We start from the raw sequence: 54,292 nt of genomic DNA, 5'->3' as shown, positions 1-54,292 counted from the left end.
TTCTGCCGTCGTACGTCATTCAGGAGTTCGGGAGCGGGGTCGTCAGTTGTACGGGTTGTCGTAGGTGAAGCCGCTGCGGTGTTCCTTGTAGACGTTGTTCGGGAAGCTGGAGCCGACCAGCTCGAAGCGGACGTTCTGGACGACGGCCCCGTAGGTGACCTCGGCCGAGTGCGGGGAGGCGAAGCCGGAGTAGAAGCACCAGGGGACGGTGGTGGAGGGGTTCCAGAAGAGGGTGTCGTGGACGACGCCGTTGACGTAGATCCTCACGTACGGCGCCTGGAAGCTCGAACGGCGGCACAGCACCAGCGAGTAGGTGTACCGCGTGTTCCCGTCGTCGAAGGCGACCGTGCCCTCGACGCGGGCGAGCTGGGTGCCGTCGCTCGCGTTCACCTGCAGGACGATCGGGCTCGGGGGTCCGTACGCGGCCTGTGCCGGGGTGAGCGGCAGCAGCGCGACGGCGATGGCGGCGAGCAACAGCGCGATGCGGCTTCGCATGCACGTCCTCCTGATGGGGGAGAAGGGCGGGTCCACTCGCGGCGACATTATGGTTGAACGCGCAAGCGGTCCGGCGCCGGTGTCATCCGGCCGGGCACGAAACGGGCCGCGGGAACGCCCCTTTTCGCGGGCCGCGCCGCCCACCAGCCCGGCGACCGGCGCGCGTCCTGCCGGGGCGGATGAAAGTTTCACCCGGCCAGGGGCAGGACGTCCATGACGTGGTCGTGGCCGCGCCAAGGCGCGGGAAACCGCCGGACGCCGGGGCGGGCGGGTCGCCAGGATGGCGTCGCGCGGCGACCGGCCGCCTGCCCGAGGAGCGTGCATGATCTTCAGGAGATTCGCGGTCATGACCGCCCTGGTTCCGCTGACGGCCACCACTGCGGCCGCCACCCTGGCCGCCCCGCCCGTGGGGGCGGACGCGGGGCGGCCCGCCGCTCCCACCGGCGAGGAGCTCAGGTGGACGCGGTGCCCGGCGCCGGCCCCCGCCCAGGGGAACGGCGGCCGGCCGGCACCGCTGCCCGACGGCACCGCGTGGGAGTGCGCGACGCTGAAGGTGCCGCTGGACCACGCCCGTCCCGGCGGGGAGCGGCTGCCGCTGGCGCTCGTCCGCGCCAGGGCCAGGCCGGGCGAGGGCGAGCGGCGGATCGGCTCGCTCGTCCTCAACTTCGGCGGCCCCGGCGACTCCGGCGTCTTCACGCTGCCGGCCATGGCCAGGAAGCACTACCTGAAGCTGCACCGGCGCTACGACCTGGTCAGCTTCGACCCGCGCGGCGTCGGCCGCAGCGGCGGGGTGCGCTGCCTGGACGGGCGGGCGTTCGACGCCTGGCGGCGCCTGGACGGCACCCCCGACGGCCCGGCCGAGGAGCGCGCCCTGACCGGCGGGTTCCGCGCGTACGCCGCCGCCTGCGCCCGCCACGCCCGCGCCGTGCTGCCGTACGTCGGCACCGAGAACGCCGCCCGCGACCTCGACCTCCTGCGGCAGGCCCTCGGCGAGGAGCGGCTGCACTACTTCGGCATCTCGTACGGCACCAAGCTCGGCGGCGTCTACGCCCACCTGTTCCCGCACCGGGTGGGCCGGATGGTGCTGGACGCCGTCGTGGACCCCACCGAGAACGCCGAGCAGGTCGCCCTGCACCAGGCGAAGGGTTTCCAGCGGGCGCTGGGCAACTTCCTGCGCGACTGCGCCGGGCGGCGCGGCTGCCCGGCGGCGGGCGGCCGGCCCCCCAGGCGGAAGGGCGCGGAACAGGACACCCGGCAGGCCCAGCGGCTCCGGCAGGCCGAGCGGCGGATCACCCGGCTGATCACCCGGCTCGACGCCCGCCCGCTGCCCACCGCGGGAGGGCGGCCGCTCACCCAGACCCAAGCCCTGTACGGCGTCGCCGCCGCCCTCTACTCCCGCGAGTTCTGGCCGTACCTGCGGCTCGCGCTGCGCTCGGCGATCGAGGACGGCAAGGGGGACCTGCTGCTGTTCTTCGCCGACGCCCTCCACGGCCGGGGCGACGGCGGCCGCTACACGAGCCTGCAGTCCGCCAACGCCGCCGTGAACTGCGCGGACTCCAGCGACCGCTACACCGCCCGGGACGTGCGCGCCCGGCTGCCGAAGTTCCGGGCGGCCTCGCCGGTCTTCGGCGAGCTGCTGGCCTGGGGCCTGCTGCAGTGCGCGGACTGGCCGGTCGCCGGGGCGGCGCGCGGCTTCGACGTGAGCGCCCCAGGCGCGCCGCCCATCCTCGTGGTCGGCACCACCGGAGACCCGGCGACCCCGTACGAGGGCGCGGCCACCATGGCCGAGCGGCTGGGCGTCGGCGTGGAACTCGTCCACCAGGGCGAGGGCCACGGCGCGTACGGCGCGGGCAGCGCCTGCGTGGACGGCACCGTGAACCGTTTCCTCCTGGACGGCACGGTCCCGGCGAACCACACCACCTGCCCGTGACTCACCCGTCCTTGCGCGCCCGGACGTAGGACAGCGGGAACGGCAGCTCCCCCTCGGCCTCCACCGTGAACCCGGCGTCCGGGATCAGCGTGCCGAGCAGGTCACGCGGGTCCTGCCGCATGGCCGGGCCGGACAGCAGCCCGACGAGCCGCCGCGCCGCCCGGCCCCGCGGCGGCCGGAACTCGGCGATGAGCAGCCGCCCGCCGGGCCGCAGCACCCGGTGCATCTGCCGCAGCGCCTCGGGCCGGGCCGCGGCGGGCATGTGGTGCACGGCGAGGCTGGAGACCACGACGTCGAACGAGCCGTCGGGGAACGGCAGGTCCTGCCCCACGCCCTCCACGTAGTCGCAGTTGCGGGGAGCGCGGCGGCGGGCGTGGTCGACCATCGCGGGCGACGGGTCCAGCCCTGTGACGTGGCCGTCCGGCCCGACGACCGGGGCGAGGACGCGCGTGAGGTAGCCGGTGCCGCAGCCGACGTCCAGCACCCGGTCACCGGGCCTCGGCCGGGCCGCCGCGGCCACCCGGGTGAACGCGGCCCGGCGCCCCCCGCCGAAGCCGATCGCCGAGAGGACCTCGTACGCGCGCGGATGGTCGATCGTCTGACCCTTGTCGGCATGGCCGTGGCTGAGCAGCTTCCCCAGGCTCATGATGACCCCTTCTCGTGGCGAACAACCTGTTCACTATGGAATCGTCCGTTCATAATGGCGGGAGGTCAACGAGCAGATCGGCCACCGTGTGCCGTAGCGGACAGGAGGCGGGGAAGTGTCCGGAGACCGCAGGGTGCGGCGGACGCGGCGGCTCGTCCAGGAGGCGCTGGTGGCGCTGATCCTGGAGAAGGGCTACGACGCGGTCACCGTCACCGACGTCATCGCACGCGCCGACGTGGGCCGCTCCACCTTCTACGCGCACTTCGCCGACAAGCAGGACGTGCTGTTCAGCAGCCTCGACGAGCTGTCCTTCCTGCGTCCGGCCCCGGTGGGGGAGGGGGGCGGGCTGTTCGCGTTCAGCCTGCCGATGTTCGAACACGCCCGCGAGCAGCGGCGGCTCGTCCGCGCGCTGCTGGGCCGGGGCGGCGGCGGCAACCGGGTCGTGGCGCGCGGCGAGCGCCTGCTCACCTCGATCGTCACGGACGAGCTCCTGGCCGCGGGCGCGCGGCCCTCGCCCGCGCTCGACCTGCTGGCGACCTGCGTGGTGGGGGCGTTCATGGCGCTGCTGCGCGCCTGGGCGGACGGCGAGACCACGGCCACGCCCGCCGAGCTGGACGCCGCCTTCCGCGCCGCCGTCGAGCCCGGCGCCCGCGCGGCCCTCGACCAGACACCGGCCCACCAGGGACGGCCCGCGGACCAGCCAGGACCCTGGGGCTAGGGAAACCCCTAGGGCGGCACCCGATGCGCGCGGCCCGTCCCCGGTGCCAGGCTGCGGAGGTCCGAACAGGCTCCGAGCAGTCCGACGGCGTGGTCGGGGAGCCCCCGCTCCTCCCGTGTCCGCGGACGGGGACGGGTGTGGAATGACCGAGGCTTCCGAGGCCATGGACAAGCGGCTCGCCGGATCGGTCGAGCTGCGGGACTTCCTGGACAGGGCAGGAGCGCTGACCCTGGCCGACCGGCGCGCGCTGGTCGCGCAGGCGCTGGTCCTCATCGAGCAGAACTACGTGCACCTGCCGCTCAAGGTCGCGATGCACGCGGTGAACCCCGTCCAGCGGCTGCGGCTGCTGGCGCTGCGGCTCGGCCGGCAGAGCGAGGCGGCCATGGACCCCGAGTGGCGCTTCCACGCCGAGCTGGCGCAGATCTTCCACTCGGTACGCGACCTGCACACCAACTACCTGCTGCCGGAGCCGTTCTCCGGCCGGATCGCGTACCTGCCGTACCAGATCGAGGAGTACCACGAAGGGCAGGAGCGGCACTACGTGGTCGCCCGGGTCGTCGCGGGCTTCGCCGCCCAGGGGTTCGGGCCCGGCGTGCGGGTCACGCACTGGAACGGCGTCCCGATCGACCGGGCGGGGTCGCGGAGAACGTGCCGCCGTTCGTCGACGCCGACGCGCTCACCGCCGCGGCCGTCGCCCAGGGCCTCGACCTCGGCACCGACGAGATCGGCCGGGCCGTCAAGCTGCTCTACGTGCCCGAGGCGATCACGGCGGCCGAGTCCACGGACGCCGCCGCGCTCACCGCCGAGCCGGCCGAGCCGGGCGCGGCCGTCCCGACGTCGATGCCGTCGGTGTTCCGGGCGCGCAGCGTCACCACCGCCTCGGGCACGTTCGGCCACCTGCGCGTGTTCACCTTCAACGTGCAGGACCCGGACGGTTTCGTCCGCGAGTTCGTGCGGCTCGCCGGCCTGCTGCCGCAGGACGGGCTCATCGTGGACGTGCGCGGCAACGGCGGCGGCCACATCCACGCCGCCGAGTTCATCCTCCAGACGCTCACGCCCCGCCCGATCACCCCTGAGCCGACGCAGTTCATCACGTCGCCGCTCAACGTGCGCATCTGCGCCCAGCACGAGCAGGACCCCACGGGCCAGATCGACCTCGGCCCCTGGTGCCCGTCGATGAACCAGGCCCTGGAGACCGGCGCGGTCCACTCCGGCGGCTTCTCGGCGACCGACATCTTCGCCGCCGGGTTCCAGGACCACGGGATCGGGCCGGTGCTCGGCGTCGACGACAACACCGGCGCGGGCGGCGCGAACGTGTGGACCCACGCCCTGCTCAAGCTGCTGCTGGAGCTGCCCGAGCCGGTCCAGGACAGCCCGTACCGGGAGCTGCCCGGCGGGGCGAACATGCGGGTGGCGATCCGGCGCACGCTGCGGGTGCACGACCGGGCCGGCACGCCGGTCGAGGACCTCGGCGTCGTGCCGGACGAGCGCCACCGCATGACGCGGCGCGACGTCCTCGGCGGCAACGCCGATCTGCTGGAGCACGCGGGACGGCTGCTCGCCGCGCTGCCCGCGCGCCGCCTGGAGGTGCGGATCGCGGACTCGGGGGACGAGCTGACCCTGCGCACCCACCTGCTCGACCGGGCCGACGTCTACGTGGACGGCCGGCCGCGGGCGTCGGCGGACCTGACGGGGGAGAGCGTCACGGTGCCCGTGCCGGGGGCCGGCGCGGCCCGCACCGTCCGGGTCGAGGGCTTCCACGAGGGCGTGCTCGCCGCCGCCCGCACGATCGTCCGCTGACCGTCCGAGGGGGTCCGGCGGGGGCGGGGTCAGACCCGCAGCAGCGGCGGCCAGGTCTCCGGGCCGACGACGCCGTCCGCGCCGAGCCCGCTCGCCTGCTGGAACGCGCGCACCAGCGCCACGAGGCCGTCGTCGGCGACCGTGGACTCCAGCCAGGCGCGCAGCCCGCCGGGGACCTCGGCGTACGCGTCCGGGGGCACCTGCCCCCGCGCGAACAGGCAGCCGCGCACGGTCTTGACGTCGTAGTTGTCGTCGCCGAGCCGGATCACCGGCAGGTTCCTCACGATCTCCTCCGTCCAGAAGGCGTCCTGGCCGCCCTTGACGATGGCGGCCACCGACGCCCTGAAGTCGTTCATGTCGATGGAGTGGGGGTCGGGCTTGGCGGTGTTGACCTCGCGGTGCGCCCTGACCCGCGAGGCCGGCAGCCCGAACTCGCGGCACAGCTCCGCGCACAGCCGGACGTAGGACTCCCGCTGCGCGGCCGGCCAGGGCTGCGTCCCGTTGTTCTCGGCCTCGATGCCGAGGGAGCTGGAGTTGTCGTGCCAGGGCGAGGTCGAGGGGGCGTTGTGCCAGCAGCGTCCGGCGGCGATCACGTAGATGCGGCCGGAACGGCCGAGCCCGAAGTGCGACAGCGGGCCGCCGAGGCCGGGCCGCCCGTCGCGCACCACGGCCAGCGACGGGTAGTCGCCGCCGCCGGCCGGGCCGGCCGTGTGGTGGCAGACGACGCCCTGCACCTCCGGCTGCGGCCCGTGGCCCCGGGTCCGCCACCCGGCCACCTCGGTGACCGGGCTGCCGGTGCGGCGGGCGACGTCGGCGAGCTGGGTCAGGAACGGCATCAAGGACTCCCATCGCTGTCGTGCGTCCCGTGCGGTTCCCTAGAATGCCCGATGAATCCGGGATTATGAGCGCCGTCCCCGCCCCGGCTCCCGGCCGTGCGGGCTGACCCGCGGGCATCCGTCCGCGGCGGTCACGACTCCGCCACGGTGACGACCACCTTGCCGCGCGCGTGGCCCTCCTCCTGGTAGCGGACGGCCGCCGGGATGTCCCCGAACGGGTACCGCCGGTCGATCACCGGCCGCACCTCGCCGGCGTCGATGAGCTCGCCCAGCGTGATCAGGTTGCGCCGGGTCTCCTTCCACGGGCCGTTGGTGATGGCGACCTGGTGCGGCAGGAACGGCGCGACCGCCAGCGTCCCGAACATCCGCCCCATCGGCTGCAGCCACCGGCTGCCCCGCCCGCCCACCTGTACGTGCCGCCCCTTCGGGCGGATCAGCCGCCGGTAGGCCCGCCCGGGGTGGCTGCCCGCGATGTCGACGACCAGGTCGAAGCGGCGGCCGAGACCGAGGACGTCCTCCTTGGTGTAGTCCGCCACCTCCTCGGCGCCGAGCGAGCGCACCAGGTCCAGGTTCGCCGGGCTGCACACGCCGGTGACCCTCCCGCCGAACGCCCGCGCGAGCTGCACCGCGAACGTGCCCACGCCGCCGGAGGCGCCGTTGACCAGCACCCGCTGCCCCTCCTCCAGTCCGCCGTCGTCCCGCACGGCCAGCAGGGCGGTCTGCGCCGCCATCGGCACCGCCGCGGCCTCCTCGAACGACAGCGTCCGCGGCTTGGGCGCCAGGTCGGCGACCTTGACGGCGGCGTACTCGCCGAAGCCGCCCCCGCCGGACATGGCGTACACCTCGTCGCCGGGCGCGGCCTCGGTCACGCCGGGGCCGATCTCCTCGACGACGCCGGCGACGTCCGCGCCGAGGATCGGCAGGCTCGGCCGGAACAGGCCGGGGCCGCCGGGCATGAGGCGGGCCAGGCGCGGCTCGCCGCGCATCAGGTGCCAGTCGAAGGGCTGGACGGACGTGGCGCGCACCCGTACCAGCACCTCGCCGGGGCCGGGCACGGGGCGGGGCAGCTCGGTGAGCGTCAGGGCGTCGGGGGAGCCGTAGGAGTCGAGGACGAAGGCCTTCATCGGGGCGCTCCTCGCGTCGATGGGGATGATTGACCGCCAGTGTGAGCGCCGCCCGCGGCCCGGGTAACCGCCGAAAGTACGACCTTCCCGGTGGCCTTTGGGACGCCGCGATCAGGGCCGAAGCGCCGATGAGCCGCCCCCGCCCCGGCCGCCACCATCGAGGCATGACTCAGGCATCCGTCCCCACCGGCTCAGCGGGGCGGCGCGCGTCCCGGCTCGTGCCCGCCGCGCTGATCGCGCTCTCCGTCGTCCCCCTGGTGGCCGGCGCGCTCCGGCTGTCCGCCCTGTCCGGCGGCCCGGACGTCATGCCGGACGGCGCCCGCTTCGCCGCCGTGCCGGTGCCCGTCGTGGCGCACATCCTGGCGGCGACCGGGTACACCGTGCTCGGGGCCTTCCAGTTCGGCGGACGCCGCCCGCCCGCCCGGCATCGGCTGATGGGGCGGATCCTGGTGCCGCTCGGGCTGGTCGTGGCGCTGTCGGGCGTGTGGATGACCCTCATCTACCCCCGCCAGGACGGCGACGGCGACCTGCTGGCCGGCTTCCGGCTCGGGTTCGGCTCGCTCATGGCGGCCGCGCTCGTCCTCGGCCTGGCCGCCGTGCTCCGCCGCCGCCACGCCCGCCACCGCGCCTGGATGATCCGCGCCTACGCGCTGGGCCTCGGCGCGGGCAGCCAGGCGCTGATCCTGGGCGTCTGGACGGCCGCCGCCGGCGGCGACCCCACGGGCACGACGCGGGCGCTGCTGCTGGGCGCCGGATGGGCGGTCAACCTGGCCGTGGCCGAAGGGCTGATCCGCCGCAGGACGGGCCGCCGGGTCAGCGCCTGACCCGGTCGGTCTCGTAGGCCCACATCGCGATCTCGACCCGGTTGCGCACGCCGAGCTTGGTCATGAGGCTGGCCACGTGGCTCTTGACCGTGCTGAGCGAGATGTGCAGCTCGGCGGCGATCTCGCTGTTGGTCCGGCCGCGCGCCACCGTCGCCAGGATCTCCTCCTCCCGCTCCGTCAGCGCCTCGACCGGCTGCGCGGGCGGCGCGGACGGGGCCGACCCGGCGAACGCGCCGAGCAGCCGGGCGGTGACATTGGGGGCGATGAGCGCGTCGCCCCTGGCCGCCGCCCGCACCGCCTGCGCCAGCAGGTCGGGGCCCGCGTCCTTCAGCAGGAAGCCGCGGGCGCCCGCCCGCAGCGCGGCGTAGACGTATTCGTCCAGGTCGAAGGTCGTGATGACGACCACCGCGACGGGGTCGGCGACGTCCGGGCCGGCCAGCAGGCGGGTCGCCTCGATGCCGTCCAGGGCGGGCATGCGGATGTCGAACAGGCAGACGTCCGGGCGCAGCCGCCGGGCCAGCTCGACCGCGCGCCGCCCGTCGCCGGCCTCGGCGACCACCTCGATGCCGGGCTGGAGGTCGAGGATCATCCGCAGGCCGGTCCTGGCGATCTCCTGGTCGTCGGCGACGATCACCCGGATGGGGCTCTGGTCCTGGTCGGTCACGTCGCCGTCCCCGTTCTGGGCAGGACGGCGGTGACGGTCCAGCCGCGGCCCGGGTTGGGGCCCGCCTCGCAGGTGCCGCCCAGCAGGCCAGCGCGTTCGATCATGCCGATCAGGCCGTACCCGGCCGAGGAGATCTGCCGGGCCACGACGCCGTCGCCGTCGTCGGTCACCCGCAGCCGCACCGCCGCGTCGTCGGCCGCGACCCGCACCTCGATGCGGGTGGCGTGCCTGGCGTGCCGCCGGGCGTTGGTGACCGACTCCTGCGCGATGCGGTAGATGGCCGCCCCCACCGACGGCGGCACGCCCGCGACGTCGCCGGAGATCCGTACGTCCACGGCCGGCCCGACCTTCGCCCGGCCCGCCAGCTCGGCCAGGTCGCCCAGGTGCTTGCCCGGCGTCAGCTCGGCCGGCTCGTTGCGGCGCAGCACGTGCACCATGGTGCGCATCTCGGCCAGCGTGCGTGACGCCTCGGCCTCGATCACCCGCAGCGCGTCGGCCGCGGCGTCCGGCTGCTCGGCCGCCGCCGCGGCGAGGCCCGCCTGCGCCCTGATCGCCATCGCCGAGACGTGGTGGGCCACCAGGTCGTGCAGCTCGCGGGCCAGCTGCTCGCGCTCCAGCAGCTTCACCTGGTCCAGCTCGCGCGAGCGCGCGCCCGCGCGGAAGCGCGTCGCGACGCCCAGCCCGAGCGCCGCCGACGCGACCGCCAGCCCCGCCACCAGGTCGCCCATCGCGAGCCGGCCCTGCGCCGCCGACAGGCCCAGCGCGACCAGCGCGACGCCGAGACCGGCGACCGCCTCCCGCCCCGACCCCCAGCGGAACAGCGCGTAGACGAGGATCAGCACGAACGCCGTCGTGTACGTCTCGACGTCCTGCCCGCCCGCGCCCAGCGCCGCGACCCCGCTCACCACGAACGCGGTCACCAGCATGAGCAGCGGCTTCTGACGCCGCCACAGCAGCAACGGCACCAGCACGACGGTGACGGCCACCGCGGGCACCCGCCACGGCAGGTCCGGCCGCAGCACGCCCTCCAGGACCGCCACCGGCACGAGCACCGCGACGAGCGCCCAGTCCCGCCAGACCCGCCGCGGCGCGCTGGGCGCCCGCGGCTCGTTCCACACCGAGCGCCCTAACGAGCGGATGAGTCCGCGCACGCCCTCATCGTACGGGTTTACCCCCGTTCACCGCCCTGGCTGGACGTGCGTGATTCCCACGCCGAGGAGGTCGGCCACCGCGCGCAGCTCGGCCAGGCGGTGGCCGGTGCCGAGGGCCCAGTGGTGGGAGATGCCGCTGGCGCTCCAGGCGTCGGTCCACTCGCCCGGGTCGCAGCCGAAGTCCACCCGCGAGGTCGTGTTGCCGATCTGCAGCAGCGGCCCCTCGACGACCTCGCCCTCCGACACCACGAAGCCGAAGCCGCCGTCCCGGTCCTGGCGCAGCCCGAACGCGGTGACCGGGCCGCGCGTCACGTCGAACTCGACCGAGACGCCCCAGCCGCGCTTGCCGTGGTAGACGCCGAGGCCGCGCAGCAGCGGGCGCCGGGAGCTGATCGCCAGGTGGGCGGGGCCGTCGTGGCCCATCTCGACGTGGCCGCGGGCGAAGTCGAGCGCCTGCAGCTCGGTGAAGGAGCCGCCGCCGCCCAGCCGGTCCATGATCAGCATGGCGAGGGAGATGCGCACCCGTGCCGGCCGTGCCGCAGCGCGGCGCGCACCCCGGCCGCCTTCACCCAGCGGCCGATGCGCTCTGCGACAAGCTCAAGAAGGCCGGCGTCGTGCCGATCGCGCTTGGCGCGCAGACGCCGTGGGTCACCCAGCTCATCACGTACGCGCTGGTGCTCTCCACCGTCCAACGCCAAGGACCCCACCTTCGACGACAGGCAGCAGGCCGGGCAGGCCGCCTTCGCCGGCTCCGGCTGGGCCCCGGCGGTGAGATCACCACGCGCGGCTTCGACTACCTGTCCGCCGAGGCGTGCGCGGTGCTGCTCGACCGGGTGCACGGCGAGTTCGAACGGCGGATCGGGCACTGGTTCGGGCGGGTCGTCGCCGGGTCGTTCCAGGACGAGCTGCCCGAAGAGGCGTTCTTCCGGCCGCTCGCCGCCTGGCACCGGCGGCACGGCCTCTTGAACGGCTGCGACCAGCAGGACCCCGCCCGCGCCGGGTGGCAGGTCACGCGGGGCTCGCCTCCGGCGGCGGGCCCTGCCCGGCGGTCCAGGCCGCGATCTGGGCCCGGGAGGTGAAGCCGAGCTTGCACAGGATGTGCTCGACGTGCGCCTCGGCGGTGCGTTGCGCGATCACCAGGGTGGCCGCGATCTCCTTGTTGCTCATGCCCCGCGCGACCAGCGCCGCGATCTCCCGCTCGCGGCGGGTGAGCGGCGAGTCCCCGCCGGTCCGCTCGGCGCGGGCCGGCGGCTTCTCGCGGCCGGTCGCGTACGCGGGCACGTCGTCGGGCGGCAGCTCCACGCCCTTGCGGAAGGCGGCGGCGAACGCGCGGGCGCCGAGGCGTTCGCGCGCCAGCGCCTCGGCCGCGTCGTGGTAACCGGCCAGGTAGCCGAACAGCGGCCCGCCGAACGCCCGCCAGCTCTCCTGAGAGGCGCCGAGCAGCGTGGCGGCCCGCTCGGCCGAGGTGTCCGCGGTCATCCAGGCCAGCGCCTCGACGCAGAGCGCGACGCCGAGCCGGTCGTCGAACGGCTGCTTGAGCCGGATGGCCTCGTGCTCCATCTCGATCGCGCGGGCCGGGTCGCCCTGCCGCCAGGTCTCGATGCCGAACATCCACAGCGTGTAGGAGCGGAACCAGTGCTCGTGGCGCGCCTCGCACCGCGCCAGGCACTCCTTGAACCGGGCGGCGGCCTGGTCGTCGTCGCCGAGCAGGCCGTGCGCGGTGGCCAGGTACATCAGCGCGTTGACCACGCCGCTCTCCTCGCCGTCCGCGCGGTGGCCGTCGGCGGCCTCGCCGAGCAGCGTCACGGCCTCCTGGAGGTCGTGCCGCATCAGCGCGGCCAGGCCGGCGACGTAGGCGACGGGCGCGGCCGGCGGCGGGTCGGGCAGGGCGCGGCCCAGCTCCCGGCACTCCCGCAGGAGCGCGTCCGCCTCCTCGAAGTCGCTCTGCAGCACCGCGAGCCGGGCCTGGACGCACAGCGCCTCGGCCCGCTCGGGCTGCGGCTCGGGCGCGGCGGCCAGCAGCCGCCCCAGCCATGTCCGGCCCTCGCGCAGCGCCCCGGCCGCGATCCAGTGGAAGCAGAGCGCCGTGGCGAGCACCAGCCCGTCGCGGGTGGCCTCCGGCCCCGGCGCGTACGGGACGGCGGACGGCACGGCGGACGGCACGGCGGACGGCACGGCGGACGGCACGGCGGACGGCACGGCGGACGGCACGGCGGACGGCACGGCGGACGGCGCGGAGTGCGGTGGGGAGGGCAGGGCGGAGTCCAGGGCGGTGCGCAGGTTGCCGTGGTCGGCGCGCAGCCGGGCGAACCAGGCGACCTGGTCGGGCCCGTACCAGTCGCGCCGGGCGCGCAGGGCCAGGTCGCGGAAGTAGGCGCGGTGCCTGGCCCGCAGCTCCGCCTCCTCGCCCGACTCGCGCAGCCGCTCGCGCCCGTACTGGCGGATGGTCTCCAGCAGCCGGTACCTGACGCTCTGCCGGTGCTCCTCGCGGGCCAGCACCGACTTGTCCACCAGCCCGCCGACCAGGTCCATCACGTCGTCGGGAGCGATCCCGCCGCCGGAGCACACCTGCTCGGCCGCCTCCAGGTCGAGCCCTCCGGAGAACACCGACAGCCGGCTCCACAGCAGCCGTTCCTGCTCGGTGCAGAGGGCGTGGCTCCAGTCGATGAGCGAGCGCAGGGTCTGCTGGCGCGGCATCGCGGTCCTGGCCCCGGTGGTGAGCAGCCGGAAGCGGTCGTCCAGCCGCTCCAGGAGCTGCTCGACCGACAGCGACCGCAACCGTACGGCCGCGAGCTCGATCGCGAGCGGGATGCCGTCCAGCCGGCGGCAGACGCCTGCGACGGCCTCGCGGTTGGCGTCGGTGATCTCGAAGCCGGGCAGCACGGCCCGCGCCCGTTCGGCGAACAGCCGCGTCGCGTCGGTCTGTCCGTCCGCCCGCGTCCCGGTGGCGTCGGGGACGGCCAGCGTCGGCACCGGCAGGACCTGTTCGCCAGGGACGCCGAGCGCCTGCCTGCTGGTGGCGAGGATCCGCAGGCCGGGCGCGGCGCGTACGAGCCGGTCGGCCAGGGCCGCGCAGGCGTCCAGCAGGTGTTCGCAGTTGTCCAGGACCAGCAGCGTGCGCCGGTCGCGCAGGTGGGCGGTCAGCACCTCGGCGGAGGGCCGCGACGGGCTGTCCTGGATGCCGAGCGCCGCCATGACGGTCGCGACCAGCAGCTCGGGGCTCTCCAGCGCGGCCAGCTCCACCAGCCACACCCCGTCGTGGTACGCCCTGCGCAGGTCGAAGGCCGCCCGCAGCGCCAGCCGCGACTTGCCGACGCCGCCCACGCCGGCCAGGGTGACCAGCCTGCTCTCGCCCAGCAGCCGCTTGACCTCGGCGAGCTCCCGCCTGCGGCCCACGAAGCTGTTCAGCTCGGCCGGCAGCGATCCGGCCGGTGACATGGTCTGCCGGCCGTCCGGTCCCAGTGTCAGCCCGCTCTTCCGCGTAGCGATGGTCATGATGGAAGCCCCCACGCACCAGGCTATGCCTCGACCCTTTTCGTCCGCCTTTGTCTTGGTATGGGGATGGCAAAACCCGGCTCAGCCCCGGTTCAGCGCCGAGTGGCGCCGGCTGTAGGCGAGGTAGACCACGAGCCCGAGCAGGAACCACACCGCGAAGCGCAGCCAGGTCAGCGGTGCCAGGAACGTGATCAGCCAGAGGGAGAACACCACGCCGATCGCCGGCACCACCGGCATCCCCGGCGTCCGGAACTCCCGGTGCAGGTCCGGCCGCCGGTAGCGGAGCACGATCACCGCCGCGCACACCACCACGAACGCCAGCAGGATCCCGATGTTGGTCAGCTCGGCCGCCTCCCTGATCGGCAGGAACCCGGCGATCAGCGCCGAGGCCACGCCCACGATCCAGGTCACCCGCGAGGGCACCCGCCGCACCGGGTGCAGCCGGGCGAACCAGCCGGGCAGCAGCCCGTCCCTGCTCATCGAGTACCACACGCGGGTGACGCCCAGCATGAACGTGAACATCACGGTGAGGATGCCGACGATGGCCCCCACCGCGATCAGCCCCGCCAGCCCCCGCAGCCCGACGGAGGCGAACGCCGAGGAGAAGCCGCTCTCCGGGTCGATCTCCCGGTAGTTCTGCATGCCGGTGAGCACCAGCGTGGCCAGCACGTACAGGACCATCGAGACGGCCAGCGAGTAGATGATGGCCTTCGGCATGTGCCGCCGGGCGTCGCGCGACTCCTCGGCGGCGGTGCTCATCGCGTCGTAGCCGAACACCGCGAAGAACACCGTCGCCGCGCCGGTGATCGCCCCGCCGATCCCGAACGGGAAGAACGGCGAGTAGTTGGCCGGGTCGATGAAGAAGAACCCGACCACGATCACCACCAGCACCACCGCGACCTTGATCGCCACCACGGACGTCTCGAACCGGGCGGCCGTCGTGATCCCGCGGTTCAGCAGGAAGGCGATGAGCAGGCACAGCAGCACGGCGAACAGGTCCACCACGTGCCCGTCCCCGGTGCCGGGCGCGCCCAGCATCCAGGCCGGCAGCCGGAGGCCCAGCTCCTGCACCAGGAAGCCGAAGTAGCCGGAGATGCCGATGGCGACCACCGCCACGATCGCGGTGTACTCCAGCAGCAGGTCCCAGCCGATGAACCAGCCGACGATCTCGCCGAGCACCGCGTAGCCGTAGGTGTAGGCGGAGCCGGCCTTCGGGATCATGCCCGCGAACTCCGCGTAGGAGAAGGCCGCCGCCGCGCTCGCCACCCCGGCCAGCAGGAACGACACCAGCACCGCCGGTCCGGCCGTCTGGTTGGCCACCGCGCCGGCGAGGGCGAAGATGCCCGCTCCGATGATGCCGCCGACGCCGATCGCGGTGAGCTGCCACAGCCCCAGCGACCGGGACAGCTCGCCCTCGTGCTCCTCCGCGATCTGTTCGACCGGTTTGCGGCGGAACATTCCTTGTGACGCGGCCATGGCGACCTCCTGAGCACCCCGTCGGTTCTCAGGAAGGTCCTTTCCCGGCTCGCCCCAGGCAAGCCCCGGGTAAGGTCAGCGCGTCTTCCCGAAGTCGGCGGGGACCGGCCGGCCGCGGCTCAGCAGCATGAACAGCTCCTCCCAGAGCGGCATCACGACCTCCGGCGTGTAGGCGTGCGCCGTCGCCGCCGCCGCCGCGCCGAGGCGCGCCCGCAGCTCGCGGTCGCCCATGAGCCGGCCCAGCTCCTCGCCCAGCCTCTCCACGTCGCGGGGCGGCACCAGGACGCCGTTCTGGCCGGAGACCAGCACGTCGGCGGGCCCGGTCGGGCAGTCGAAGGCGACCACCGGCAGGGCGTGGCCCATCGCCTCGATCATCGCCATCGGCAGGCCCTCGATGCGCGAGCTGAGCGCGTAGATCGACGCCCGCGCCAGCTCCTCGTGGATGCGGTCGCTGCGGCCCATCAGCGTGATCCGCCCGGCCATGCCGGTCTCGTCGATGCGCCGGCGCAGCTTCTCCTGCGAAGGCCCGGTGCCGAAGATGCGCAGCCGCCACTCCGGATGCTCCTCCGCCGCCGAGGCGAAGGCCGGGATGAGCATGTCGTAGCCCTTCTGCGGCACCAGCCGTCCCGCCGCGATCACCACCGGGTTGCTCTGGTCGGAGTGCTCGCGGTGGTCCATGTGGACGGCGTTGGGGATGCGCACGATGGGCGTGTCGTCGAGGATGTCGAGGTACTCGGCGCGGCTGGTCTCGGTCAGCACGGCGACCGCGTCGAAGCGCCCGTAGTGGCGGGCGATCTGCTCCCGGACGGCCTCGTGGTAGGCGGCCAGGTTCATGTGCTCCTGCGCGACCCGGATGACCTTGCGCGAGGCGCGGCGGGCGGAGATCAGGTTGAGCGCCGGGCGGGTGGTGACGAGGATGCCGTCGTCGAGGGAGGACACGTAGTCCATCACGGCGGCCTCGACGCGCTCGGTGAACCACTCGGCGGCGAACTCGCCGTACGGGACGATCTTGCCGCGCGCCCGCCGCCACACCTTGCGCACCAGGGAGTCGGCCGACACCCCGTCGCGCTGGTCGACCAGCGCGGACAGGCGCACCCGCGGGTCGATGGCGAACTGCGGCTTGCCGCGCCGGCGCACCACGCTGACGATCTCCACGTCGTGGCCCGCCTCGGCCATCGCGTTGGCCTGGTTGACGACCGTGCGGATGGTGCCGCCCATCCCGTACGCGTGCAGCAGCATGTAGCGGATCCTCACGGGAGGTACCCCCACGTGCGCGCCATCCCCTTGAGGACGTCGGGCACCTCCTCCGGGCCCGGCAGCTCGCGGCCCGGCTGCACCTGACCTGAGCGGATCTTGTCCTTCCAGTCGCCGAGCCCCTTGGTCACCACCTCGGGGGTGCCGTAGTTCAGCATGGCGGGCTCCCACGCGATGGCGAGGAAGTCGCAGATCCCGCGCAGCGTCCGCTCCGGGTCGGCGGTCAGCTCCTCGTAGCGCACGGTCAGGCCGGGCAGCGCCTTCCTGGCACGCTCCACGGCCTTCATGTAACGCAGCGCGTCCTTCGCCGCCTCCTCGGGGGTGCGCCGGTCCGGGCTGGCCTCGTGCCAGGAGGTCGCGATCGAGGCGGGATGACGCAGCAGGAACACGAAACGCGCGTCCGGCCAGCAGGCCGCCAGGCGCTCGTAGGCGAAGGCGTTGGCGGGGGTCTTGTCCACGACGTACCGCTTGCCGCTGCGGACCAGCTCGCGGTGGAGCACCCGGTCCCACAGCAGGTGCTCCAGGTCGGCCTTGTTGTGGCCGAGCGCGTCCATCGCCTTCTCCGCCAGGCTCGTGCCGAAGTCGACGCTCAGCCGCCGGACGTGCAGCTCGTGCGGGGCGTGCAGGTCGGGATGGGAGTTCAGCATCGAGCGCAGCAGCGTCGAGCCGGACCGCACGGGCGAGATGACGAACACGGGCGCCCTCAGCAGGCGGTCCGCCTCGGGGTCCGCCGGGGGGCGGAACGAGGCGTCGGCGGCCTTCTTGGCGGGCACGACCGGCTTGGCGGCCGGGCCTGAGGTCTTGGACACCCGCTCGATACGCAGGCCCGCGTGCCTTTCCAGCGCGGTGGTGATCTTACGCTGCCACTTCATGGTGGGGGAGGGTACTTACCTTTTCTGCAGATTGTCTGAAAGTGGGCGCTCAGAGGGGCACGCCGGGACGCTCCGACCCGCCCAGCCACGCCGCGCCCTCAGCGTACAGCCGCTCCACCGCCTCGCCCGTCAGCCCCGGCAGCCCCGGCCGGACCGTGAAGCCCGCCTTCGTCTGCAGGTAGCCGAGATGACGGTAGCCCGCGGGGAAGCGGGCCAGCAGCTCAGGGTCCAGGCGGAGGACGGCCGCCGGGTCGACGACGTCCATGCGGTCCTTCTCGTAGACCGGCTGGCGGCGCACGATCGTCCACGCGCCCTCGTGCCGGGCCAGGAAGTCGTAGAAACGGCCGGTGCACACCACGTCCACCAGGACGCCGTCCACCTCCGCACGCTGGCTGATGGTCATCTTCGTTTGCGCCACCGCCCGCTCGCCCGCCACGTCGGCGCTGTGGCCGCCGAGGAAGTGCAGGATGCTGACGCCGCTGTCGAAGCCCTTCCTGCTGGCCGCGACGAACTCGGCGGCCGGGCCCTGGAACCAGGTGGCGGTCATCCAGCCGTCGGGATGCCAGACCGTGGCGAAGCGCTCCCAGTCGCCCGCGTCCCGCCACACCGCCCAGTTCTCGACGAGCTGCCTGATCTCCAGGTGGTCCGCGCCGACCGCCGCCATGTCGTTCCTCCAGCCGTAGGGGCGCCCTGTGCGCACGCCTGTCAGTGGATGCGGCGCTCCTGGCCCGCCCAGGCCTTGTCCCGCAGGACGTATTTCTGGATCTTGCCGGTCGAGGTCTTCGGCAGCTCGCAGAACTCCACGCGCTTCGGCACCTTGAACCGCGCCAGCCGCGCCCGCACGTGCTCCATGATCTCATCCGCGGTGGCCGCCGCGCCCTCGCGCAGCGTCACGTACGCGGCCGGCACCTCGCCCCAGTGGTCGTCGGGCACCGCGACGACCGCCACCTCCAGCACCGCCGGATGGTCGGCGATGGCCTGCTCGACCTCGACCGAGGCGATGTTCTCGCCGCCCGAGATGATCACGTCCTTGCTGCGGTCGCGCAGCTCGACATATCCGTCGGGATGCCGGACGCCGAGGTCGCCGGTGCGGAACCAGCCGTCCGGCGCCGCGGCCGCGGTCGCCTCGGGATCCCGGTAGTAGCCGAGCATGACGTTGTTGCCGCGCAGCGCGATCTCCCCGATCGTCGTGCCGTCGGCGGGCACGTCGCGGCCGTCCCCGCCGACGACGCGGGCGGTGCAGGCGATCATGTTGCCGACGCCCTGGCGGGCCTTCAGCCGGGCCTGCCGCTCGCCGGTCAGCTCGTCCCACTCCGGCCGCCAGTCGCAGATCATCGCCGGGCCGAACGTCTCGGTGAGCCCGTACAGGTGGATGACGTCGAAGCCCAGGCCCGACATGCGGCGCAGGATCGCCGGGGACGGCGGCGCGCCGCCCGTCGAGACCCGCACCGTGCGCTCCAGCGGAGCCGCGTCCGGCGCGTGGGCGATCATGGACAGCACGGTCGGCGCGCCCTCCAGATGGGTGACGCCCTCGGCCCGCAGCAGCCGCCACACCTCGGCGGGGTCCGGCTTCGGCAGGCACACGTGCGTCCCGGCCGCCGCCGTCACCGCCCACGGGAAGCACCAGCCGTTGCAGTGGAACATCGGCAGCGTCCACAGGTGCACGGTGGCCGGCGACAGCCCGGCGTGTCCCACCATGGCGAGCGCCTGGAGGTACGCGCCGCGATGGTGGTACATGACGCCCTTCGGGCGGCCGGTCGTGCCGGAGGTGTAGTTGATCGACAGCAGCGCCCGCTCGTCGGCCGGGGTGAGCGCCAGCGGGGACGCCCGCGCGAGCAGGTCCTCGTACTCGGCGCCGGCCCGGACCCGGCGCGGTGGCTCGGCCAGCCCGGCGCAGGCCGCGTCCACCAGGCCGTCGAAGACCGGGTCGTGCACCAGCACGCCCGCCCCCGAGTGCTCCAGGATGTAGCCGACCTCGCCCGGCGCCAGCCGGGTGTTGACCGCCACCAGCGGCACACCCGCCCACGGCACCCCGAAGTTCGCCTCCAGCAGCACGGACGTGTTCGGCGCGAGCACCGCCACCGGGCGGCCCCGCGCCAGGGGCGCCAGCCCGCCCGCCAGCCGGCGGCACCGCTCGCGCAGCTCGTGGTAGGTGAACCGGTGATCCCCGTCGATGACGGCGATCCGGTCGCCGTGCGCGTCGGCGGCCCGGTCGAGGAAGGAGACGGGGGTCAGCGGCTCGAACGACAGACCGTCCAGATCGGGCATGCGATGGTCCTCCGGGCGGGAAGCGGGCTCACCCCGCCATCCTGAGCCGCGGCTCCGCCCCCGGGCAAGTACCGGGGAACCGGGGGACTCTCCGCCGCCGAGCTGGGTAGTCGTGACAGCCGGACCGAGAGACAAGGAGCGTTGGCGTGCGAACCCCCCAGCGGCCCGGCATCAGCCAGGTCCACACCGGCATGAAGGTCGTCGACCGCGACGGCAAGGAGATCGGGACCGTGGAGCTCGTCAAGATGGGCGACCCGCAGGCGGTCACCACCGACGGACAGAAGCCCGAGCGTGGCCCCGGCTTCGTGCCCGTGCTGTCGGACGTCTTCAGGGACGCCGAGCCCGGCCTGCCGCCCGTGCTGGCGGCCCGGCTGCTGCGTACCGGCTTCGTGAAGGTGGACGGCCGCGGGCTGTTCGCGCGTGACCTGTACGTCGCGCCCGAGCAGGTCGCCAGGATCGAGGACAACGTGGTGCACCTGTCGACCGACGGCGACTCCCTGGCCAAGCAGAGCTGACCCGCCCCGGCGGGGACGGATCAGCGCGCCGCCCGCCCGCGCCACTCCGGCGGGCTCTCGCGCATGGGGAAGCCGGTCAGCGCGTACCCGGGCAGCACCACCAGCCGCAGCTCCGGCCCGAGCCACGCCTTGGAGCCGGCGACCCGGTCGGGCGCGATGATCGGCCCGATGGGGCCGTCCTCGCAGGTCAGCAGGTCCTCGTCGCGGGCCGGCGCCGCGCCGAACCGGGCGAGGACGGGGGCCGCGCCCGGCCGGTCAGCGGGCTGAGGACCGGTGTGCTCACGGCCGGCCGTGGGCGGCGCACCAGCCGGCCCAGGTCATGGCGCCCTTGTCGAGCTGCTTGGCGTGGAAGGAGGTCCAGGAGTTCTCGCTCGGCCCCGGCTCGTCCGGCGCGGCGGTGTAGAGCGGGTGGCGGGCCTCCACCTCGGCGCGCAGCCACGGCTCGACGTCGGCGTAGGAGCCGAGCGACCAGGCGTGGGCGCGGTAGGTGAGCTGCCCGCGCACCTCGCTCTCGGCGATGCCCATGAACGGCGCCCACGGGGCGGTGCGCGTCCAGCTCACCTTGACGCGCATCGCGCCGTCCGGGATCTGGCCGGGGACGGTCCTGGCGGCCACCTCGCGGTCGTCCACGTGGAACTCGAACATCTCCTGCGCCGTGTAGACGCCGCCGAGCAGGCCGAACGTCTCGCCCAGGGTGGTGCCGTAGTCGGCGCGGACGGCGATGTCGCTGGTCCAGACGGTCTCGTCGTGCAGGCGGCGCAGGGGAGGCCCGGCGAAGGCGGAGGTGATGGGGAACGGGCCGAAGTTGACCGCGTCGTTGTTGATCGGCACGACCGGGTAGGTGCGCCCGTCGAGGGGGTTGGCCCAGGCGCGCAGGACGCGCACGGGGTCGCCGGGGTCGGTGTAGCAGACGAGCTCGCGGGAGAGCTGGTGGAGCCGGTCGGTGCCGGGCACCCGGTAGAGGCGGCGGATGTTGTAGCCCTCGATCCCGAACAGTTTCCTGCCGTGCGGAATATCCGGTTTCAGTGCGTCGCCGGGAATGTTGGCGTAGACGGAGCCGGAAATGCGGAAAACCATGTCCTCCCCATCCGGTCGTCCGAAAGTCTGGAGGGCCAGCATTCCGCTCGGGTCGGTCACCGTGCGGTAAACGGGGCCGGGATGCGTCGGATCCATGACGATCACCATAAAGGCTCGGTGCCCGCCGGACCCAGCGGGTATTTCGTGCCGGAAACCGGGTGTGTCATCCCTTTTGTCAGGGGTACGGGCCGCGAAGGGCACCGGGGGGCGTGAGGTCTCCCGGCGCTCGCACGGACAACCGACACCTGTGAGGACCGCATGATGACCGACCGATTCGCCCGCGCGCTGGGCTGGACCAGCCTCGCGCTCGGCACGGCGCAACTCGCGGCGCCCCGGGCCGTGACGCGCCTGTGCGGCGTCGACGACGCACCGGGGGCCGCGACGATCACCCGGCTCGTGGGGGGCCGCGAACTGCTGCACGCCGCGCTGCTGCTCGGCGGCAAGACGCCCGCCCGCTGGACGTGGACCAGGATGGCCGGCGACGCGATGGACCTCGGCCTGCTCGGCAGGGCCGCCGCCAACCGCGTCGGCGGCCGGCGCCGCCGCGCGCTGTGCGCGCTCGGCGCGGTCGCCGGCATCGCCGCTCTCGACGCGGCCTGCGCCGGGGGACGCGCCCGCAGGGCCCGCAGCCCGCTGCAGGTGCGCGCCTCCATCACCATCAACAAGCCGCGCGCCGAGGTCTACCGCTTCTGGCGCGACCTGGAGAACCTGCCGACCTTCATGACGCACCTGGAGTCCGTGCGCACCCTCGGCGAGGGCCGTTCCCGCTGGCGGGCCAAGGGCCCGGTGATCGACCTCGAATGGGAGGCCGAGATCATCGACGAGCGCGCGGGCGACCTCATCGCCTGGCGCTCCGTGCCCGGCAAGGGCGTCTCCAACGCGGGCCTGGTCAGCTTCACCGACGGCCCCGGCGGACGCGGCACCGTCGTCGACGTCTCCCTTGAGTACGGCATGCGCGGCCGCAAGCTCGCCGCCGCCGTCGCCCGCATGGTCGGCGAGCACCCCGAGCAGCAGGTCCGCGACGACCTGCGCCGCTTCAAGCAGGTCATGGAGACCGGCGAGGTCGTCCGCTCGGAGGGCAGCCCCGAGGGCCACCGCGCCCTGCGCCAGCTCCACCAGCACCCCGCCCAGCCGATCGGAGCCCGCGCATGAAGGCCACCGTGTGGACGGGCCGCAACTCGGTCGAGGTCCAGGACGTCCCCGACCCCGCGATGCTCAACGCGCGCGACGCGATCGTCCGCGTCACCTCGACCGCGATCTGCGGCTCCGACCTGCACCTCGTGGACGGCTACATCCCGACCGTGAAGAAGGGCGACATCCTCGGCCACGAGTTCATGGGCGAGGTCGTCGAGGTCGGCCCCGGGGTGCGGAACCTGCGGCCCGGCGACCGCGTCGTGGTGCCGTTCCCGATCGCCTGCGGCGCCTGCTTCGCCTGCGAGGCCGAGCTGTACTCCCTGTGCGAGAACTCCAACCCCAACGCGGGCATGGCCGAGAAGCTGATGGGCCACTCGCCCGCCGGGATCTTCGGCTACTCGCACATGCTGGGCGGGTTCCCCGGCGGCCAGGCCGAGTACGTGCGCGTCCCGTTCGCCGACGTCGGCCCCATCAAGATCGAGGACGACCTGCCGGACGAGAAGGTGCTGTTCCTGTCCGACATCTTCCCCACCGGCTTCATGGCCGCCGAGATGTGCGCCATCAGGCCGGGACAGACGATCGCGATCTGGGGCGCGGGACCCGTCGGGCAGCTCGCCGCGGCCAGCGCGTTCCTGCTCGGCGCCGACCGGGTCATCGTCATCGACCGGTTCCCCTACCGGCTCAAGCGGGCCCAGCGGACCGGCGCCGAGGTCCTCGACTACGAGGAGGTGAACGTGCTGGACGCGCTGCGCGACATGACCGGCGGGCGCGGCCCCGACGCCTGCATCGAGGCCGTCGGCATGGAGGCGCACCACCCGACCCCGGCGATGTACGCCTACGACCGGAGCAAGCAGGCCGCCCGGCTGGAGACCGAGCGGCCGTACGCGCTGCGCGAGGCCATCATGGCCTGCCGCAACGGCGGCGTGGTGTCGGTGGTCGGCGTCTACGGCGGGTTCGTCGACAAGTTCCCGATGGGCACGGTCATGAACCGCTCGCTCACCATCCGGGCCGGGCAGTGCCACGTGCAGCGCTACATGCGGCCGCTGCTGGACCGGATCCGCTCCGGCGAGATCGACCCGAGCTTCGTCATCTCGCACCGGATGCCGCTGAGCGAGGCGCCGCGCGGCTTCGAGCTGTTCAAGCACAAGCAGGACGAGTGCAACAAGGTCGTGCTCACGCCGTAGCGCCGCGACAGGGGAGGAGGCGTCAGCCCCGCTGGTCCTTCTCCCCCGTGTACGCGACCGCCGCCCAGACGAACAGCAGGGCGGCGGCGACCGCGAACACCCACCAGCTCCACGACGCGGTGAGCAGATTGATCAGGGCGCTCACGGCCGCCGACAGCACCGCGCAGCCGGCCGCCGCCACCGCTTTTCTTCCCGGTTTTCCCGCCGCCCGCCCGGCCGAATTCCCGGGCGGCGGCGGAAAAGCGGGCGGCGGGGCGGAATGACGCGGTCCGCCGCCGGCCACGATGTCGCCGGATCCGTGGTGCGTCGCCTTTCCGATGCTTCCCGGACCGTATTGGTTGATCTCGTCGCCGCCGTTCATCGGGTCTCGATGTTTCCGGCGCCGTGGTGGGTCGCTTTTCCGATGCTGCCCGCGCCGTACTGGTTGATGACCTCGTTCCTGCCGACGGCGTGGGTGATGTTGAAGGTCATGGGCGGCAGGTCGAGCTTGCCCACGGCCGCGGTGAGGTCGGCCGAGAGCTGGTCGATCTCACCTCTGTCGGTGCCCCAGACGGCCTCGCGCTCGACCCCGGCGGTGCCGATGACCAGGCCGTACACCGGCGGCAGCCGGAGCACCGTCACGAGCCGCCAGGCCAGGACCGCGAGCACGGCGACGAGGGCGAGCGTCCAGGCGTCGCCGAGCGCCCCCACGAGAACGCCCCCGAAGATCATGGTCAGCAGGAGGCGGACGAAGAATTTCCGCCATGCCGCGCCCTTGTCGGCCACCAATTTCCGTTGTCCGATGTGCGTGATGGTGCGCAGCGCGTACGTGTCGCTGCCGACCTGCATGACCCCGTCGCGAACCAGCACCTGCACCGGCGCGTAATCAGATCCCATTGTCCCGTTCCCCCTCCTGGAGATGAGAAGAAATCTATATTTCGGCGGCGGCGAATGGGCGGGAGATTGATAACTAGTTGGATTCATTGGATCGTCATTCGCATAACTGCATTCCGGGGAAAAATCATAAATGCTGAAATGCAGTGAATAATCGGTCTGGCGGTCATATCTGGTGGGGTGGGCTGTATGTCCGGCCAGCGCCAAGCGGACAAAAGGTGAGATGTCAACTCTTGCCCTCCGGGAAGATCGCGGGGACACTGCGGTCGGACCCGTGCTCACGCCCGGCTGGAGGCGCCACCGTGCGAACCCTGCTCCTGACCGTCCTGCTCGTCCTGGCCGCCGTCACCGCGCCCGCCGCGGCGCCGGCCGCCGCGGCGCCGGCCGCCGCGGCCGAGGAGCAGGACCCGCTGGACCAGCTCAAGGCCGTTCCCGGCCTCACCGTGGTCTCCGAGACGCAGCCGGCCGGCTACCGGTTCTTCGTCCTCAGCTACACCCAGCCGGTCGACCACCGCGACCCGCGCAAGGGGACGTTCCAGCAGCGCCTCACCCTGCTGCACCGCGCCGTCGACGTGCCCGTGGTGCTCTACACCGGCGGCTACGGCCTGGCCGTCAACCCCGCACCCTCGCGGACCGAGCCCACCAGGATCCTCGACGCCAACCAGGTCTCCGTCGAGCACCGCTTCTTCCGCTCCTCGCGCCCCGCCCCCGCCGACTGGAGCGACCTCGACATCTGGCAGGAGGCCACGGACGAGCACCGCATCGTCCAGATGCTGAGGACGATCTACCCGGGCCGCTGGATCCAGACCGGCGCCAGCAAGGGCGGCATGACCTCCGTCTACCACCGCCGCTTCTACCCCGGCGACGTGGACGGCGTCGTCGCCTACGTCGCCCCGAACGACCCGGTCAACCCGCTCGACCGCGACTACGACCGCTTCTTCGCCCAGGTCGGCACCCCCTCCTGCCGGCAGGCGCTCGACGCCGCGCAGCGCGAGGCGCTGCTGCGCCGCGACCGGATGGTCCCCCTGCTGGAGGCGGACGCCGCCCGCAACGGCTACACCTTCACCAGGACCCTCGGCAGCGCCGACCGCTCGTACGAGATGACCGTCCTGGACACGGTGTGGGCCTTCTGGCAGTACTCGACGGCCGCGGACTGCGCCTCGGTGCCGCCCGTCACCGCCACCGACGAGCAGCTCTACGCCTGGATCGACGCCGTCGCGTTCTTCGGCTTCTACACCGACCAGGGCCTGGAGTACTACTGGCCCTACTACTACCAGGCCGCCACCCAGCTCGGCTGGCCCGACCTCACCTTCGCCCACCTGCGCGGCCTGACCCGGCACCGCGGCCTCTACCAGCCGAACTCGGTGCTGCCCGCCGAGCTGCGCTCCCGGCACCAGCCCTGGCCCATGCTCGACGTGGACCACTGGGTGCGCGCCCGGTCGGAGCGGATGATGTTCGTCTACGGCCAGAACGACCCCTGGAGCGCGGAGCGGTTCACCCCGTCCGGGCGTGACTCGTACCTGTACGTCGTGCCGGGTGCCAACCACGGCGCCAACATCGCCTCCCTGCCCGAGGCCGAGCAGACGGCGGCCATCGCCACGCTGCGGCGCTGGGCGGGAGCGACGTCGGCGCTGCGCTCCCCGGGCACCGCGACGCTGCCGGACGACGACATGCTCGTCCACCGCCGCCCAGCCTGATCACCGGCCCGCCTGATCACCGGCCCGTCCCGTCGCGGGTGTCGATCACCCGCCCGAACGGCACCCACCGCTCGCCCTCGAAGCGCGCGAGCTGCTCGGCCTCGATCGGGAAGGCGTCGCCCGGCCCGGTGGACAGCGTGATCCCCGGCAGCAGCATGCCGAGCCGCACGTCGTCCAGCCGGTGCGCCGCCGCGCGCAGCGCCTCCCGCGAGGGGCAGCGCATGCGCCGCAGCGTCTTGACGAACGCCTCCGCCGCCAGCCAGCCGAAGACCACCTGCTGGCTGCCGGGGTCGGCCCCGGGAGCGTGGCGCTCCAAGGCCGTCAGGTACGTGCGCACGGCCGGGTCGTCGGCCCACTCCGGCGCGGCCGGGTCCTTCTGGAACCCCGCGGTGATCACGCCCTGCACCTTGTCGTAGCCCACCGGTTTGAGCACGGCGGGGGAGGCGGCCACGCCGTTGAGTATGTGCAGCGGGTTCCAGCCGGTCATGGCGGCGTCGGCGGCCAGCGCCTGCGCGGCGAACTTCGGCGTGCTCACGTTCAGCAGCACGTCCGCCTTCGACGCGGCCAGGTTGGCGAGCTGGCCCTGCACGCCGGGGTCGGTCACCTCGTAGGCGCGGGCGGCCACGATCCGCACCGAGGTGCCGGCGATCGCGCGGCGGAAGCCGTCCAGCAGGTCGTGGCCGAAGTCGTCGTTCTGGTAGAGCACCGCGACGCGGGCGTACGGCAGCTCCTCGGCGAGGTAGCGGGCGTAGACGCGGGCCTCGGCGACGTAGCTCGGCTGGAAGCCGATCGTCCAGGGGCGGCGCGCGGCCTCGGCGCCCCACGCGGTGGCCCCGGTCGCGACGAACACCTGCGGCACCCGCCACCGGTGCGCGAACTCGCGCACGGCGGCCGTCGAGGGCGTGCCGAGCGTCTGGAACAGCGCGAACACCCGGTCGTGCAGCACCAGCCTGCGGGCCTCCTCGACCGCGCGGGCCGGCTCGTAGGCGTCGTCGCGGACGACGAACTCGACGCGCCGCCCGTCCACGCCGCCGTGCCGGTTGACGTGCGCGAAGTACGCGCCCGCGCCCTGCGCGACCGCGGCGTAGGCGGAGGCGGGCCCGGACAGCGGGTAGATGCCGCCCACCTTGACGCTGCCGGGGCCGATGCCGGTGCCGTCCTGGCCCGCGCACTCGCCGGTCAGCACGGCCCCGCCGCCGTCCGGCCGGCAGCCCGTCAGCAGCAGGAGCGTCAGGGCCAGCAGGACGCGCCTCATGCCCGCCTCCTCGCCCGGAGGCGGCCGGTCACGGCGGCGGCGGCCCGGCGCAGCAGCCCCGCCAGGCCGGTCGGGGCCGCGTAGATCACCACGACGATGAGCAGCCCGGACACGAGCCCCGGGGCGGCCGGGTTCAGCTCGCGGGCCGCGGCCGGCACCGCCGTCACGACGAGCGCGCCGAGCAGCGGCCCGGCCGGCGTCGCCAGCCCGCCGATCACCGCTCCGGCGAGCAGGGTGATGGACAGGCTCAGCGTGAAGGTGTCCGGCGCGACGAACCCGGTCGTCCACGTGTAGAGGGCGCCGGCCGCGCCCGCGTACATGGCGCTCCACGCGAACGCCCGCGTGAGGTGGCCGGCGGCGCGCATGCCGAGCACCTCGGCCGCCGCCGGATGCTGCCGGATCGCGGTGAGCGCCCGCCCGCCGCGCGAGCGCGTCAGGTTGCGGATCCCGGCCACGGCCACCGCCGCCGTCGCCAGCACCAGGAAGTAGATCCACTGGTCGTCGTCCATCCCGATCCCGCGCGGCGTGGCCACCGGCATCCCCATCGCGCCGCCGGTGACCTCCGGGAACCGCTTGAGCAGCGGCGGCAGCACCACCGCGACGGAGAAGGTCACCATGGCGAGGTACAGGCCGCGCAGCCGCAGCGCGGGCAGCCCGGCCGCCCAGCCCAGCCCGTACGTGACCAGCGCGGCGACCGGCAGCGTCACCGGGTACGGCACCCCCAGCCGCCCGATCATGACCGCCGCCACGTACGCCCCGACGCCGAAGAACGCCCCGTGCCCCAGCGAGATCTGCCCGCTGTGCCCCACCACGAGATCCAGCCCGAGCAGCGCCACCACGTACACCAGCACCAGCGTCACCTGGAACAGCCGGTACGGCGGCAGCACGAACGGCAGCCCCGCCGCCACCACGACGATCATGGCGAGAGCGGTCCGCCGCCACGGCCACGTCCGCCGCCGGTCGCCGGCCGTCAGCCCCACCGCCGTCCGCCGGTGCCCGGCGGTCGAGGCCCCCAGGACGCCGGTCATGCCCGCTCCACCGCGGCCGACCCGAACAGGCCCTGCGGGCGCAGCAGCAGCACCCCGACCACGATGACCAGCGGCACCGCGATCTTCAGGTCCGCCCCGACGAACCCGAGGTACGTGCCCGCCAGCGTCTCGGCGACCCCGACGGCCAGCCCGCCCGCCACCGCGCCGAGCGCGCTGTCGAACCCGCCCAGCGTGGCCGCGGCGAAGGCGTAGACCAGCACCCCGGTCATCATCGAGGGCTCCAGGAAGAGCGTCGGGGCGAGCAGCACCCCCGACAGCGCGCCGACCGCCGCCGCCGCGCCCCAGCCGAGCGCCAGCACCCGCCCGACGCGCACGCCCGACAGCCGCGCCGATCGGGCGTCGGCCGCCACGGCCCGCATCACCAGGCCGAGCCCGGTCCGCCGGACCACCAGCGCGAGCGCCCCCAGCACCGTCCCGGCCACGCCCGCCGCCGCCAGCGCGGCGAGCCCCGGCGGGCCGTCGGGGAACGGGCTCGGGAAGGCCCGCAGCGCGGCCGTCCACACCAGCGTCGCGAGCGCGTTCACCAGCACGTACAGGCCGATCGTGGTCACCACGAGCGTCACCTCGCCGGCGCCGCTCTCCAGCCGGCGGATGACCAGCCGCTCGGTCACCACGCCCGCGGCGAAGGCGACCGCCACCGTCACCGGCAGCGCCACCCAGTACGGCATCCCGGACACGACGAGCTGCCACGCCACGTACGTGGCGAGCATGGCGAGCTCGCCCTGCGCGAAGTTGACGATCCCGGTGAAGCGGTAGGTGAGCACCAGGGCCAGCGCGAGGGCCGCGTACCCGGCGCCCGCGCCCAGCCCCTCCAGGAGCTGCTGCCAGAACACGCGGCTCACCACCGCCCTCGGGCGCGCGAGGCGGTGATCCGGCCCGCCTCCATGAGGAAGGACCGGTGCGCCACCTCCAGCGCCGCCGTCACGTTGTGCTCGACGATGACCATCGTGGTCCCCTCGTCCCTGTTGATCGCGTGGATGGTGCGGAAGAGCAGGCCCGCCGTCCTGGGGGCCAGGCCGCGCATCGGCTCGTCCATGAGCAGCAGCCGGGGACGGGCCATCAGCGCGCGGGCGATGGCGAGCAGGCGCTGCTCGCCGCCGCTCAGCGTGCCCGCGGGCTGGCTGAGCTGCGCCCGGAGCACCGGGAACCAGCCGAACAGCCGGTCCAGGTCCTCGCCCGTGCCGCGCCGCGGCCACGGGCGGGCCCGCGCGCCCACCCGCAGGTTCTCCTCGACGGTCAGCGGGCCGAACGTGCCGCCCTCCTGGGTGACGTGCGCGACCCCGAGCCGGGCGATCTCGTCGGGGGCGCGGCCGAGCAGCCGCACGCCGCCGAGCGTGGCCGTGCCGCGCGCCCGTACCAGGCCGGACAGGGCGCGCAGTAGCGTCGTGCGGCCCGCCCCGTTCGGTCCGAGCAGCACCGCGATCTCGCCCTCCGGCACGGTCAGGTCGACGCCGTGCAGCACGCGGGCCGCCCCGTACTCGGCCCGCAGCCCTCGCACCTCCAGCGCGCCCATCACTGTCCGGCCCGTCATCGCCCGGTCCCCAGGAACGCCGCCACCACGGCGGGGTCCCGGCGGACGGCCTCCGCGGGGCCGTCGGCGATCTTGTGTCCCCGTTCCAGGCAGACGATCCTGCGGCACAGCGACAGCACGAAGTCCAGGTGGTGCTCCACGACGACGATCGTCAGCCGCCGCTCGGCGTGCAGCCGCCGGATCAGCCCGGCGAACGCCGGCACCTCGGCCGGGGCGAGCCCGCCCGCCGGCTCGTCGAGCAGCAGCAGCCGCGGCCCGGACGCCAGCGCCCGCGCGATCTCGACGAGCTTGGTCGTCCCGTACGGCAGCGCCTCAGGCGGATGGTCGGCGTACTCGTCCAGCCCGAACCGGGCCAGCAGCGCGTCGGCCGCCCCACGCAGCCGCCGCTCCTCGCCCGCCGCCAGCCCGAGCGCCGCCGCCCAGAACCCCGCCCGGCCGTGCCGGTGCGCGCCCGCCATGACGTTCTCCCGCACCGACAGCCCGGGGAACAGCGCGGTGTTCTGGAAGGTGCGGCCCACGCCGTGCCCGGCCACCCCGTGCGCGGGCAGCCGGGCCAGGTCCTCGCCCGCCAGCAGCACGCGGCCCTCCTGCGGCGCGCACCGCCGGGTCAGGCAGTCGAACAGCGTGCTCTTGCCCGCGCCGTTGGGCCCGATGAGGCCGACGAGCTCGCCCTCGCCGACGGCGAGGTCCACGCCCGCGAGCGCGGTGACCCCGCCGAAGCGCATGGTGAGCCCGGAGACCTCCAGCAACGCGGCCATGTCGGGGGCTCAGCCGGCCGTGGGGACGGTGTACCCCTCGGCCAGCTCGGACACGGCGGCCTCCTTGACGAGCGTGGCGCCGCCGACGGCGTCCTTGTCCGGCTTGACGATGTACGACGAACGCGAGGCGGGCCGGTCGTAGACGCTGAAGTCCATCGGGGTGCCGCCCAGCCCGGCCTCCCACGCCTTCTGCGAGCGGTGGGCCGCGATGATGCCCGCCCGGCTGAGGTCCTTGCTCTCGCACGCCTTGCGCAGGGCGTCGCCGACGATGACGGCCGCCGTCCAGCCGGCCGCGACGCCGCTGTCGAGCGGCTGGCCGGCGTACTTGGCCTTGTAGTCGGCGATGAGCTTCTGGTAGGCGGGCAGCGGCGCGCTGATCGGCGCGCCCGCGGTCACGTAGTAGAAGTCCTTCAGCAGCGCGGGCGCCGCGGGCGTGTCGAGCAGCTGCGGGCTGTAGGCCGAGTTGCTGCCCATGAACGGCACGTCCATCCCGCCGGCGAGGGCCACGCCGACCAGCGAGGCGGCCTGGCGCGGGCCGACCGAGACCAGCACGGCCTTCACCCCCGCCTTCTTGAACGCCGCCACCTGGGCCGTCATGTCCTGGTCGGTCGCCTTGATCTTCTGCTCGACCACGGTGAGGCCGAGCTTGCCCGCCGCGTACTTGGACCCGGCGAGGGCGCTCTCGCCGTAGTCGCCCTCGAAGTACAGGTGACCGATCTTGTCGCCGGACTTCAGGCCCTTCTCCTTCATCAGGAAGTCCACGCCGTTGATCATGTCCACGTCGTACGTGGTGCCGGTGACCTGGATGGCCTCGCTGCCGAGCAGCCCGGTCGCCCATGCCATGGGGATGGTGAGCACCTTGTCGGTGTTGATCTTGTCCTTGAGCGCGGTCACCATCGGCGAGCCGATGAACTGCGGGATCGCCGCCGTCCTGGGCGCCACCTCGGCGTAGGACGCCATCGCCTTCTGGGCGTCGTAGCCGTGGTCGCGCACGACGGTCTCGATCTTCCTGCCGCAGACGCCGCCCGCCTGGTTGACCTGGTCGAAGTAGAGCTGCTGGGCCTGGGTGAGGCTCTTGCCGAGGGAGGCGTACGGGCCGGTCAGGTCGGTGAGCAGGCTCAGGGTGATCGTGTCGGCGGTCACGCCGGGGCCCGTCTTCACGCCGTCGCCGCCGGTGGCGCTCGCCTGGTCGCCACCGCCGGTGGCCTTGCCGCTGGCGCAGGCTGTGGCGGCCAGTGCCAGCGACACGAGCGCGGCGACGACGGCCTTGCGGTTACTGGACATGTGAGCTCCTGGTGTCAGGGGACGGTGTGGGGTTCGCGGACAGGGGGAGCCGCAGGCCGGACAGCCTCCGGCGCAGCGAGCCGAGCAGGCCGAGCAGGCCGCCGGGCAGGAAGAGCACGACCGCGACCACGGCCGCGCCGTACAGGAGGCGGGCGGCCTCGGCGGGGGAGACGCCGTCGCCGGAGCCCGGCGCGGCCACCAGCGGCAGCGCGTCGCCGTAGCGGGTCAGCACCTGCGGCAGCAGGGAGACGAAGACCGCCCCCGCCACCGCGCCGCCCACCGACCCGAGGCCGCCGATCACGATCATCGCGAGGTAGTCGAGGGAGAGCAGCATGCCGAAGTAGTCCGGCACCGTGCGCTGGAAGACCAGGGCGAGCAGCACGCCGGCGAGGCCGCCGTACATGGACGACAGCACGAACACCCCGGCCCGGTAGCGGGTGACCGGCACGCCCATCACCCCGGCGGCGATCTCGTGGTCGCGGATGGTGTTCATGGCCCGCCCCGGCCGGCCGCGCAGCACGCCGCGGGCGAACAGCGCCGCCGCCAGCAGCACCGCCCCGCCGAGGAACCACAGCCGCTCCAGCGCCCCGAACGGCACGTCGAGGACGACCAGCTCCGGCGTGTCGGCGAGGACGAAGCCGAACAGCTCCAGAGGCGGCACCGCGCGGCCGTTGAAGCCGCCCGTGACCGGCCCCGCGTTGAACAGCAGGTGCTGGCCCAGGAAGATCAGCGCCAGCGTGGCGATGCCCAGGTAGGCGCCCTTGAGTCGCCCGGCGATCGGGCTGAACAGCCCGCCCGCCGCCCCCGCGAGGAGCACGGCGAGCACGGCGGCGAGCGGCGTGGGCAGGCCCAGGCCGCCCAGCGCCCCCGTGGGCTCGGCGGCGAAGTACACGTAGGCGTAGGCGCCCACCGCCAGGAAGAACGCGTGCCCCATGGAGAGCTGGCCGGTGGCGCCGGTCAGCAGGTTGAGCCCGATCGCGCCGACCGCGGCCGACATCGCGAACAGCCCCGCCTGCAGCCAGAACCCCTCCAGGTAGAAGGGCACCGCCAGGAAGGCGGCCAGCACGCCGGCCCTGATCAGGTGCCTAGACACGGGCGAGCTCCTTCGTCCCGAACAGGCCCGCGGGCCGCAGCAGCAGGATGGCGATCATGACGAGGAAGGGCGCCACGTCGCCGATCCCGCGCCCGAGGAAGGTCAGGTCGTTCTGGTAGCCGGTCATCAGCGCCTCGGTGACCCCGACGACCAGGCCGCCGACCAGCGCCCCCGTCGTGGAGTCCAGGCCGCCGAGAATGGCCGCGGGGAACGCCTTCAGCGCCGCGAACGAGGCGCCCCGGTCCAGGCCGGGCGTGGGGAAGACGCACAGGAACAGCGCGGCCACCGCCGCCAGCGCCCCGGCCACCGCCCACGCGCTGAGCGACACCCGGCCGAGCCGCACCCCCATCAGGGCGGCCGTCTCCGGGTCCTCGGCCGTGGCCCGCATCGCCACGCCCCAGCCGGTGAACTTGAACGCCAGCAGGAACACCGTGATCAGCAGCGCGGCCGTGACCAGCGCGACCAGCCGGGTCTCGGCCACCGGGACCGGCCCCAGGTGCACCACCCGCGCCCCCCACGGGTCGCCCATGGCCAGCACCTCGGTGCCGATCCTGCGGGTCAGCTCGGTGGTCAGCACGATGTCCACGCCGATCGTGACGATCGCTAGCACGCTGTGCGTGGCCGCCTTCGACCGGCGGATGACGAGGAACTCCACCAGCGCGCCGAGCACGGCGGCCACGGCGATCCCGGCCAGCAGCGCGGCCCAGAAGCCGATCGCGCCGTGCAGCCGCGCCACCACGTAGCCGCCGGCCAGCAGCAGCGAGGCGTGCGCGAAGTTCACCACCTCCGTCGCCTTGAAGATGACGACGAAGCCGAGCGCGATCAGCGCGTACACGGCCCCGATGGAGATCCCGTTGACGAGCAGCTCCAGGAATGTGATCACGAGCCCTCCTCGGTGCCCAGGTACGCGCCGATGACCTTGGGGTCGTTCTGGACCTCGGCGGGCGGGCCGTCGGCGATGCGGCGGCCGAAGTCGAGCACGGTCACCCGGTCGGCGAGCCGCATGACCATGCCCATGTCGTGCTCCACCAGCAGGATGGAGATCCCGAGGCTCTCCCTGACGGAGACGATCAGGTCGGCCATCTCGACCCGCTCGCCGCTGTTCATCCCGGCGACCGGCTCGTCGAGCAGCAGCAGGCGCGGCTCCATCGCGAGCGCGCGGGCGAGCTCCACCCGTTTGCGCACCCCGTACGGCAGCAGCCCGACGGGCGTGCCGAGCAGGTCGGCGAGCCCGACGAACGCGGCGATCTCCGCGACCCTGGCCTCGTGGGTGCGCTCCTCGCGGCGGGCGCGCGGCAGCCGCAGCCCGGCCGCGACGAAGCCGGAGCGGGTGAGCCGGTGCCGGCCGAGCAGCAGGTTGTCGCGGACCGGCAGGCGGGGGGAGAGCGCGATGTTCTGGAACGTGCGGGCCACGCCGAGCGCGGCCACCTCGTGGGGGCGCAGCGTGGTCAGCTCGGCCCCGCCCAGGCGGACGCTGCCCGAGGTGGCCCGGTAGACGCCGGACAGCACGTTGAAGCAGGTGGACTTGCCGGCCCCGTTCGGGCCGATCACCGCGTGCACGGTGCCGGGCTCGACGGTGAAGCTGACGCCGTCGAGCGCCGTCAGGCCGGCGAAGCGCACGGTCACGTCGCGGACCTCCAGCCGCGGCATACCGCCCGGTTGGTATGTCGAGGTCACGCCGGACTCCCCGGTCATGCCGACCACCGCGACAGCGCGGCCCGCGAGCGCGGACCCTCGGCCGGCTCCTCGTCGCTGACGCCCAGGTAGCGCCGCCTGACCTCGTCGCTGGCGGCCAGCTCCGCCGCCGGGCCCTCCATCGCCACCCCGCCGACCTCCAGCACGTACGCGTAGGAGGCCAGCGACAGCGCCGTGGCCACGTTCTGCTCGACGAGCAGCACCGACGTGCCCGCCGCGTTGATCGCCCTGATCGTCGCGGCGATCCTGGCCGCCATCTGCGGGGCCAGCCCGAGCGTCGGCTCGTCCAGCAGCAGCACCGACGGCCCGGCCATGAGCGCCCGGCCGATGGCCAGCATCTGCTGCTCGCCGCCGGACAGCAGCCCGGCCGGCTGGCGGGAGCGCTCGGCGAGCACCGGGAACAGCTCGCGCACCCGCTCCCTCGCCTCGGCGGCGGCCCGGCGCGGCGTGCCGAGGCCGCCCGCGCGCAGGTTCTCCTCCACGGTCATGCGGGCGAACACCCGCCGGCCCTCCGGCACGTGCGTGACGCCGCGCCGCACCACCGCCGCCGCGGCGAGGCCGGACAGGCGGTCGCCGTCCAGCTCGACTGCGCCGCGCGCGATCCGGCCGCGCTGGAACCGGAGCGTTCCCGAGACCGCGCGCAGCAGCGTCGTCTTCCCGGCGCCGTTCGCGCCGAGCACGGCGACGACCGCGCCGGACGGGACCCGCATCGACACGCCGTCCAGGGCGCGCACCGGCCCGTAGTCCACGACGAGATCGCCGACGGTCAGTTCGGCCATACGACTTCCTCCCAAGACCCCATGCCGGCTCACCCAAACCGCTGACGTGCACCGTCGTCCAGATGCCGGAGTGAAGTCGGGCGGCCTGCCCACCGCGGCCGGGCCCGCGTTGTGCAGCCGCACAACGCTGGATCACAAAACGCTACAGAGCCTTGTTCTGGAGCGGGGCGCGGTGGCAGCCTCGGGGAATGCGTCCCCCTACGGTCGTGGACGAGGACGTCCGCCAGACGTTGCGCACCGCCGCCGTGGTCCTGCTGGAGCACCTGCCCGAGCTGACCGACGAGCTGGTCGCCCGCACCCGCGCCGGCGACGAGGTGTACTGCGCCTGCGTCCCCTACGACGAGCACTGGAAGAGCACGCTCGAAGGCGTCAGGCTCGGGCTCACCGCCATCCTGCAGCCGCCCTCCGAGCGGCGCGACCTGGTCTTCACCGCGAACATGGCCCGCCGCCGCGCCGAGCAGGGACTGCCCCTGGACTCCCTGCTGCGGATGTACCGCCTGGCCGGCCAGGTCGTCTGGTCGGCGCTCGTCGACCACATGGAACGCGAGCGGCCCGAGCGGCTGAGCGTCCTGGTGCGCGCCGCCGGGCACGTCTGGCACGCCATCGACCGGCAGTCCATGGTGGCCTGCGACACCTACAACCGGCGCGAGCAGGAGATACTCGGCCGCAGCAGGGAGCGCGTCAACGCCCTGCTCGACGCGCTGCTCGACGGCACCGCCGACGCCGGGGTGGTCCGCGCCGCCGAGGCCGCGCTCGACCTGCCCGAGCACGGCACGTACGCGGTCGTCACCGTACGCCGCGGCGGCCGGCAGGACGACGCCCTGCTGCCCGAGTCGCTGGACGGCATGCGGCTGCTGTGGCGGATGCGCACCGGGCACGAGGTCGCCGTGGCCGCGCTCGGCGGGGCCGGCCTGGACGACCTGTGCAGGGAGCTCAGCTACGTCATCAGCGGCGTCGCCGGCGTCAGCCCCGTCGTGACCGGCCTGGCCGAGCTGGCGGCGGCCCACGAGCTGGCCCTGCTCGCCATGCGCACCTGCGTGGACGGCGGGCCCGAGATCGCCCGCCTGGACGGCCGGGTGCCCGCCGCGCTCATGCTCACCCGGCCCGACCTCGCCTTCCACCTCCTGGACAGCGCGCTCGGGCCGCTGCTCGCGCTCGACTCCGCCGACCGCGACACGCTGCTGACCACGCTGGAGACCTGGCTCGCCTGCGACGGCTCGGCCGCCAGGGCCGCGGCCCGCCTGTTCTGCCACCGCAACACGATCGTCAACCGGGTGCGCAGGATCGAGCAGCTCACCGGCCGCTCGCTGGCCCGCCCCCGTGACCTGGTGGACCTGGCGCTGGCCCTCGACGCGGCCCGCCTGCTGCCGAACAGGAACGCGTGAGGCCGCGGGGGAAACCTCCCCGCGGCCTCACGCGCGTCGCTTCAGGTCAGTCGGTGCCGAACTCCATGGCGGCCTGGTCCAGCAGCTCCTCCTCCGCCGCGGCCTCGCCGCGCGAGGCGATGGCCTCCGCGCCGCCCTCGTCCATGGCGCCGATGAGGCCGGTCGAGGCGGCCTGCGCCGCGCCCACCAGGCTCGGCTGCCCGCCGCCGACCATGCCGAGCCGGGCGTACTGCTCCAGCTTGGACCGGGAGTCGGCGATGTCGAGGTTGCGCATGGTGAGCTGGCCGATGCGGTCGACCGGCCCGAACGCGGAGTCCTCGGTGCGCTCCATGGACAGCTTGTCCGGGTGGTAGCTGAACGCCGGGCCGGAGGTGTCGAGGATCGAGTAGTCCTCGCCGCGGCGCAGCCGCAGCGTCACCTCGCCGGTGATCGCCATGCCGACCCAGCGCTGCAGCGACTCGCGCAGCATCAGCGCCTGCGGGTCGAGCCAGCGGCCCTCGTACAGCAGCCGGCCGAGCTTGCGGCCCTCGACGTGGTAGCTCGCCAGGGTGTCCTCGTTGTGGATGGCGTTGACCAGCCGCTCGTAGGCGGCGTGCAGCAGCGCCATGCCGGGGGCCTCGTAGACGCCGCGGCTCTTGGCCTCGATGATACGGTTCTCGATCTGGTCGGACATGCCGAGCCCGTGCCGGCCGCCGATGGCGTTGGCCTCCAGCACCAGGTCGACGGCGGAGGCGAACTCCTTGCCGTTGATCGTCACCGGGCGGCCCTGCTCGAAGCCGATCGTGACGTCCTCGGCGGCGATCTCCACCTCGGGGTCCCAGAACCGCACGCCCATGATCGGCTCGACGATCTCGATGCCGGTGTCGAGGTGCTCCAGCGACTTGGCCTCGTGGGTGGCGCCCCAGATGTTGGCGTCGGTGGAGTAGGCCTTCTCGGTGCTGTCGCGGTAGGGCAGGCCGTGGGCCAGCAGCCACTCCGACATCTCCTTGCGGCCGCCGAGCTCGTGCACGAAGTCGGCGTCGAGCCACGGCTTGTAGATGCGCAGGGAGGGGTTGGCCAGCAGACCGTAGCGGTAGAAGCGCTCGATGTCGTTGCCCTTGAACGTCGAGCCGTCACCCCAGATCTGCACGCCGTCCTCCAGCATGGCGCGCACGAGGAGGGTGCCGGTGACCGCCCGGCCGAGCGGGGTGGTGTTGAAGTAGGTGCGCCCGCCGGAGCGGATGTGGAACGCGCCGCAGGCCAGCGCCGCGAGCCCTTCCTCCACGAGCGCCGCCCGGCAGTCGACCAGGCGGGCGATCTCGGCGCCGTAGGCGGTGGCGCGGCCGGGGACGGAGACGATGTCGGGCTCGTCGTACTGGCCGATCTCGGCGGTGTAGGTGCACGGCACTGCACCCTTCTCCCGCATCCATGCGACCGCTACCGAAGTGTCGAGACCACCGGAGAAGGCGATCCCGACTCGTTCACCGACAGGCAGGGAGGTGAGTACCTTGGACACGAGCAGAAGTATATACACACCTCTGCATGTCCATGCAATGCGGCACGGGGGTGTGGCGGCCGGATTCGTCCAGGAGCGAGGAGGCGTGACGAGGCCGGGTGGGGGGAAACCGCTTTCCGTCGGACGGCGTAGGATCCCGTTCCATGCCTCTGCCGCCCCCTGACCTCCGCCTGTCACCCCGCACCGGCTGGACCCGCGCGCACTGGGAGGCCATGGCCGACCGGCTGCTCGACGCCGTCGTCCCGTACGCCACCGACGGCTTCGCCCAGTACCGCCTGCCCGGCGGCGCGAGCCGGTCCGGCCCGGTCAGCGACGGCCTGGAGGGGTTCGCCCGGACATTCCTGCTGGCCTCCTTCCGCATCGCCGGAGCCCGCGGGGACGTCCCGCCCGCGCTGCTGGAGCGCTACGCCGAAGGGCTGGCCGCGGGCACCGACCCCGCACACCCCTACGCCTGGCCGCCGCTGACCGACCTGTCCCAGCCGCTGGTGGAGGCCGCCTCCATCGCGCTGGCGCTGCACGAGACCCGGCCCTGGCTGTACGACCGGCTCGCCCCCGCCGTGCGCGACCGGGTGCTCGCCTGGCTGGCCGGGTTCCTGGGGCGGCGCACGCCGGACAACAACTGGGTGCTCTTCCAGGTGGTCGTCGAGCAGTTCCTGGCGGAGGCGGGCGGCCCGTACGAGCCCGCCGAGATCGCCGCCGGCCTGGAGCGCGTCGAGGACTGGTACGTCGGCGACGGCTGGTACTCCGACGGCGCCGGCAAGAACTTCGACTACTACACCGGCTGGGCGCTGCACCTCTACCCGTCGCTGTGGGCCAGGATGTCCGGCGACACCGCCCGCCAGGAGCGCTACGCCGCCCGCCTGCGCCTCTTCCTGGAGCGCTACCAGCACTTCTTCGCCGCCGGCGGCGGGCCCGTGCACCAGGGCCGCTCCCTCATCTACCGCTTCGCGACCGTCGCCCCGCTGTGGCTGGGCGAGCTCACCGGCGCCTCGCCGCTGCCGCCCGGCCGCACCCGGCGCATCGCGAGCGGCGTCCTGCGCCACTTCGCCGAGCGCGGCGCGCCCGACGAGCGCGGACTGCTCACGTGCGGCTGGTACGCGCCCTTCCCGCCCGGCACCCAGGACTACTCCGGGCCCGCCTCGCCGTACTGGGCGGGGAAGGCGTTCCTCGGCCTGCTCCTGCCGCCGGACCACCCGGCGTGGACCCGCCCCGAGGAGCCCGCCCCGATCGACCTGGCCGACCAGGTGGTGACCGTGCCCGCGGCCGGCTGGGTGCTCGGCGCCACCCGCGCCGACGGCGTCGTACGCCTGCTCAACCACGGCAGCGACCGTGACCGCGTCCAGCGCCGGGACGGCGAGCCCGACCCGCTCTACCTGCGGCTCGCCTACAGCAGCCACACCGGGCCCGACTTCGCGCCCGGCGCGGCCGACAACCAGCTCGCCGTCGTGTCACCGGCGGGCGTCCCCTCGCGCCGCCGCCGCATCGAGCCGCTGGCGGTGGGGGAGCGGCTGGCCGCCTCCGCGTACCGGGACGGCGACGTGCGCGTGGTGACGACCTCGGTCGTGGACGGGCCGGCCGAGATCCGCGTCCACGAGGTCACCGCGCCCGCCGGACACCTCGTGCGTGACGGCGGGCACGCCTTGGCCGACCGGGTGCCTCCCGGCACGTACGCCGAGGGCGTCCACGCGGTGGCCCGGCGGCCGGACGGGCTGACGAGCGCGGCGCGCGGCCTGCACGGCTTCACCGCCGCGGGCGTCGTCATCGGCGAGGACGTGAACGCCTTCGGCCCCCGTTCGGCCACCCCGTACGTCGTCTGCCCGGCCCATCCGGGCGGCACGGCCGTGTACGTCAGCCTGATCCTGCTCACCGCCGCCCCAGGGGAGCCGCCCCTGCCGGAGATCCGGGTGACACCGGACGAGGTCGTCGTCACCCCGTCCGCGGGCGAGCCGGTCCGCGTCCCCCTCGGCCGGGCGACGCCGTAGGCGGGAGCCGGCGAACGACCGGTGATCGGCGGCCCGTCCCCCCTGGCGGGGGTCAGGAGCCGGTGGCGCTCTCCGACGGGCTCGGGGCGGAGGAGGACGCCGGGGGCTCGTGGTGCCACCTGCCGTGACCCTGGCCGCCGTCGCCGCCGTCGCCGTGGCCCATGCCGCCCCAGCCCTTGCCCCAGGGCCGGTCGCCGTCCTTGCCGCCGTCGCGGGCGGCGTTCGCGCGGTCGGTGACGTCGCGGACGACGACCGCGGTGGCGGTGCCGCCGTCGACCTTGGCGGCGACCATGACCTTCTGGCCGGCCTTGAGCGCGCCGGCGCCGTCGTCGCCGCGGTTGACACGGGTCTCGGAGGTGACCGCGTACTCCTTGGTGTAGCCGTCCTCGCTCTTGACCGTGACGGAGTCCTGGTCGGCGGCGGTGACGTCGCCGTACTGGGTGGCGATCGTCACGTAGCCGCCGTCCTCGCCGCGGACGACGTACTCGCCGTGCAGGGCGGGCCCCCCGAGGCCGGCCCGGTGGTGGCCCCGGCCCCAGCCCTTGTCCTCGGAGGGCGTGCCGGAGGGGGACGCGGAGGGCGACGCGGACGGCGACGCGCCGTCCCCGGCCGTCGCCGTCGGGGACGGCGTGGGCGACAGCGCCGCCGCCGCCGCGACCCCCGCCCCGGTGACCAGGGCCACGGCGGTGACGCCGGCCAGCACCAGTGAACGGGGGTACCGGCGCTTGGGCGGCTCCTCGCCGAGGACCTCCGCGGCGCTGAAGTCGTCCGGTCCAGGGGTTGTCATGGTGTCCTCCCGATACGGTTCATGTAGCCACAAGCGTGCACGAAGCCCGTTAAGAACGACGTAAGCCCAGGTCAGTGCCTCACCGGCAGGTACGCAGCATGTTGAGCAGCGCCACCCGTTCCCTCCGCGTGACGAACAGCCGGTAGTGGTGCTTGACGGTGATCCACGAGGTGGCGTACCGGCACCAGTGGGCGCGCCGCTGCGGCCGCCAGCTCTGCGGGCCCTGGCCGCCCTTGGCGAGGTTCGCCGAGTGGCTGACCGTGATGAGCTCGGGACGGGTCAGGTCGTTGGCGAACGCCCGCCGCTTCGCCTGGCTCCACCGGCTGGCCCCGGAGCGCCAGGCGTAGGCGAGCGGCACCACGTGGTCCACGTCCACCAGCCGCTCGCTCTTCAGCCACTTGCCGTCGTACGGGCTGTACCAGACGCCCTTGACCGGGTGGCAGGCCGCGTTCCTGCGCACCCGCCGCCCGTCGCGGGACAGCACCGTCTCACGCGCGTCGCACGTGCCCTTGTGGTGCGCCCAGCGCGGCATGAACCGCCGGTGGCTGTACCCGCGGATGGGCAGCGGCCGGGCGACCTTGAGCTGGTCCAGCAGGCGGCGTGCCCGCGCCGCCGAGCCCCCCTCGGCCGCGGCCGGTGGCGCGGCGACGACCAGGGCGATCGGGACGACAAGGGACGTGAGCACGGCGGCCTCGGCCGCCCGCCTGAAGAAGATCATGGTTCCACCCTTACCAGCAATCCTTTCCGTACGGTGCCGATCCGGCCGGAAGGCGGACCGATCCTCCCGGACGGATGCGTCGGACGGGGAAATTGGTGCAAGATGGATCCCGCACCACGGAGATCACGGCGAGTACGCGGGGTGAGCTGGCGATGGGCGGGCTGGAGGTCCACTTCCAGGCGTTGGAGGACTGTGCGTCCGCCGCGCGGAAGGTGGCGAAAGAAGTGAACGACCTGGGCGGCGGCTTTCCCGCCGGAGCCACGGACTCCTCGATCTTCGGCAAGCTGGCCGACTCCTCCGGCCTGGCCTCCGCCGTCGACGCCGTCGAGAAGGCGGCGGACGAGGAGCTGGGCCAGGCCGGCTCCAAGCTCGAAGGCGTCGAACGCGCGCTGGACAAGGTGCGGCAGAACGTCCGCACCGCCAACCGGGCCAGCGGGGCGGACTCGTAATGGGCGTCGCCGAGCAGGTCGCCGCGCTGCCGGGCGACGGCGAGAAGCTGGCCGACCTGCTGCGCAAGGTCAGCGGCAGCCCCGAGACGATCCGCGGCGTCGCCAAGCGGTGGCGGGGCGCGGCCGGCAAGGTCGACGGCTACGCCGGGCGGATCAGCGCCGCGGTCCGCAACGTCGACAAGGCGTGGAACGGCGCGTCCGCGAACGCCTTCGTCACCTACATGGGCGGCTACGACCGGGCGGGCACCGCCTTCCACGGCGCGCTCACCGGCAGCGCGGGCGCCCTCGACAACGCCGCCAAGGCGCTGGAGACGGCCGAGTCGAAGATCAACGGGATCTGCGGCACGCTGCTGGACAAGGTGCGCGCGTGGAAGACCGCCAACCCCAAGGCCGACCAGAAGAAGTACGACGCCGCGGTCAGACCCATGGTCGCCACGGCCCTCTCCGAGGCCCAGCCGCACGCCGACGACGCCGGCGAGGCCGTGACCCAGGCCATGAAGGACGTCAAGAAGCTCCTGGGCGACCGGGCGGCGACGTTCGCCGCGATCAAGGCGCCGGGCGACCAGACGTTCGTGCCGGGGCCCGGCCACACCGTGCAGTGGGACCCCGCGCCGATACCGAAGACGACCCTGCAGGGCGACGGCGGAGGCGGCACCGAGCCGGGCGGCAACCCCGCGGGCGGCCCGGGGGCCAACCCGGCCGCCAACGCGGGCAACGGCGCGCCGCCGACGCCCCTGCCGTTCGAGAAGGGCACCGCCACCGGCGACCGCATCGTGGACGCCGCCAAGCTCCATATGGGCAAGCCCTACGTGTGGGGCGCCAACGGCCCGGCGTCCTTCGACTGCAGCGGCCTGGTCTACTACGTGCTCAACCAGGCCGGCATCAAGATCGGCGACACCACCGCCGCCGGCTACCAGGCGAGCGGCACGCCGGTCAGTACGCCGCAGCCCGGCGACATGGTCTTCTTCGGCAACCCCGCCGGCCACGTCGGCGTCTACATCGGCGACGGCAAGATGATCCACGCGCCGCACGCCGGGTCGACCGTCAGCATCGGGACCGTCGCCAACGACGGCCGCGCCGTCAGCTACCGCCGCTTCACCTGATCCTCGTCGTCCTGCGGCTGCTTCACCTGATCCTCGTCGCCCTGCGGTCGCTCCTTCGGGCCGGCGGGGGCCGGCGAGAGGTAGACGACGGAGGCGATCGGCACCCGGTCGCGGATGCGCCGCTCGGTCTCGCCGAGCGCCTCGGCCACCGCGTCCGACTCCCGGTGACCGGCGACGGTGACGCGGGCGGCCACGAGCAGGTCCTCGGGCCCCAGGTGCAGGGTGCGGAGCTGGGTCCAGCCGGCGATGACCTCGTCGTTCCCGAGCACGTCCTCGATGCGGCGCTGGATCTCGGGGGAGGCCGCCTCACCGATGATCATGCTCTTGGTCTCCCTGGCGAGCGTCACCGCCACGATGATCAGCAGGACGCCGATCGCGACCGAGCCGACGCCGTCCCAGACGGTGTCGCCGGTCACCAGGGCGAGGGCGACGCCGATCAGGGCGAAGGCCAGCCCGGTCAGGGCCGCCGCGTCCTCCAGCAGCACCACCGGCAGCTCCGGGGCCTTGGCGTCGCGGATGTAGCGGGTCCAGGACCGGTTCCTGCGCAGCTCGTTGGCATTGCGGACGGCGGTCCGCAGCGACAGGCCCTCCATGACGATCGCGCCCACCAGCACCCCGACCGCCCACGGCCAGCTCTCCAGGGGGTGCGGGTGGCTGATCTTCTCGTAGCCCTCGTACAGGGCGAACAGGCCGCCGCCGAAGAACAGCACCACCGACACGAGGAACGCGTAGAAGTACCGCTCGCGCCCGTACCCGAACGGATGGGCCGGGGTGGGCCCGCGCTTCGAGCGCGACCTGCCGAGCAGCAGCAGCCCCTGGTTGCCGGAGTCGGCCACGGAGTGGATGCCCTCGGCGAGCATCGACGACGAGCCCGTGAAGAAGAACGCCACGACCTTCATCACCGCGATCCCGACGTTGGCCGCCAGGGCCGCCAGGGTCGCCTGATGGGAACCGCCTCGGCTCACGCCGCCTCCTCTCGACCTGACGCTCGCCAGTACCCAGAAGCGCGCGGGAACAACACCGTGGAAGGCTGTTTGCCGGATTAAGATGATCATCTTATATTCGGAAGGGTCGGACTCCCGGCTGGAGGGCCAAAGCGATGGCTGACGCGATCCCCGCATACCCGTTCGACCGCCCCACCGCGCTGGAGCCGCCGCCGCAGCTCGCCGAGCTGCGCGAAGGCTGCCCGGTCGCGCACGTACGCCTGCCGAGCGGCGACGTGGCCACCCTCGTCACCCGCTACGACGACGCCCGCGCCGTCATGGCCGACCCGCGCTTCAGCCGCGACCTGTCCAGGGAGGGCGCGGCCCGGCTGGCCACCACCGAGGACGGCGGCCTGTTCAGCCGGGGGCGGTCCGGCGGGGCCGCCATCCGCGACGGGCAGGGCCATCTGCGGTGGCGGCGGCTGCTCAGCGGCTGGTTCACCCAGCGGAAGATGGAGGTGTGGCGGCCCCGGGTCCAGGCCATGGCCGAGGAGCTGCTGGACGCCATGCTCGCCAAGGGCTCCCCGGGCAACCTGACGGCCGGGCTCGCGCTGCCCCTCCCGGTGCGCGTCATCTGCGCCCTGGTCGGGGCGCCGGCCGAGGACCAGGACAAGTTCGCGCACTGGTCGCGGGTCATGCTCACGCTGACCGGCCACACGCAGCAGGAGGTCGACCAGGCCTACCGCGAGTTCGACGCCTACGTGTCCGACCTCGTCGACCGCAACCGCGCCGACCCCGGCGACGACCTGCTCAGCGAGCTCACCCAGATCACCGACGCCGAGGACGGCCGGCTCGGCCAGGACGAGCTGATCTCCACCGTGCGCGGGCTGCTGCTGGCCGGCCACGAGACCACCTCCAACATGATCGCGATCATGACGGCCGTGCTGCTGTCGGAGCGCTCCCGCTACGAGGCCGTCGTCGACGACCCCGACCTGGTCCCGGGCACCGTCGAGGAGGTGCTGCGCCTGGACAGCACGCTGTCGGTCATCGGCGGCGTGCCCCGGTACATCACCGAGGACATCGAGCTGAGCGGCACCCTCGTGCCCGCGGGCAGCACGGTCATCCCCAGCACCCCGGCCGCCAACCGCGATCCGGGCAAGTTCACCGACCCCGACCTCTTCGACCCACGGCGGCCGAACGTCGCCCAGCACCTCACCTTCGGTGCGGGCCCGCACTACTGCCTCGGCCAGCCGCTCGCCCGCGTGGAGCTGCAGGTCGTGCTCGGCCTGCTGACCCGGCGCCTGCCCGGGCTCGGGCTCCGCGACCATCCGTCCGACCTGCGGCTGCGCACCGGCGGCATCTCCGGCGGGCTCCAGGAGGTGTGGGTGACCTGGTGATCCGGCCCCGTCCATGGTGATAATCGGGGAAAGACGGCACCGAATACATCATTAAGGACGGTCATGAACGTCAGCACGGCGGTCCCCGCGCCGTCCTCCCGGCCGTCCCCGCGCTCGCTGCGCGCCCGGGACACGCTCATGCGGACCGCCGAGCGGCTGTACGCCGAGCACGGCTTCGCCGGCGTGTCCATGCGCATGATCCGGGAGGCGGCCGGGCAGCGCAACAACTCCGCCGTGCAGTACCACTTCAGCTCCAGGGACGAGCTGATCGTCGCCATCCTGGAGCAGCACGCGGCCGCGATCGAGCGGCACAGGTCCCGGATGGTGGCCGAACTGGAGGAGCAGGGGGAGGCGACGCCGCGCGAGTGGATCGCCTGCGTCGTCGAACCCGGCATCGAGCATCACGTCGAGCTCGGCACCCCCTCCTGGTACGGGCGTTTCCTCGCGCAGGCCGTCGTGGATCCCGGGCTGCGCGAGCACGCGCGGCGGGCGTACACCTGCACGCCCTCCTTCCGGCGCCTCGACCGCCTCCACCCGGCCGCCGGCGCCGGGCGGGACACCGAGCTCACCGAGCGGCACGCCGCCATGATCCGGCTGCTCCTCGTCCACATGAGCGCCGACCTGGAGACCGAGCTGGCCGCCGGGCAGGCCACGCGGGACGAGGCGGAACGGGCCTGGCGGCGGCTCGGCGACAACCTCGTCACCGCCGTCCTCGGCCTCAGCTCCGCCCTGCTCCCCGGCTGACGTCCGGCCTCGCCGGGGGCCGCGTCACCACGGCGGCGAGGGCGGGGGCGGCGGGGGCGGACCGGGGGCCGGGGGACGCGCCTGCGCCGCAGCACCAGGAACGCCACCATCCCCGCCACCGCGAGCGCGGTACGAGCGCACGTAGGCGTCGAACACCTGCCGCGGGCTCCACTCCTGCCGCGACCGCCACCGCCGCACGTCCCCCTTGTCCACCAGCGAGGCGTACGTCGTGCGCCCGGTCCTGCTGCGCTCGCGGTACCACTCGGCGGCCACCCGGCTCAGGTAGACCCGCCGCAGCGCCGCGTACTCGGGCGCGGTGTTCACCGCCCGCTGGACGCGCGGCAGGATCAGCGACCGGAACACCCGCTCGGCCCGCTCGCCGTCGGCGGCCGACTGCCCGGCGCAGCCCTTGCCGAGCTCGCCGCCCGGCGGCGACGCCGGCAGGTGTTCGCTCTCCAGCTTCACCTCAAGGGGCGCGTCGAGGATGTAGAGCTCGTCGCCGCGCTCGTGGACCGAGGCGGGCGCGGGCACGATCCACTGCCGGAACACCAGGCACCTGCCCCGTGTGCCGTCCCAGAACCGGCGGCCGAGCGCGGTGTCGGGATGGATGAGTCTCGCCACGGTCTTCTTCATGTGCAGGTCCGCCTCCAGCAGGATGCGGCCCGCGTCGGTGGTGCCGAAGTCCGCGTCGATGATCCGGCCGGGCTCGGACGGGTTGAGGTTGACGGTGAACTTGTGCGCGGGCAGCGCCAGCCACACGAAGAAGGCGTCCGACGCCTGCCGTGTCACCCGGAACCCGGCCGCCGCCCCCGGCGCCGGCTCGCCCCCGGCCCGCTTCACCCCGGCCTCCGCCGGGGTGAAGCCGTATCTGATGCCGGCGGGGTCGTCGGTGCCGGCGTCGGCGAAGTAGCGCAGCTCCAGCGCGGAGAAGTCGACGCCGCCGAGGTCGTCGCCCTTCAGCGCGCCGGCCAGCGCGTCGAGGTCGAGCGCGAACGCGTCGGCCTTGATCGTGTTGCCGAGCGCCTCCCTCAGCGCCGCCCAGAGCTGCCCCTGCGAGTCGGCGGAGTGCACCACGCGCGCGTTGGTGCCGGCCACCAGCGCCCGGCAGTTCGCGCTGCTCGGACTGCACGGGGCGAGGTCGGTGTAAAGCACGAGCAGCCGCTCGACGGGCAGCTCCCTGGCCCGGCCGCCTTTCACCACGCGCGGCTCGGAATGCTCCACAACGGTGCCGAACAGGTCTTTCGCCGTCTTGTTCGCATTGAACCGGGGAATGGCGAGAATGGTGCGGGTGCCGGGCGGCAGCGCCAATTGCCGGAGCAGGGCGGGATTGATCCGCCGGAGCGTTTCGACGCTCGTCACGAACCGGCTGTCGAAGGCGGCCGGATCGCAATCGGTGATGTCGAAGAAGCCGACCGCGACGTTCATGCTGCCGTTGAACGCCTCGCGCCCCGGGGTCTGGTGCGTGGGGTCGACATCGCGTCCGAAGTCGGGATCCACGTCCATCATGTCGCGATAGGTGAACGCGATCTGGCCGAGCGGATCGGTGAACGCGATCCGCTCGGGTTTGGTGCCCGGGGCGGGGGGAAGGGGCGACTGATAATGTTCCGGACATATGCCTTGAACGGCTGCGGAAGCGGGTGTGACGCCGTACGTCAGCGCCATTGCCGCGACGACGGCGAGAATCGGGCGCGACCATTTGCCGGCGCGGCTCATGCCGTCAATGGTGCCAAAAGCGCGGGCGGCGAGGAAACATGATTGTCGACGGCCGGTGAAGACGATTGTGGGCGATTCCCTGACGAAGCACGACGCGAAGGGCGGCGCGAGGCGGGGCGTGAGGCGGGGCGAGAGGTGCGGCGCGACGGGCATACCGCACGCCGCCCGCGTCCGCGTAGGCTTGCCGCCAGGCCGCGGCGGCCCTTCCGGGACGGCCCGGACGAGCCTCGCGGCCAGGACCACGGAACATGAGAGGACAGCGGTGACGGCTCTCGCGATCGAGGTGGTGCGCCGGTCGGGCTACTGGCTGCTGACCCTGCGCGGCGAGCTCGACAGGCAGACCCAGCCCGACCTGTCGCGCGCCTTCGACGAGCTGTTCGGCGGAGCGCGGGGCGACAAGGAGTGCCCGCACGTCGTCTGCGACCTGGGCGGCCTGGACTTCTGCGACTCCAGCGGCCTGCGCGCGCTGGTCGTCGCGCAGGAGCGGGCACGGGAGCGGGGCGGCGGACTGCGGCTCGTCGAGGTGAACCCGAGCATGGCGGCGCTGCTGGAGATCACCCTCCTGGAGGAGCAACTGCCCGCCTACGACGACCTCGACCACGCCACACGAGAGCTGACTCGTCCGGAATGACCGTCGTGCCGGGATCGGGAGCGCTCACCTGCCTCGTCGGCGGGCGGGCAGGCTCATACTGGACGGATTCGCCCGTGAGCCGCGGCACGCTGACGAGACGGGACATGACACGGTGAGCGACCTGCTCGAACTGAGCCTCCCCGCGGGCACGGACCTGGCCGCGGTCCGGGCGATGCTCCGCGATCACGCCCTCACCTCCGGCATGACGGCCAAACGCGTGGAGCTGCTGGTCCTCGCGGTCAACGAGGCCGTCACCAACGTGCTGGACCACGGAGGAGAGGGCGGCCGGCTCCTCGCGCGCTCCGGCGACCAGGGCATGGTCGTCGAGATCGTGGACGACGGCGGCACCCTCCTCCCCGAGCACCTGGGACGGCGCCCGGCCCCCAACCCCACGCGCGGCATGGGTCTGTTCATCATCAGCAGCGTCTGCGACCGGGTCGACCTCGACCATCCCGGCGGTCACTCCCGGCTCCGCCTCTACATGGACTACGCCGGTCCGGTCGCCCACTGAGCGGCACGGCACGCCTGCGACTTTCACGAAAAACTTTTCCGTAATAGTATTTCGCCAGGACGTGCGCAGACCCATCCGCGACCACCTGGAGGATCAATGGAGCACTTGCGTTCCTCCCCGGCGGACCGGCCCTGGACCTTCCTGACCAACCACGCGCGGGTGCTCACCGAGATCGCCCGCGACCCCGGCGCGCGGGTCCGCGACATCGCGGCCGCGATCGGCATCACCGAACGGGCCGCCCAGAACATCGTGACCGATCTGGAACGCGCGGGCTACATCACCCGCACCCGGGTGGGCAGACGCACCCGTTACAGCGTCGACCCCAGCCGCCCGTTCCGGCACCCCGCCGACGCCGACCACCCGATCGAAGGACTGTTGTCCCTGTTCACTGACGACCACCCGCCCAACCGGGAGCGACCGGACGGAGACCTCGACCGCCGCGCCCCCTCCCTCCCGTCGTGACAGGAGCCACCCCGATGCCGATGACCGCCGACGAATCCACCCCCAGGCTGCCCGGCGGCCGCACGCCCGACTGGCTGACCGTCCTCGTCGAGCAGCGGGACGGGCACGCCCTGGTGCGCCTCGACGGCGAGCTCGACCTGCTCACCCGCCCGCGGCTCAGCGCCGCCTGCGACGCCCTGCTGGAGCGGGGCGTCCGCAGGATCGTCATCGACGCCTCCGGCCTCAGCTTCAGCGACTGCGCCGGGCTGAGCGCGCTGCTCGGCGTGCAGCGCGAGGCGTGGCGGCGGGGCGGGTCCCTCGTGCTGACCGGCGTGCACGGCATGCCGGCCCGCCTCCTCGCCATCACCGGCGCCGCCGCCACCCTGATGACGGACGACACCACCGCCCCCGCCCCCGCCGTCGGCGAATGACCGGGGAGCGGGGCCGCCGGTGAGGGCGGGCGCGCCCGCCCGCAGCGCGATCAGGATCACCCGCCGCAGCAGCTCCTTCACGAACGACGCCGTCACGCTCCCGCTCGAGCCGGTCGATCTCCTCGCGGACCGCCGTCGCGGTCTCCCGCTCGGCCGCGAGCACGGTGAGTAGAGGCGGTACCGCTCCTCCACGACCACGACCACGACCTCGCTGAGCGGGCAGCCGAGGTGCCCGGTCACCTGGGTGATCAGGGGGGAGGCGGCGTTGTCCGCGCCGATGTGCGTCGAGCTTGGCGTTATTTAACGTGTTTTGTCGCATCTTGGCCGCTCGGTCGTTCGTCCGCCTCCGCTGAGGGCATCCGCGTGTACGGGGAGTAGCGCATCGCTGCTCTCCGTGACACGGAGAAAGGGAAGTCCGATGGCTCAGGACGCGCGCAAGGCGAAGAGCGGCGACAAGGACAAGAACAAGGGCAAGGGCAAGGGCACGATGCCGGGCCGCAACGGCGCGGAGAAGAAGCCCGGCGCCGTCAAGCCCGAGGACTGGAAGAACAACGTTCCGGGCAACCAGGGCTGACGCCTGACGTGCAGGTGCCCTGCGGCTTCGCGCCGCAGGGCACCTTGCGTGTCCGGGATGCCGCCGGCGAGCTCAGTCGCCGGACTCGCTCATCAGCCGGGTCCAGAAATGCTGCAGTTCCTCGGCGATGTAGCGGCGGTAATGGATGCGCTGCCGGCCGTCGTCGTCCCGGTACACCGAGACCTCGGTGTAGGGCGTCCCGTCGTCGATGAAACCGGTATGGAGCTGCGCCCAGTCTTCCGCGCGCGGTGTCCACTCCGGGAACGCCAGCGTAGCGGCGCGGTCCCGGATGGCGATGTGCCAGCGTTCTTCCCCCAATATGGCCATACTCCACGGTGCCAGAGCCACGGTCAGGAGCCGGCAAAACGCCCCGCCGCAGAGGGTCAGAGCGTGACGGGCTCCTCCGCCGCCCCGCGCGCCGCCGCCCGGACCCGGGACCAGGCCACGGTGAGCAGGGCGACGGCGGCCACCGCGAAGGCGACGTTCCCGGCCAGGTCCACCCCGGGGGTGGCGGGCAGGGCCGGGGGCTGCGGGAAGGAGTGCCAGGCGTAGGTGAGCAGCCAGCCGGCGCCCAGCGCTAACCGCTGCGCCAGGCCCCAGCCCGCCCGCCGCGCCCAGCGGGCGACGAGCGCGTACGCCGCCCCGTACAGGGCGAGGTTCGCGGCCACGGCCGGCCACGCGCCGAGGACGTCGAGCGGCAGCGCGGCCAGCCAGAAGGCCAGGCCCGCCACCAGCGTGAGCCCGAGCACCGTCCACGGCCCCGGCGCCCGCCGCGGGGCCCCGCCCGCCGGTGTGGTGGCGGGCGGGCGGCGGGGCAGGGCGAGGACGGACAGCAGGGCCGCCACCACGGCCGCCCCCACGAGCTGTGCGGCCGACGGGCGGTAGGCGTCCGGGTTCGTCAGCCCGGTCGCCGCCGCGCCCAGCACGTACAGCACCCCGGCCACGACCAGGCCGGGCCGGCCCAGCCACGGCTCCTCCGCCCTGGACGGCACCAGGGCCTCCATGACCGCGATCGGCGCGAGCACGCTGCCCGCCGCGTGCACGCCGCCCAGCACGAACGACGCCCACCAGGCGCTCACGCCCACCCCCGGCAGCCACGCGTACGACGCCAGGTCCATCCCGGCGAAGTGCGGGTCGAACAGGGACCGGGTCAGCAGTCCCTCCTCCACCAGCCCGTACGCCACCGCGAGCAGCACCATCCCCGGCCAGCCCGCGCCCCTGCGACGGGCCAGCTCACGGATGAGCAGGGCGCCGCCCCCGTACAGCGGGGCCAGGACGACCAGCGCGGGCAGCGCGGTGACGGGCAGGTTCCCCAGCAGGAACTCGCCCGCCAGCGGGGACAGCAGGAAGAGCCCGAGAGCGGGCAGAAGGCGTTTTCCCATGCCTTCAGCGTCGCCAGGGCCGGGCGCGGCCGGTAGTGACGTTCGTCAGCAGCGCGCGGGCGTCACAGCCAGCCCTTGGCCTCGGCGGCGCGGGCGGCCTCCGCGCGGTTGCGGACGCCGAGCTTGCCGATGGCCGACGACAGGTAGTTGCGCACCGTGCCGTCCGACAGGTGGAGACGGCGGGCGATGTCGGCCACGGTGCCGCCCTCCGTAGCGGCCCTCAGGACGTCCCGCTCGCGGCCGGTCAGCGGGTTCGCGCCCGCGGAGACGCTCGCCGCGGCCAGCTTGCGGTCGAACACCCGGCCGCCCGCGTGCACCCGCCGCACCGCGTCGGCCAGTTCCCCGGCCCGCGCGTCCTTGACCACGTAGCCGGCGACTCCCGCGTCCATCGCCCGCCGCAGGTAGCCCGGCCGGCCGAACGTGGTCAGGATGATCACCCGCACGCCCGCCAGGTCCCCGGCGACGGTGAGGCCGTCCCGGCCGGGCATCTCGATGTCGAGCAGCACCACGTCGGGGCGGAGCGCGGTGACGGCCGGGGACACCTCGTCGCCGCGGCTCACCTGGCCCACCACCTCCAGGTCCGGTTCCAGGCCGAGCAGCGCCGCCAGCGCCTCACGTACGAGATGCTGGTCGTCGGCCAGGAGCACCCGGATCACGCGGTCACGCCCGCCAGCGGCAGGCGGGCGCTCAACCGGAAGCCGCCGCCCTCGGCGGGGCCGCCGTCCAGGACGCCGCCCGCCACCTCGATCCGCTCGGCCAGCCCCCGCAGCCCGTTGCCGGTCGCGCCCGCGGCGTCCGTACGGCATCCGCGGCCGTCGTCGCTCACCTCCGCGTACGCCTCCGCGTCCCGCACCCCCAGCCGGATGCGGCAGTGGCGGGCGCCGCTGTGCCTGACCACGTTCGTCGTCCCCTCCCGCACCACCCAGGCCAGCACCGGCTCCACGTCGGCGGGCAGCGGCCCGGCGGCCACGTCGAGCCGCACCCCGGCGGTGGCGAGCGCCCGCCGCGCCCCGTCCAGCTCGTCGGCGAGCGACAGCTCCCGGTAGCCGGTGATCGCCTCCCGCACGTCCGACAGCGCCTGCCGGGACAGCTCCTCCACCTCCTCGGCCTCCGCCCGCGCCCGCTCCGGGTCGGCGGTGACCAGCCGCGCCGCGAGCTGGCTCTTCACCGTCATGACGGCCAGGCTGTGGCCGAGGATGTCGTGCATGTCGCGGGCGAAGCGCAGCCGCTCGTTGTCCACGGCCAGCCGCTCCACCTCGGCGCTCGCCCGGCTGAGCGCCCGGTTCGCCGACTCCAGCCTGAGGAAGGCGCGCATCGCGGCGGTGAAGATCACGCCTTGCAGCGGGAACCACCAGCGTTCTGCCAGGGACAGGCCGATCAGCAGCGGGAACGCCAGCGTGACGGCCAGGATCGTCGCCCCGGCCGCCACCGGCAGGGCCCGCTCCGGCAACGACACGGCCACCGCCGCGATGAGGAAGAACCACATCGCCAGCAACCACAGCTCGCCCAGCAGCGGCGTCATCGCGGCGGCGACCACGTACAGCAGGGCCAGCGCGAGCAGGCCACCCGTGCGGCGCGAGCGTTCCACGCACCACATGACCCGCAGGTAGAGCCCGACGAAGGCGGCCAGCCCCGCCGCCACCAGCGCCACCCGGCCGGGCGAGGGGGAGGAGGACAGGAACGTCGGCAACGGCCACACCAGGACGACGAGGTAGAGACAGTTCCACAGCCGGCCCTTCACGCCAAGCAGCCTATCCAGCCCGCCGACGGCCGTCCCCTGACGAATGTCACCTCCGCGACGCGCCGGGCGGGTGGTGCCGGTGGCGGTCAGACCGTCGCAGGCGGCCGGCCGCCGCCGGGAAAGCGGGACGCGGCGGCCGGATCGGCCGCCGCGCCATGGGAGGGGGAAAGGTGGTCAGCCCGCGCTGCAGGAGACCGTCGGCCAGGTGTAGTTGCCGTTGTGCTGGATCGTCACGCCCCAGTTGTTGCCGCTGCCGTTGGGCCGGGCGGTCAGGGTCTGGGCGTTGGGGTAGCTGGCGCTGATGTTCCAGGTGGCGATGATCTTCGCGGGGGAGGGGACGTTCATCGTCACGGTCCAGTTGCTGGATCCGCTGACGGAGACGTTGAGGTTGTAGCGGTCGCTCCACTG

Annotated in this window: 58 protein-coding genes (1 of these 58 only partly in view); 22 read left to right on the top strand and 36 right to left on the bottom strand. The window is 73.7% G+C overall.

What is annotated here, in order from left to right:
- Positions 1–42 precede the first annotated feature (42 nt).
- Positions 43–495 carry a hypothetical protein gene (locus tag Nocox_RS24350; protein ID WP_020540184.1) on the bottom strand — a complete coding sequence of 151 codons (453 nt, stop codon included), beginning with the start codon at positions 493–495 and terminating at the stop codon, positions 43–45.
- A gap of 322 nt (positions 496–817) precedes the next feature.
- Between Nocox_RS24350 and Nocox_RS24345 the strand changes: the two genes are divergently transcribed.
- Positions 818–2,425 (top strand): alpha/beta hydrolase, encoded by a 1,608-nt coding sequence (locus tag Nocox_RS24345; protein WP_020540185.1) that lies wholly within the window; start codon positions 818–820, stop codon positions 2,423–2,425.
- 1 nt (position 2,426) lies between these two features.
- On the opposite strand, the gene Nocox_RS24340 is transcribed toward Nocox_RS24345, so the two are convergent.
- On the bottom strand, positions 2,427–3,071 hold the full coding sequence (locus tag Nocox_RS24340; RefSeq protein ID WP_020540186.1) for a class I SAM-dependent methyltransferase: 645 nt from the start codon (positions 3,069–3,071) through the stop codon (positions 2,427–2,429).
- Positions 3,072–3,186: 115 nt separating this feature from the next.
- On the opposite strand from Nocox_RS24340, the gene Nocox_RS24335 reads away from it, so the two are divergent.
- Complete coding sequence (locus tag Nocox_RS24335) at positions 3,187–3,789, top strand: TetR/AcrR family transcriptional regulator (RefSeq protein WP_020540187.1); 603 nt, start codon at positions 3,187–3,189, stop codon at positions 3,787–3,789.
- 648 nt (positions 3,790–4,437) lie between these two features.
- Complete coding sequence (locus Nocox_RS24330; protein ID WP_020540188.1) at positions 4,438–5,589, top strand: S41 family peptidase; 1,152 nt, start codon at positions 4,438–4,440, stop codon at positions 5,587–5,589.
- Between the two features lie 29 nt (positions 5,590–5,618).
- Here the strand turns inward: Nocox_RS24330 and Nocox_RS24325 are convergent, their stop codons facing one another.
- Both Nocox_RS24325 and Nocox_RS24320 read right to left on the bottom strand, forming a co-directional pair.
- A complete protein-coding gene (locus Nocox_RS24325; RefSeq protein WP_020540189.1) occupies positions 5,619–6,425 on the bottom strand; it encodes a peptidoglycan recognition protein family protein in 807 nt (268 codons plus the stop codon).
- A gap of 131 nt (positions 6,426–6,556) precedes the next feature.
- On the bottom strand, positions 6,557–7,549 hold the full coding sequence (locus Nocox_RS24320; protein ID WP_020540190.1) for an NAD(P)-dependent alcohol dehydrogenase: 993 nt from the start codon (positions 7,547–7,549) through the stop codon (positions 6,557–6,559).
- A gap of 164 nt (positions 7,550–7,713) precedes the next feature.
- Between Nocox_RS24320 and Nocox_RS24315 the strand changes: the two genes are divergently transcribed.
- Positions 7,714–8,373 carry a DUF2306 domain-containing protein gene (locus Nocox_RS24315; protein WP_020540191.1) on the top strand — a complete coding sequence of 220 codons (660 nt, stop codon included), beginning with the start codon at positions 7,714–7,716 and terminating at the stop codon, positions 8,371–8,373.
- On the opposite strand, the gene Nocox_RS24310 is transcribed toward Nocox_RS24315, so the two are convergent.
- From Nocox_RS24310 to Nocox_RS24300, 3 genes are all read right to left on the bottom strand, one after another.
- The gene (locus tag Nocox_RS24310; protein WP_246649892.1) at positions 8,363–8,962 is read right to left on the bottom strand and encodes a LuxR C-terminal-related transcriptional regulator; all 600 of its coding nucleotides are present in this window, start codon (positions 8,960–8,962) and stop codon (positions 8,363–8,365) included. The two genes, Nocox_RS24315 and Nocox_RS24310, sit on opposite strands and share 11 nt — an antisense overlap.
- A 71-nt stretch (positions 8,963–9,033) precedes the next feature.
- Positions 9,034–10,188: a sensor histidine kinase gene (locus Nocox_RS24305; RefSeq protein ID WP_020540193.1), complete on the bottom strand. Its 1,155-nt coding sequence runs from the start codon at positions 10,186–10,188 to the stop codon at positions 9,034–9,036.
- A 27-nt stretch (positions 10,189–10,215) separates the two neighbouring features.
- The gene (locus Nocox_RS24300; RefSeq protein WP_020540194.1) at positions 10,216–10,710 is read right to left on the bottom strand and encodes a hypothetical protein; all 495 of its coding nucleotides are present in this window, start codon (positions 10,708–10,710) and stop codon (positions 10,216–10,218) included.
- 2 nt (positions 10,711–10,712) lie between these two features.
- Between Nocox_RS24300 and Nocox_RS24295 the strand changes: the two genes are divergently transcribed.
- A complete protein-coding gene (locus Nocox_RS24295) occupies positions 10,713–11,267 on the top strand; it encodes a hypothetical protein (protein ID WP_020540195.1) in 555 nt (184 codons plus the stop codon).
- On the opposite strand, the gene Nocox_RS24290 is transcribed toward Nocox_RS24295, so the two are convergent.
- The 6 genes from Nocox_RS24290 to Nocox_RS24265 all read right to left on the bottom strand — a co-directional run bounded on the left by Nocox_RS24290 (position 11,197) and on the right by Nocox_RS24265 (position 19,553).
- The gene (locus tag Nocox_RS24290) at positions 11,197–13,683 is read right to left on the bottom strand and encodes a LuxR C-terminal-related transcriptional regulator (RefSeq protein WP_157382730.1); all 2,487 of its coding nucleotides are present in this window, start codon (positions 13,681–13,683) and stop codon (positions 11,197–11,199) included. The genes Nocox_RS24295 and Nocox_RS24290 overlap by 71 nt on opposite strands.
- Positions 13,684–13,764: 81 nt before the next feature.
- Positions 13,765–15,159 (bottom strand): amino acid permease, encoded by a 1,395-nt coding sequence (locus Nocox_RS24285; RefSeq protein ID WP_026213736.1) that lies wholly within the window; start codon positions 15,157–15,159, stop codon positions 13,765–13,767.
- 75 nt (positions 15,160–15,234) lie between these two features.
- On the bottom strand, positions 15,235–16,413 hold the full coding sequence (locus Nocox_RS24280; RefSeq protein WP_020540198.1) for a glycosyltransferase family 4 protein: 1,179 nt from the start codon (positions 16,411–16,413) through the stop codon (positions 15,235–15,237).
- Positions 16,410–17,285: a sulfotransferase family protein gene (locus Nocox_RS24275; RefSeq protein ID WP_020540199.1), complete on the bottom strand. Its 876-nt coding sequence runs from the start codon at positions 17,283–17,285 to the stop codon at positions 16,410–16,412. The genes Nocox_RS24280 and Nocox_RS24275 overlap by 4 nt, the downstream gene beginning before the upstream one ends.
- Before the next feature lie 49 nt (positions 17,286–17,334).
- On the bottom strand, positions 17,335–17,985 hold the full coding sequence (locus tag Nocox_RS24270) for a nuclear transport factor 2 family protein (RefSeq protein WP_211212483.1): 651 nt from the start codon (positions 17,983–17,985) through the stop codon (positions 17,335–17,337).
- Positions 17,986–17,990: 5 nt separating this feature from the next.
- Entirely contained in the window at positions 17,991–19,553 is a 1,563-nt protein-coding gene (locus Nocox_RS24265) for an acyl--CoA ligase family protein (RefSeq protein ID WP_020540201.1), read from the bottom strand.
- 146 nt (positions 19,554–19,699) lie between these two features.
- On the opposite strand from Nocox_RS24265, the gene Nocox_RS24260 reads away from it, so the two are divergent.
- Together Nocox_RS24260 and Nocox_RS24255 are read left to right on the top strand one after the other, a co-directional pair.
- Positions 19,700–20,068, top strand: a complete 369-nt coding sequence (locus Nocox_RS24260; RefSeq protein ID WP_020540202.1) for a hypothetical protein — start codon at positions 19,700–19,702, stop codon at positions 20,066–20,068.
- Between the two features lie 63 nt (positions 20,069–20,131).
- Positions 20,132–20,335, top strand: coding sequence for a hypothetical protein (locus Nocox_RS24255; protein ID WP_157382731.1), 204 nt, complete (start codon positions 20,132–20,134; stop codon positions 20,333–20,335).
- A 12-nt stretch (positions 20,336–20,347) separates the two neighbouring features.
- Here Nocox_RS24255 and Nocox_RS24250 read toward each other — a convergent pair whose 3' ends face one another.
- The gene (locus Nocox_RS24250) at positions 20,348–21,145 is read right to left on the bottom strand and encodes a DUF1838 family protein (RefSeq protein ID WP_246649524.1); all 798 of its coding nucleotides are present in this window, start codon (positions 21,143–21,145) and stop codon (positions 20,348–20,350) included.
- Between the two features lie 258 nt (positions 21,146–21,403).
- Here Nocox_RS24250 and Nocox_RS24245 point away from each other — a divergent pair, with 258 nt between their 5' ends.
- On the top strand, positions 21,404–22,297 hold the full coding sequence (locus tag Nocox_RS24245) for an SRPBCC family protein (protein WP_020540204.1): 894 nt from the start codon (positions 21,404–21,406) through the stop codon (positions 22,295–22,297).
- Complete coding sequence (locus Nocox_RS24240) at positions 22,294–23,463, top strand: zinc-dependent alcohol dehydrogenase (RefSeq protein ID WP_020540205.1); 1,170 nt, start codon at positions 22,294–22,296, stop codon at positions 23,461–23,463. Before Nocox_RS24245 ends, Nocox_RS24240 begins: the two co-directional genes overlap by 4 nt.
- Before the next feature lie 22 nt (positions 23,464–23,485).
- Here the strand turns inward: Nocox_RS24240 and Nocox_RS24235 are convergent, their stop codons facing one another.
- Positions 23,486–23,644: a hypothetical protein gene (locus Nocox_RS24235; protein ID WP_020540206.1), complete on the bottom strand. Its 159-nt coding sequence runs from the start codon at positions 23,642–23,644 to the stop codon at positions 23,486–23,488.
- A gap of 176 nt (positions 23,645–23,820) precedes the next feature.
- A complete protein-coding gene (locus Nocox_RS24230) occupies positions 23,821–24,339 on the bottom strand; it encodes a DUF6232 family protein (RefSeq protein WP_157382732.1) in 519 nt (172 codons plus the stop codon).
- A 299-nt stretch (positions 24,340–24,638) separates the two neighbouring features.
- On the opposite strand from Nocox_RS24230, the gene Nocox_RS24225 reads away from it, so the two are divergent.
- Positions 24,639–26,033, top strand: coding sequence for a S28 family serine protease (locus Nocox_RS24225; RefSeq protein WP_020540208.1), 1,395 nt, complete (start codon positions 24,639–24,641; stop codon positions 26,031–26,033).
- Between the two features lie 16 nt (positions 26,034–26,049).
- On the opposite strand, the gene Nocox_RS24220 is transcribed toward Nocox_RS24225, so the two are convergent.
- Genes Nocox_RS24220 through Nocox_RS24175 form a run of 10 tightly spaced genes read right to left on the bottom strand, consistent with a single transcriptional unit; the run spans position 26,050 to position 35,477 of the window.
- Complete coding sequence (locus Nocox_RS24220; RefSeq protein WP_020540209.1) at positions 26,050–27,288, bottom strand: ABC transporter substrate-binding protein; 1,239 nt, start codon at positions 27,286–27,288, stop codon at positions 26,050–26,052.
- Complete coding sequence (locus Nocox_RS24215; RefSeq protein ID WP_020540210.1) at positions 27,285–28,316, bottom strand: branched-chain amino acid ABC transporter permease; 1,032 nt, start codon at positions 28,314–28,316, stop codon at positions 27,285–27,287. The genes Nocox_RS24220 and Nocox_RS24215 overlap by 4 nt, the downstream gene beginning before the upstream one ends.
- Positions 28,313–29,170 (bottom strand): branched-chain amino acid ABC transporter permease, encoded by an 858-nt coding sequence (locus tag Nocox_RS24210; RefSeq protein WP_033407794.1) that lies wholly within the window; start codon positions 29,168–29,170, stop codon positions 28,313–28,315. The genes Nocox_RS24215 and Nocox_RS24210 overlap by 4 nt, the downstream gene beginning before the upstream one ends.
- A 5-nt stretch (positions 29,171–29,175) precedes the next feature.
- Positions 29,176–29,868: an ABC transporter ATP-binding protein gene (locus Nocox_RS24205; protein ID WP_246649522.1), complete on the bottom strand. Its 693-nt coding sequence runs from the start codon at positions 29,866–29,868 to the stop codon at positions 29,176–29,178.
- Positions 29,865–30,626: an ABC transporter ATP-binding protein gene (locus tag Nocox_RS24200; RefSeq protein WP_020540213.1), complete on the bottom strand. Its 762-nt coding sequence runs from the start codon at positions 30,624–30,626 to the stop codon at positions 29,865–29,867. The genes Nocox_RS24205 and Nocox_RS24200 overlap by 4 nt, the downstream gene beginning before the upstream one ends.
- 9 nt (positions 30,627–30,635) lie before the next feature.
- Complete coding sequence (locus tag Nocox_RS24195) at positions 30,636–31,910, bottom strand: ABC transporter substrate-binding protein (protein ID WP_020540214.1); 1,275 nt, start codon at positions 31,908–31,910, stop codon at positions 30,636–30,638.
- A complete protein-coding gene (locus tag Nocox_RS24190; protein ID WP_020540215.1) occupies positions 31,900–33,003 on the bottom strand; it encodes a branched-chain amino acid ABC transporter permease in 1,104 nt (367 codons plus the stop codon). Before Nocox_RS24190 ends, Nocox_RS24195 begins: the two co-directional genes overlap by 11 nt.
- A complete protein-coding gene (locus Nocox_RS24185; protein ID WP_020540216.1) occupies positions 32,996–33,886 on the bottom strand; it encodes a branched-chain amino acid ABC transporter permease in 891 nt (296 codons plus the stop codon). Before Nocox_RS24185 ends, Nocox_RS24190 begins: the two co-directional genes overlap by 8 nt.
- Positions 33,883–34,653, bottom strand: a complete 771-nt coding sequence (locus Nocox_RS24180) for an ABC transporter ATP-binding protein (protein WP_020540217.1) — start codon at positions 34,651–34,653, stop codon at positions 33,883–33,885. The genes Nocox_RS24185 and Nocox_RS24180 overlap by 4 nt, the downstream gene beginning before the upstream one ends.
- A gap of 41 nt (positions 34,654–34,694) precedes the next feature.
- Complete coding sequence (locus Nocox_RS24175) at positions 34,695–35,477, bottom strand: ABC transporter ATP-binding protein (RefSeq protein ID WP_020540218.1); 783 nt, start codon at positions 35,475–35,477, stop codon at positions 34,695–34,697.
- A 188-nt stretch (positions 35,478–35,665) separates the two neighbouring features.
- Between Nocox_RS24175 and Nocox_RS24170 the strand changes: the two genes are divergently transcribed.
- Positions 35,666–36,862 (top strand): helix-turn-helix domain-containing protein, encoded by a 1,197-nt coding sequence (locus Nocox_RS24170; RefSeq protein WP_063711577.1) that lies wholly within the window; start codon positions 35,666–35,668, stop codon positions 36,860–36,862.
- 46 nt (positions 36,863–36,908) lie between these two features.
- On the opposite strand, the gene argG is transcribed toward Nocox_RS24170, so the two are convergent.
- A complete protein-coding gene (gene argG, locus Nocox_RS24165) occupies positions 36,909–38,357 on the bottom strand; it encodes an argininosuccinate synthase (protein WP_026213737.1) in 1,449 nt (482 codons plus the stop codon).
- Between the two features lie 143 nt (positions 38,358–38,500).
- On the opposite strand from argG, the gene Nocox_RS24160 reads away from it, so the two are divergent.
- On the top strand, positions 38,501–40,339 hold the full coding sequence (locus Nocox_RS24160) for a DUF2264 domain-containing protein (RefSeq protein WP_020540221.1): 1,839 nt from the start codon (positions 38,501–38,503) through the stop codon (positions 40,337–40,339).
- Positions 40,340–40,391: 52 nt separating this feature from the next.
- On the opposite strand, the gene Nocox_RS24155 is transcribed toward Nocox_RS24160, so the two are convergent.
- Together Nocox_RS24155 and Nocox_RS24150 are read right to left on the bottom strand one after the other, a co-directional pair.
- On the bottom strand, positions 40,392–41,126 hold the full coding sequence (locus Nocox_RS24155) for a hypothetical protein (protein ID WP_020540222.1): 735 nt from the start codon (positions 41,124–41,126) through the stop codon (positions 40,392–40,394).
- Between the two features lie 79 nt (positions 41,127–41,205).
- Entirely contained in the window at positions 41,206–41,844 is a 639-nt protein-coding gene (locus Nocox_RS24150) for an HNH endonuclease family protein (RefSeq protein WP_020540223.1), read from the bottom strand.
- 95 nt (positions 41,845–41,939) lie between these two features.
- Here Nocox_RS24150 and Nocox_RS24145 point away from each other — a divergent pair, with 95 nt between their 5' ends.
- Positions 41,940–42,293, top strand: coding sequence for a hypothetical protein (locus tag Nocox_RS24145; RefSeq protein ID WP_246649521.1), 354 nt, complete (start codon positions 41,940–41,942; stop codon positions 42,291–42,293).
- The gene (locus Nocox_RS24140; RefSeq protein WP_020540225.1) at positions 42,293–43,396 is read left to right on the top strand and encodes an NlpC/P60 family protein; all 1,104 of its coding nucleotides are present in this window, start codon (positions 42,293–42,295) and stop codon (positions 43,394–43,396) included. The genes Nocox_RS24145 and Nocox_RS24140 overlap by 1 nt, the downstream gene beginning before the upstream one ends.
- Here Nocox_RS24140 and Nocox_RS24135 read toward each other — a convergent pair.
- The gene (locus Nocox_RS24135) at positions 43,378–44,361 is read right to left on the bottom strand and encodes a cation diffusion facilitator family transporter (protein WP_020540226.1); all 984 of its coding nucleotides are present in this window, start codon (positions 44,359–44,361) and stop codon (positions 43,378–43,380) included. The genes Nocox_RS24140 and Nocox_RS24135 overlap by 19 nt on opposite strands.
- A 134-nt stretch (positions 44,362–44,495) precedes the next feature.
- On the opposite strand from Nocox_RS24135, the gene Nocox_RS24130 reads away from it, so the two are divergent.
- Both Nocox_RS24130 and Nocox_RS24125 read left to right on the top strand, forming a co-directional pair.
- Complete coding sequence (locus Nocox_RS24130; protein ID WP_020540227.1) at positions 44,496–45,716, top strand: cytochrome P450; 1,221 nt, start codon at positions 44,496–44,498, stop codon at positions 45,714–45,716.
- A 63-nt stretch (positions 45,717–45,779) separates the two neighbouring features.
- On the top strand, positions 45,780–46,460 hold the full coding sequence (locus Nocox_RS24125; protein ID WP_020540228.1) for a TetR/AcrR family transcriptional regulator: 681 nt from the start codon (positions 45,780–45,782) through the stop codon (positions 46,458–46,460).
- 24 nt (positions 46,461–46,484) lie between these two features.
- Here the strand turns inward: Nocox_RS24125 and Nocox_RS24120 are convergent, their stop codons facing one another.
- Entirely contained in the window at positions 46,485–47,966 is a 1,482-nt protein-coding gene (locus Nocox_RS24120) for a hypothetical protein (RefSeq protein ID WP_033407722.1), read from the bottom strand.
- A gap of 469 nt (positions 47,967–48,435) precedes the next feature.
- Between Nocox_RS24120 and Nocox_RS24115 the strand changes: the two genes are divergently transcribed.
- The 6 genes from Nocox_RS24115 (at position 48,436) to Nocox_RS24090 (ending at position 50,761) form a co-directional block, all read left to right on the top strand.
- Positions 48,436–48,804, top strand: coding sequence for an STAS domain-containing protein (locus Nocox_RS24115; RefSeq protein ID WP_020540230.1), 369 nt, complete (start codon positions 48,436–48,438; stop codon positions 48,802–48,804).
- Between the two features lie 112 nt (positions 48,805–48,916).
- Entirely contained in the window at positions 48,917–49,315 is a 399-nt protein-coding gene (locus tag Nocox_RS24110) for an ATP-binding protein (protein WP_020540231.1), read from the top strand.
- Between the two features lie 96 nt (positions 49,316–49,411).
- Positions 49,412–49,777 carry a MarR family transcriptional regulator gene (locus Nocox_RS24105; RefSeq protein WP_020540232.1) on the top strand — a complete coding sequence of 122 codons (366 nt, stop codon included), beginning with the start codon at positions 49,412–49,414 and terminating at the stop codon, positions 49,775–49,777.
- Between the two features lie 14 nt (positions 49,778–49,791).
- Positions 49,792–50,187, top strand: coding sequence for an STAS domain-containing protein (locus tag Nocox_RS24100; RefSeq protein ID WP_020540233.1), 396 nt, complete (start codon positions 49,792–49,794; stop codon positions 50,185–50,187).
- Positions 50,188–50,206: 19 nt separating this feature from the next.
- Positions 50,207–50,359: a hypothetical protein gene (locus tag Nocox_RS24095; RefSeq protein WP_020540234.1), complete on the top strand. Its 153-nt coding sequence runs from the start codon at positions 50,207–50,209 to the stop codon at positions 50,357–50,359.
- A gap of 246 nt (positions 50,360–50,605) precedes the next feature.
- Complete coding sequence (locus tag Nocox_RS24090; RefSeq protein WP_020540235.1) at positions 50,606–50,761, top strand: hypothetical protein; 156 nt, start codon at positions 50,606–50,608, stop codon at positions 50,759–50,761.
- Between the two features lie 72 nt (positions 50,762–50,833).
- Here the strand turns inward: Nocox_RS24090 and Nocox_RS24085 are convergent, their stop codons facing one another.
- The 5 genes from Nocox_RS24085 to Nocox_RS24065 form a co-directional block, all read right to left on the bottom strand.
- Positions 50,834–51,109, bottom strand: a complete 276-nt coding sequence (locus tag Nocox_RS24085) for a hypothetical protein (RefSeq protein ID WP_246649520.1) — start codon at positions 51,107–51,109, stop codon at positions 50,834–50,836.
- 35 nt (positions 51,110–51,144) lie between these two features.
- Complete coding sequence (locus Nocox_RS24080; RefSeq protein ID WP_020540237.1) at positions 51,145–52,143, bottom strand: hypothetical protein; 999 nt, start codon at positions 52,141–52,143, stop codon at positions 51,145–51,147.
- Positions 52,144–52,205: 62 nt separating this feature from the next.
- Positions 52,206–52,799 (bottom strand): response regulator transcription factor, encoded by a 594-nt coding sequence (locus Nocox_RS24075; protein ID WP_020540238.1) that lies wholly within the window; start codon positions 52,797–52,799, stop codon positions 52,206–52,208.
- A complete protein-coding gene (locus Nocox_RS24070) occupies positions 52,796–53,884 on the bottom strand; it encodes a sensor histidine kinase (protein ID WP_020540239.1) in 1,089 nt (362 codons plus the stop codon). The genes Nocox_RS24075 and Nocox_RS24070 overlap by 4 nt, the downstream gene beginning before the upstream one ends.
- Before the next feature lie 174 nt (positions 53,885–54,058).
- Positions 54,059–54,292, bottom strand: partial view of a glycoside hydrolase family 11 protein gene (locus Nocox_RS24065; RefSeq protein ID WP_020540240.1) — the final stretch only. Its footprint extends 771 nt past the window's final position; only the last 234 of its 1,005 coding nucleotides appear in the window; its start codon lies off the right edge, out of view; the stop codon is at positions 54,059–54,061.

It is taken from the genome of Nonomuraea coxensis DSM 45129 (genome assembly GCF_019397265.1).
Taxonomy (GTDB): Bacteria; Actinomycetota; Actinomycetes; order Streptosporangiales; family Streptosporangiaceae; genus Nonomuraea; species Nonomuraea coxensis.
This window is presented reverse-complemented; position numbering and strand designations above follow the sequence as displayed.

What these genes read in the sequence shown, in the direction of transcription:
- Nocox_RS24150 (WP_020540223.1), bottom strand. Translation starts at nt 41,844, where the DNA reads ATGATCTTCTTCAGGCGGGCGGCCGAGGCCGCCGTGCTCACGTCCCTT.
- Nocox_RS24240 (WP_020540205.1), top strand. Translation starts at nt 22,294, where the DNA reads ATGAAGGCCACCGTGTGGACGGGCCGCAACTCGGTCGAGGTCCAGGAC.
- Nocox_RS24310 (WP_246649892.1), bottom strand. Translation starts at nt 8,962, where the DNA reads ATGATCCTCGACCTCCAGCCCGGCATCGAGGTGGTCGCCGAGGCCGGC.
- Nocox_RS24140 (WP_020540225.1), top strand. Translation starts at nt 42,293, where the DNA reads ATGGGCGTCGCCGAGCAGGTCGCCGCGCTGCCGGGCGACGGCGAGAAG.
- Nocox_RS24215 (WP_020540210.1), bottom strand. Translation starts at nt 28,316, where the DNA reads ATGACCGGCGTCCTGGGGGCCTCGACCGCCGGGCACCGGCGGACGGCG.
- Nocox_RS24175 (WP_020540218.1), bottom strand. Translation starts at nt 35,477, where the DNA reads ATGGCCGAACTGACCGTCGGCGATCTCGTCGTGGACTACGGGCCGGTG.
- Nocox_RS24155 (WP_020540222.1), bottom strand. Translation starts at nt 41,126, where the DNA reads ATGACAACCCCTGGACCGGACGACTTCAGCGCCGCGGAGGTCCTCGGC.
- Nocox_RS24350 (WP_020540184.1), bottom strand. Translation starts at nt 495, where the DNA reads ATGCGAAGCCGCATCGCGCTGTTGCTCGCCGCCATCGCCGTCGCGCTG.
- Nocox_RS24230 (WP_157382732.1), bottom strand. Translation starts at nt 24,339, where the DNA reads ATGGGATCTGATTACGCGCCGGTGCAGGTGCTGGTTCGCGACGGGGTC.
- Nocox_RS24320 (WP_020540190.1), bottom strand. Translation starts at nt 7,549, where the DNA reads ATGAAGGCCTTCGTCCTCGACTCCTACGGCTCCCCCGACGCCCTGACG.
- Nocox_RS24160 (WP_020540221.1), top strand. Translation starts at nt 38,501, where the DNA reads ATGCCTCTGCCGCCCCCTGACCTCCGCCTGTCACCCCGCACCGGCTGG.
- Nocox_RS24100 (WP_020540233.1), top strand. Translation starts at nt 49,792, where the DNA reads ATGCCGATGACCGCCGACGAATCCACCCCCAGGCTGCCCGGCGGCCGC.
- Nocox_RS24180 (WP_020540217.1), bottom strand. Translation starts at nt 34,653, where the DNA reads ATGCCGCGGCTGGAGGTCCGCGACGTGACCGTGCGCTTCGCCGGCCTG.
- Nocox_RS24195 (WP_020540214.1), bottom strand. Translation starts at nt 31,910, where the DNA reads ATGTCCAGTAACCGCAAGGCCGTCGTCGCCGCGCTCGTGTCGCTGGCA.
- Nocox_RS24080 (WP_020540237.1), bottom strand. Translation starts at nt 52,143, where the DNA reads ATGGGAAAACGCCTTCTGCCCGCTCTCGGGCTCTTCCTGCTGTCCCCG.
- Nocox_RS24120 (WP_033407722.1), bottom strand. Translation starts at nt 47,966, where the DNA reads ATGATGGACGTGGATCCCGACTTCGGACGCGATGTCGACCCCACGCAC.
- Nocox_RS24345 (WP_020540185.1), top strand. Translation starts at nt 818, where the DNA reads ATGATCTTCAGGAGATTCGCGGTCATGACCGCCCTGGTTCCGCTGACG.
- Nocox_RS24170 (WP_063711577.1), top strand. Translation starts at nt 35,666, where the DNA reads ATGCGTCCCCCTACGGTCGTGGACGAGGACGTCCGCCAGACGTTGCGC.
- Nocox_RS24315 (WP_020540191.1), top strand. Translation starts at nt 7,714, where the DNA reads ATGACTCAGGCATCCGTCCCCACCGGCTCAGCGGGGCGGCGCGCGTCC.
- Nocox_RS24220 (WP_020540209.1), bottom strand. Translation starts at nt 27,288, where the DNA reads ATGAGGCGCGTCCTGCTGGCCCTGACGCTCCTGCTGCTGACGGGCTGC.
- Nocox_RS24125 (WP_020540228.1), top strand. Translation starts at nt 45,780, where the DNA reads ATGAACGTCAGCACGGCGGTCCCCGCGCCGTCCTCCCGGCCGTCCCCG.
- Nocox_RS24290 (WP_157382730.1), bottom strand. Translation starts at nt 13,683, where the DNA reads ATGACCATCGCTACGCGGAAGAGCGGGCTGACACTGGGACCGGACGGC.
- Nocox_RS24200 (WP_020540213.1), bottom strand. Translation starts at nt 30,626, where the DNA reads ATGGCCGCGTTGCTGGAGGTCTCCGGGCTCACCATGCGCTTCGGCGGG.
- Nocox_RS24325 (WP_020540189.1), bottom strand. Translation starts at nt 6,425, where the DNA reads ATGCCGTTCCTGACCCAGCTCGCCGACGTCGCCCGCCGCACCGGCAGC.
- Nocox_RS24090 (WP_020540235.1), top strand. Translation starts at nt 50,606, where the DNA reads ATGGCTCAGGACGCGCGCAAGGCGAAGAGCGGCGACAAGGACAAGAAC.
- Nocox_RS24105 (WP_020540232.1), top strand. Translation starts at nt 49,412, where the DNA reads ATGGAGCACTTGCGTTCCTCCCCGGCGGACCGGCCCTGGACCTTCCTG.
- Nocox_RS24250 (WP_246649524.1), bottom strand. Translation starts at nt 21,145, where the DNA reads ATGGTTTTCCGCATTTCCGGCTCCGTCTACGCCAACATTCCCGGCGAC.
- Nocox_RS24340 (WP_020540186.1), bottom strand. Translation starts at nt 3,071, where the DNA reads ATGAGCCTGGGGAAGCTGCTCAGCCACGGCCATGCCGACAAGGGTCAG.
- Nocox_RS24255 (WP_157382731.1), top strand. Translation starts at nt 20,132, where the DNA reads ATGGGGAAGCCGGTCAGCGCGTACCCGGGCAGCACCACCAGCCGCAGC.
- Nocox_RS24285 (WP_026213736.1), bottom strand. Translation starts at nt 15,159, where the DNA reads ATGGCCGCGTCACAAGGAATGTTCCGCCGCAAACCGGTCGAACAGATC.
- Nocox_RS24205 (WP_246649522.1), bottom strand. Translation starts at nt 29,868, where the DNA reads ATGACGGGCCGGACAGTGATGGGCGCGCTGGAGGTGCGAGGGCTGCGG.
- Nocox_RS24245 (WP_020540204.1), top strand. Translation starts at nt 21,404, where the DNA reads ATGATGACCGACCGATTCGCCCGCGCGCTGGGCTGGACCAGCCTCGCG.
- Nocox_RS24130 (WP_020540227.1), top strand. Translation starts at nt 44,496, where the DNA reads ATGGCTGACGCGATCCCCGCATACCCGTTCGACCGCCCCACCGCGCTG.
- Nocox_RS24275 (WP_020540199.1), bottom strand. Translation starts at nt 17,285, where the DNA reads ATGAAGTGGCAGCGTAAGATCACCACCGCGCTGGAAAGGCACGCGGGC.
- Nocox_RS24265 (WP_020540201.1), bottom strand. Translation starts at nt 19,553, where the DNA reads ATGCCCGATCTGGACGGTCTGTCGTTCGAGCCGCTGACCCCCGTCTCC.